Consider the following 54,737-nt stretch of genomic DNA (forward strand, 5'->3'; position numbering starts at 1 on the left):
GCGCCGCCGACTTCCTCAAGGTGGCCGAGGGCACGCCGCTGCTGTGCGCCGAGCGCGTCTCGTTCACCTATGGCGACAAGGCGGTCGAGCTGCGCCGCGGGCTGTACTCGACCGCACACCATCATTACCTGAACGAACTGTCGTGAGGAAGATGGACTGAATGGTGCATGCCGGCGTATTCCCTTGGGGAGAAGCCGGCCTGCCGCAGCGCCCGCCCGAGGGCGGGGCGCTGCAACGATCGCGTGTAGCGATTAAAATATGTTGGTTTTGGGTAAGCGACGGACATGACCCGGTTCGCCGCGCGGTGTCCCGGTAATCCGCATGCGGGTTGGTCGGGGCCGGTATCAAAATCGGTGAAAATCAAGGGTTCACAAAAAAACTGTCGTTATAAGGGAGGTGTTGTATGTCTGAAGCCGTGAGAGAAGCAAGCAAGAAGGGGCGGCCCGTTTACCGAAATGTCGACTTCGGGGATATCACCACGAAGTACCGCATGCCGCCGTCGGCGATCGTGTCGATCCTGCACCGCGTCAGCGGGGCCGGCCTGTTCCTGATGCTGCCTTTCCTGCTTTACCTGCTGCAGGAAAGCCTGCTGTCCGAAATCTCGTTCGAACACTTCCGCGGCCTGGTCAGCGGCTGGTTCGTCAAGATCATCCTGCTGGGCCTGTCCTGGGCTTACCTGCACCACTTCACCGCCGGCGTGCGCCACCTGTTCATGGACAACCACCTGGCCCTGGACAAGGACGCTGCCCAGAAGACCGCCCGCTGGGTGCTGGTCGTGAGCCTGGCCCTGACCGCCCTGGTCGGCCTGAAACTGTTCGGAGTGTTTTAAAAATGGCAACCAAGAATAATATCGGCCCGCGCCGCCTCGTCGTCGGCGCCCACTACGGCGTGCGCGACTGGCTGGCCCAGCGCGTCACCGCCATCGTCATGGCGGTCTACACGGTCGTCCTGCTGGTCATGTTCCTGACCGCCCAGAACTTCAGCTACGAAGGCTGGGCCGGCTTGTTCTCGCAGCAATGGTTCAAGCTGTTCTCCCTGGTCACCCTGTTCGGCCTGTTCTACCACGCCTGGGTCGGCATCCGTGACATCTGGATGGACTATGTCAAGCCGGCAGGCATCCGCCTGCTTCTGCAGATGGCGACGATTCTCTGGCTGCTTGCCTGCGCCGCCTGGACCGTGCAAATTCTCTGGAGTGTGTAATCGTGGCAGCAATCAAAACTGCAGTTCCTACCCGCCGCTTTGATGCGGTCATCGTTGGCGCCGGCGGTTCCGGCATGCGTGCATCGCTGCAGCTGGCCGAAGCCGGCCTGAACGTCGCGGTGCTGTCGAAGGTGTTCCCGACCCGTTCGCATACCGTCGCTGCCCAGGGCGGCATCGGCGCTTCCCTCGGCAACATGAGCGAGGACGACTGGTACTGGCACATGTTCGACACCGTCAAGGGTGGCGACTACCTGGGCGACCAGGACGCGATCGAATTCATGTGCCGCGAGGCGCCCAAGGTCGTGTACGAGCTCGAACACTTCGGCATGCCCTTCGACCGCAACCCGGACGGCACCATCTACCAGCGTCCCTTCGGCGGCCACACCGCGAACTTCGGCGAGAAGCCGGTCCAGCGCGCCTGCGCGGCCGCCGACCGCACCGGCCACGCCCTGCTGCACACCCTGTACCAGCGTAACGTGCGCGCCCGCACCCACTTCTTCGTCGAGTGGATGGCCCTGGACCTGATCCGCGACGCCGACGGCGACGTGCTCGGCGTGCTGGCCCTCGAGATGGAAACCGGCGACGTCATGATCCTGGAAGCCAAGACCACCATCTTCGCCACCGGCGGGGCAGGGCGCATCTTCGCCGCCTCGACCAACGCCTTCATCAACACCGGCGACGGCATGGGCATGGCGGCGCGCGCCGGCCTGCCGCTGCAGGACATGGAGTTCTGGCAGTTCCACCCGACCGGCGTGTCCGGCGCGGGCGTCCTCATCACCGAGGGCGTGCGCGGTGAGGGCGGCATCCTGATCAACTCGAACGGCGAACGCTTCATGGAGCGCTACGCGCCGACCCTGAAGGACCTGGCGCCGCGCGACTTCGTCTCGCGCTCGATGGACCAGGAGATCAAGGAAGGCCGCGGCTGCGGTCCGAACAAGGACCACGTGCTGCTCGACCTGCGCCACATCGGCGCCGACACCATCAAGAAGCGCCTGCCCTCGATTCTCGAGATCGGCCACAAGTTCGCCAACGTCGACGCCACCAAGGAACCGATTCCGGTCGTGCCGACCATCCACTACCAGATGGGCGGCATCCCGACCAACATCCACGGCCAGGTGGTCGCCCCTGATGGCGCCGGCGGCCAGAAGATCGTGGGCGGCCTGTACGCGATCGGCGAATGCGCCTGCGTCTCGGTGCACGGCGCCAACCGCCTGGGCACCAACTCGCTGCTCGACCTGGTGGTGTTCGGCCGCGCGGCCGGCAACCACGTGGTGGCCCAGAACCTCAAGCAGAAGGTCAACAAGCCGCTGCCGAAGGACGCCGCCGACTTCGGCATGGACCGCCTGAACCGCCTGGAAACCTCGACCGGTTCGGAGAAGGTCCAGCACGTCGCCAACGACATCCGCGCCACCATGCAGAAGTTCTGCGGCGTGTTCCGCACCGACGCGCTGCTGCAGGAAGGCGTGAAGGAGATCATGAAGCTGGACGAGCGCCGCAAGCACGTCTCGTTCAAGGACAAGTCGAAGGTCTTCAACACCGCCCGCGTGGAAGCGCTGGAACTGGACAACCTGATCGAAACCGCGAAGGCGACCATCGTCTCGGCCGCGGCGCGCAAGGAATCGCGCGGCGCCCACGCCCACAGCGACTACGAGAAGCGCGACGACGAGAACTGGATGAAGCACACCCTGTGGTTCTCGGATAACAACCGCCTGGAGTACAAGGCTGTCGTCACCAAGCCGCTGACCGTCGAGACCTTCAAGCCGAAGGCCCGTACTTTCTAATATTTGATGAAGCCGGGGCAGGCGCCCCGGCTTGAAAAGACAGGTAAAAACATGGCACGCACCGTCCAACTGAAGATTTACCGCTACGATCCGGACAAGGATACGAAGCCCTACATGCAAGACGTCACCGTCGAGCTGAAAGACACCGACAAGATGCTGCTCGACGTCCTGCAGCGCATCAAGTCCGACGTCGACGACACCCTGTCGCTGCGCCGCTCCTGCCGCGAAGGCGTGTGCGGTTCGGACGCGATGAACATCAACGGCAAGAACGGCCTGGCCTGCACCACCAACCTGAACGAGCTGACCCAGCCGATCGTGCTGCGTCCGCTGCCTGGCCTGCCGGTGATCCGCGACCTGATCGTGGACATGACCAACTTCTTCAAGCAGTACCACTCGATCAAGCCGTTCCTGATCAACGACTCGATCAAGCCGGAGAAGGAGCGCCTGCAGACGCCGGAAGAGCGCGAAGAGCTGGACGGCCTGTACGAGTGCATCCTGTGCGCCTGCTGCTCGACTTCCTGCCCCTCGTTCTGGTGGAACCCGGACAAGTTCGTCGGCCCGGCCGGCCTGCTGCAGGCCTACCGCTTCATCGCCGACTCGCGCGACGAAGCCACCAACGAGCGCCTGGACAACCTGGAAGACCCGTACCGCCTGTTCCGCTGCCACTCGATCATGAACTGCACGGACGTCTGCCCGAAGGGCCTGAATCCGAACAAGGCGATCGGCAAGATCAAGGAATTGCTGGTTCGCCGTTCGATCTAAGCGGGGTCGGCCGATTCGCAGGCCCGCACGGGTCTGCGGAACGGCAAGTGCGGCGAACTTGCAGCCAAGTTCGCCGCAAATACAGTAAAAGTACCGTACTGCGCATTCCCGGCAGGCGGAGTATAGTGTTGACCCAACAACGGACTCTAGTGTGAACACGCATCAATCCGACCCCACCAACCGCGCCCGCCTGCGCTGGCGCGCGCGCCGGGGGCTCCTCGAGAACGACCTGATCCTCACGCGCTTCCTGGACAAGCACGAGGAGGCCCTGAGCGACGAGGACGTGGATGCCCTGACCCGCCTGCTGGACCTCGCGGACAATCCGCTGATGGACCTGCTGCTGGGCCGCGCCGAGCCCGAAGGCGAAGTCGACCTGCCGCACGTGCGCGCCTTGCTGGCGCGCCTGCGGCAAGCGTGAGCGGAACCCGTTTTCGTTTATTTTGTAGACCCACTCCCACAATAAGGAAGTGCCATGAACATCTCTGATACCAAAGCCACCCTGTCGTTCTCGGACGGCAGCCCGTCGGTCGACATGCCGATCTACAAGGGCACCATCGGCCCGGACGTCATCGACATCCGCAAGCTGTACGGCCAGACCGGCAAGTTCACCTACGACCCTGGCTTCATGTCGACCGCCTCGTGCAACTCGAGCATCACCTACATCGATGGTGACAAGGGTGAACTGCTGTACCGCGGCTACCCGATCGAGCAGCTGGCCGTCAATTGCGACTTCCTGGAGACCTGCCACCTGCTGCTGAACGGCGAACTGCCGAACGCCGAGCAGAAGAAGAAATTCACCGAGACCGTGACCAAGCACACCATGGTCCACGAGCAGATGCAATTCTTCTTCCGCGGCTTCCGCCGCGATGCGCACCCGATGTCGGTGCTGGTCGGCACCGTCGGCGCGCTGGCCTCGTTCTACCACGACTCGCTCGACATCAACGATCCGGAACAGCGTGAAATCTCCGCGATCCGCCTGATCGCCAAGATGCCGACCCTGGTCGCGATGGCCTACAAGTACTCGATCGGCCAGCCCTTCATGTACCCGCGCAACGACCTGTCGTACAGCGCCAACTTCATGCACATGATGTTCGCCAATCCGTGCGAAGAGTACAAGGTCAACGACGTGCTGGTGCGCGCCCTGGACCGCATCCTGATCCTGCACGCCGACCACGAGCAGAACGCGTCGACCTCGACCGTCCGCCTGGCCGGTTCCTCGGGCGCCAACCCGTTCGCCTGTATCGCTGCCGGCATCGCCTGCCTGTGGGGTCCGGCCCACGGCGGCGCCAACGAAGCGGCACTGAACATGCTGAAGGAAATCGGCAGCGTCGAGAACATCCCGGCCTTCATCGAGAAGGTCAAGGACAAGAACTCGGGCGTGAAGCTGATGGGCTTCGGTCACCGCGTGTACAAGAACTTCGACCCGCGCGCCAAGCTGATGCGCGAAACCTGCCACGAAGTGCTGAACGAACTGGGCCTGCAGGACGACCCGCTGTTCAAGCTGGCGATGGAACTGGAAAAGATCGCCCTGAACGACGAATACTTCGTGTCGCGCAAGCTGTACCCGAACGTCGACTTCTACTCGGGCATCGTGCAGTCGGCCCTGGGCATCCCGGTCTCGCTGTTCACCGGCATCTTCGCGATGGCGCGTACCATCGGCTGGATCGCCCAGTGGAACGAAATGATCGCCGATCCGGAACAGAAGATCGGCCGTCCGCGCCAGCTGTTCGTCGGCTCGCCGGTGCGCGACGTGCCGGGCATCGACAAGCGCTGATCGGCGTTTCCTGATCCTGTGGGGCTTGCGGCATACGCCGCATCGCCGCCCCGCACCGTCGTCCCCGCGCAGGCGGGGACCCAAGTTCAGCGTTCCGGTAACGCACGCAACTTGGGTCCCCGCCTTCGCGGGGACGACGTCTTTTGGCGTTCCGGTAGCGCATGCAACTTGGGCCCCGGCCTTCGCGGGGAGTCGTTTCCGGCAGTGCCGGGAACGACGTTTTTCAGCGTTCTGGTAGCGCATGCAACTTGGGTCCCCGGCTTTGCGGGGAATCGTTTCCGGCAGTGCAGGGAACGACGTTTTTGTGCACCCTGCCGACATCCAGGCTTTGCTGCGGCATTCCTGAAAGAGCTTCAGAGCAAGCGTTGACGAATCCTCCACGAGGGCTATACTGGCCGGGATTCGTTCACATCCACCCTCATGATCCACGCACGCCGCACCGCGATCTGCAACGCCTCCTGCCTCTCCGGCAGCAGTGCGCCTGCGCGCGCGGCGCGCATCGCGCACCAGCTTTCCCGCCATCTCGCCTGGCTTTTCCAGGCTCGGTGAGGAACACAGGGCAGGGCTCCGGCCCGCCATCCTCCCGGGCCAACTCCATCGCAGCGTGCACCTGACCATCGCGTCGGTGCTTTCCCTTTTCACTGGCCCATCCCCTCGTACGGCACCGGGCCGCCTCATGGAGAATCTTATGAAACCAAGCATCACCGTCTCGTGGCTCGACCTCGAACGTCTCGAACGCCTGCTCGACCGCCTGCCCGCCGCCCAGGCCGGGGCGCGCGACGCCCTGCTCGACGAACTCGGCCGCGCCGACATGGTCGAACCCTGGGAGATGCCGCCCGACGTCGTGACCATGAATTCGCGCGTGCGCTTCAGCTTCGACGATGCCGACGAAGAAGTCACCCTGACCCTCAGCTACCCCAAGGACATGAAGGATTCGGCCGAACAGCTATCCGTGCTAACTCCGGTCGGCACCGCGCTGCTGGGCCTGCGCGTGGGCGACAGCATCGCCTGGCGGCGCCCGGGCGGCGGCGAATTCAAGGTCACCGTGCGCGGCATCGAGTTCCAGCCGGAGCGCGCTGGCGAACTGCACCGCTGAGCCTTTCGCGGCCCGGCCCGCGCTAGAACAGGCACTTGCCGCGCACCCCGGCGACGGCGATGAAGGGCAGGGCCAGGTAGCCGCTGAGGAAGAAGGTCGGCTGTCGCTTCAGCCCGTCGTGGTGCAGGCAGTAGGGCACCTTGGCCTCGTCGACATGCTGGCGGAACTGCCGATAAGGATCTGCGCCAGGATCGGCGCCGAACACGGTCCCGGAAGCCGTGGTGCGCTGGGCCGGCTGATCGGCCAGCGTCTCGCGCACGGCGCGTTCGATCAGGCCGGCGTTCAGCACCGCGCGCAGGGAAGTGTTGCTCTGCGCATCGGTGGGCGGCTTTTCCCGCGGCGGCGGCGGGGCCTCGGCCCGGGCCAAGCCAAGAATCAGACCGCTCAAAACCGCCATTGCCAGCTGTTTCATGCCCATGTCCGCCAATCGTGATGTTGGCAAATGTACACTAGCAAAATGCGCACAAATGCATTGGCACATTTTGTTACATTTCAATGTGTACAATGCCTGCGGCCATATTCCAACCACATAAAAAGGACCTCCATGAAGCGCTTCCTGACCGCCTGTTTCCTCTTCCTCGGCCTGGCCGGCTTCGCCCGCGCCGACGCCGATCCCGAGCTGACCCGCCAGGTGAACGCCTTCGTGGACGCCTGGCACGATGACGCAGCCAATGCGCGCCTCGCCTATTTCGACAAGATGGCGCCCGACGGCGTCTACATCGGCACCGACCGCAGCGAGCTGTGGAAGCGCGACGACTTCAAGGCCTGGGCCAAGAAATACTTTGAACGCAAGTCGGCCTGGAGCTTCAAGGCCACCCGCCGCAACGTCTACGCATCGCAGGACGGTTCCCTGATCTGGTTCGACGAACTGCTGGACACGCCCAACATGGGCCACTGCATGGCCAGCGGCGTGATTCGCAAGACCAAAAGCGGCTTTGAGATCGTCCACTACCAGCTTTCGATGGCCGTGCCGAACGAGGTCAATGGACAGGTTAAAAAACTGATCGACGCACACGAGAAGAAGGCCAAGTCCTGAGGCGCCGCCTGTGCTAAGGTAGCCGGCTTTCCAGCATCGCAAGAACAGCAAGTGAGCATCCCCTACATCGGCCGTTTCGCGCCATCGCCCACCGGCCCGTTGCACGCCGGTTCGCTGGTGGCGGCGGTGGCCAGTTACCTCGACGCCCGCTTCCATGAAGGCCGCTGGCTGGTGCGCATCGAGGACATCGACGAAGGCCGCAGCGTGGCCGGCGCGGCCGAGGGCATCCTGGCCCTGCTGGCGGCGCTCGGCATGCAGGCCGACGGCGAGGTGGTATGGCAGAGCCGGCGCAAGCAGCTCTACCAGGCCGCGGCCGAGCGCATCGCCGCCAGCACCTATCCTTGCGGCTGCAACCGGCGCGAGATCGCCGATTCGCGCCTGGGCTTCGCGCCCGATGGCGCGGCCATCTATCCGGGCACCTGCCGCCACGGCCTGGCGCCGGGGCGCAGCATGCGCAGCCTGCGCCTGCGCGTGCCGGACCAAGGCGCGGACGAGATCAGCTTCAGCGACCGCTTCGCCGGGACCGTTACCCAGCACCTGGCGCGTGATTCCGGCGACTTCGTGCTCAAGCGCGCCGACGGTTTCTGGGCCTACCAGCTGGCGGTGGTGGTCGACGACTTCGAGCAGGGCGTGACCGACGTGGTGCGCGGCGCCGACCTGCTGGATTCGACCCCGCGCCAGATCTATCTCCAGCGCCTGCTGGGCGCGCCGACGCCGCGCTACCTGCACGTGCCGGTGGTGCGCAACGCCGGTGGCGAAAAGCTGTCCAAGCAGACCGGCGCCGTAGCAGTGACCGCGGGCGACGAGGCGGCCGCCGTGGCTGCCTTGATGCGCACCGCGGAATTCCTGGGACTGGATGTCGGCGGGCCGGAAACGCTGGATGCCTTCTGGCATGCGGCCATTCCCGCATGGGGGCGCTTGCTGGACCGGCGAGGTGCGATGCTGAGGCCGGACGCTTAGGGTCGCGCTAGGCCGACGGGCTTGCCATCAGGACGAGGGCGCCGACGAGGCGTTGCGCATGATGGTGATTTCGCCGTTGGCTTCGAGAAAGGCGACCTTCATTTCCGGGCGCGGACAGTCGGCCTGGCGCAGGGCTTCCTCGACGTCGCTCTGGGTCAGGCGGCAGCGCTTGACCACGTCGTCGAAGAACACCCCGTCACGCCCGATCAGCACCGCGCGGCCATCGACCAGGTGTTCGATCGCCGTGCTGCGCGCCGTGACCATGGCGATCAGGGACTTGAGTGCGACCAGGGTGGCGGCCACGATCAGTCCCCCCGACAGCGACTCGTCGCCGGCGGTCAGGCCGCTCGACACGGCTTCCGACAGCAGCATGACAATCAGGAGGTCGAAGGGCGTGAACTGCCCGACCGTGCGCCGGCCCGACACCCGCACCATGATCAGGAGCGCGACGTAGATGATGAACCCGCGTACGACGAATTCCCACCAGGGAAGCTCCATGTCGAACATATGCCCTCCGCAGCCAAAGCGCTTTGCGACAATTGTAATCAATTTGCTAACATCGTGATTTCAAGCGTGCGGCGCGCGGGGCCTGGGGCTCAGCCCGTGTAACTGGCGTTGAAGCCGAGGGCGACGTCGATCACTGTGCCGGAAATGCTGGCGGCCAGCCCGCCGGCCAGGAAGAGCGCCGCGTCGGCCACCGCCTGGGGCGCCAGCGCCGGCTCGCTTCGCAGCGGCATGAGGCTGTCCAGCAAGCGGTCCTGCTCCGCGAAGCTGTTCAGGCCCATCGAGCGCAACTGCCCGGTCGAGCGGTACATCGGGGTGTCGATCGGTCCGGGAGCAATCGCGTTGACGGCGATGTTGTAGCTGCCGAGTTCGTTGGCCGCCTGCTTGGTCAGGCCGATGACGCCCCATTTCGTCGCCGTGTAGATGCCGTTGCCGGCTGCACCCATGCGCCCGCCGATCGACGAGATGGTGATGACCCGTCCGCCGCGGCGTTTCAGGTGAGGCACCGCCGCATGGATGGTTTTCCAGACGCCGGCCAGGTTCACCTGCATCACGTCGTCGACTTCGGCTTCGGTCCCGTTCTCGATGGTGTGCCAGGCCACGGTGCCGGCGTTCGCGACCACGATGTCGAGGCCGCCGAAGGTATCGACCGTGAGCCGGTAGGCCGCGCGCAGCGCCTCGAGGTCGCGCACGTCCGCCTTGATCCTGAGCACCCGGGCGCCAGCAGCCTTGAGGGCCGCGACCGCCTCGTCGAACTCCGCCTCGCTGGCCAGTCGGTACCCCCGCGTGCGGATCGCGGCGGGATTGGCGATGTCGACCATGGCCACGGCGGCGCCGGCGCGGGCATAGGTCTCGGCGATGGCGCGGCCGATGCCGCGGGCCGCGCCGGTGACCAGTGCTACCTTGCCGCTCAGCGGCAGGGCGTCGGCCTCGCCGGCCGCGCGGGCAAGCAGCGGTGTCCCGGCGCCGGCCAGCGCCGCGGCCAGGCCGCCTTGCAGAAAGCGGCGTTTGCCGGCGTCGCGCATGTCGCCGTTCGGCGGTGTCGTTTGGGTGCGTGGTGTGCGAAGCATGATGTCCTCCGGTGCGGATTGCTTGATGGGTGTGCGGGCGTTCAGCGTTTGGCGGCCGGGGCTTGCGCCTCCTTCGGCTTGCCGTTCTCGAAAGCGCCGCCTTCGAGCAGGACCAGCGGATTGAAGAATTCCTTGACGCTCAGGATCTTGCCGTCGGGACGGAAGGTGAAGACATTGATGTAGATGTTGTCGTACTTCTTGTCCGAGTTCCTCACCTTGATGTCGCCACGGAATTCGGCAATGACGACATGCGGATTGTCGGTCCGATGCAGTTTCAGGTCGGGAAAGCGCATACTTTCCATGGCCTGCGGCAGGCCGGAAAAATGCGCCAGCAGGCGCGGTTTGCCGACCAGTTCGGTCGGGAAGCCGGGTGGCGCGTAAGGCATGTCCTGGCGGCCGTCCTCGGCCCACAGTTCGCCCCAGGCGGGAATGTCCATCTGCTCGAGCAGGCGCAGGAAGGTGCGCACGGTCGCGGCGTTGCGCTCGGCGATCGCGGGCGCACTTTCTACTTGCGGCGTGGCGGCGAGGACCGGCGCGTTGGCAAGGCCCGCCCCCACGGCGACACCCAGGTAGAGGCAGCTGGTGGACAGGAAACGGCGGACGGCGCCGGTGGCTTGGTAGTGCATGGCGTTCTCCTTGGCGAGGGGTTCAACATGGATGCATGGTAGGCCCCGCATCCCCGATGATTAAGTGGGGTAATGCATAAGACTTATTAAGGAATTCTTGATAATTGGCGCGTCCCCGGCGCTTTCCCCTCAGTCGTCCTCATGGTGGGCGCCCAAGGCTTCGATCAGCCGGGCGGCGACGCGCATCTTGTAGAGGTAGAAATCCGCCAGTTCCGGAAAGCGCGCAGCCTGGTCGCGCTGGTAAGCGAGCTCGCGGCGCAGCGCGGCGATCAGCGCGCTGCGCTCGTGCTCGAGCAGGTTCAGACAGACAGGGCGCATGCTGCCGCCGCCGCGCTCAGGAGCTTGCGCCAGTCACGCCGGCGGCTTCACCCTGGATCAGCCGTGGCCGGCGGTAGCCGGCGGGCTTGTCGCCGACCGGATTGGCGCCGGCGATCATCGCCTGCATGCCGTTCGTGAAAAAGCTGTAGGGGAAGGCAGGCTGGGGCGCACTGGCCGCGTCCAGCCGCGCCGCCAGCTCGGGCGGGAGCGTGAAATCGAGTGCGCCCAGGTTGTCGCGCAACTGTTCGAGCCGGGTGGCCCCCACCAGCACCGTGGCGACGCCGGGGCGGTTGGCCACCCAGTTGACCGCCACCTGGGCCATGCTGCGCCCGACTTCCCTGGCCACCTGTTCGAGCTCGGCAACGATGGAGAAATTGCGCTCGTTGAATTTGGCGAAGGCGGGATTGTTCGAGCCGCTCAGGGTCTGCAGGCGTCCCTGGCCGAACTGGCCGCCCTCGCTCGGACGGTACTTGCCCGACAGCAGGCCGGCGCCGAGCGGGCTCCAGGCCATAATCCCCATGCCATGGCGGGTGCCGAGTTCGACGAACTCGTGTTCGATGTTGCGTTCGACCAGGGAGTACTCCAGTTGAAGCGCCGAGATCGGCTCGTAGGCGCGGAACTCGGCGAGCGCCTGGGCGCGGCTGGCGTACCAGGCGGGCACGTCCGACAATCCAACGTGGCGCACCTTGCCCGCGCGGACCAGATCGTCGAGGGTGCGCATCACTTCTTCCGGCTGGGTCAGCATGTCCCAGGCGTGCAGCAGATAGAGGTCGATGTAGTCGGTGTCGAGGCGGCGCAGCGAGCCTTCCACGGCGCGCAGGATATTCTTGCGGCCATTGCCGCCGGCGTTGGGATTGGCGGGATCGGCGCTGAAGGTGAACTTGGTCGTGATCACCATCTTGTCGCGCAGGCCGCGTTCCCGGACGAACTCGCCAACCCAGCGCTCGGATTCGCCGTTGGTGTAGAGGTCGGCGGTGTCCACCAGATTGCCGCCCGCATCGACGTAGGCGTCGAACAGGGCGGCTGCGCCGGCCTTGTCCGTGCCCCAACCCCAGTCGGTGCCAAAGGTCATGGCGCCGAGGGCGAGGCGCGACACGCGCAGTCCGGAATTGCCGAGGGTGTAGGTATGCTTGAGGCTCATGATGATCTCCAGTCGGTGATGAAGGATGACGATGGAGACATCCTATTCCTCGCCTTCACACGGAAAAAGGTGTATAAAACGAAGAGGTCTTTAAGATTTTCTTAGGAATCGCATGCGCCTTACGCAACTGGACGGGCTGCTGGCTTTTGTCACCGTGGCCAAGCACAAGAGCTTCACCGGCGCCGCCGCCGAACTCGACCTGTCGGCCGCGGCGCTGTCCCAATCGGTGCGCGCCCTCGAGGAGCGGCTCGGTGTGCGTCTGTTCAACCGCACCACGCGCAGCGTGTCCTTGACCGAAGCTGGCCAGGCCTACATCGAAAGGGTAGGGCCGGCGATTGCCGACTTGCTGGATGCGAGCGAATCCTTGTCCCAGTTCCGCGACCAGCCGGTGGGCCTGCTGCGCCTGAACGCCGGCCGGGTGGTGGTGGCGACCGTGTTGCGCGAACTGGTGCCGGCCTTCATGGCGGCCTATCCGACGGTCAGGGTCGAAGTGCACATCGACGATGGCTTCTGCGACATCGTCGCGGAAGGTTTCGACGCCGGCTTCCGGCTGGGCGACAGCGTCGAAAAAGACATGGTCGCCCTGCCATTTGGTCCGCCGATGCAGATTGCAATCGTCGGTTCGCCATCCTATTTCAGCAAGCGGAGCAAGCCGGCCAGCATCGCCGATCTCAGGGAGCACGACCTGATCCGCTATCGCTTCCCGAGCAGCAAACAGCTCTATCGATGGGAACTGCTCGACAAGGGCCAGCCGGTGGAGGTGGACAGCCAGGGAGGCTTCGTCTGCAACGACTCCCTGCTGATGGTGGAAGCGGCCCTCGACGGCCTCGGGCTGGCCTACACCTTCGACCTCGCGGTGGCGGAGCACGTCAAGGCCGGCCGCCTGGTCCGGGTGCTGGAGGAAGCATGCCCCAGCTACCCGGGCTTTCACATCTACTATCCGGGCCGCCGGCAACTGCCGCTCAAGCTGCGCAAATTCATCGACTTCGGCACCGCCAGGCTGCGCCGCAAACCTTGAGCCGGCCTCAGGCAGGCTTGCCGGTGGCCTCGGCCTGTTCGGCCTCCCAGGCCGCCAGCTCCTTCTCGTAGCGCGCCAGCGCTTCCTCGTAGAGGTCGAACACGCAGGGAACGCAGCCGCTGCGGCAGCAATCCTCCAGCGCGGGCTGGACCGGCGGCTCGGGACGGCGGCGCGGCATCTCACTTCTCCTTGTTGAGAAGTTCCTGGATCTCGGCCCGCTCCTTCTTGCTGACGTGGCCGCGCAGGGCCGCCAGCACCAGTTCCTTGCCGGAACCGGCGAAGGCCTTGTGGATGAGTTCCTTGAGCAGGCCGGTCTGCAGGCTGTCCTGCGGCTGGGCCGGCGCATACACATGGGCGCGCGCGCTTTCGTCGCGCGTCAGCAGGCCCTTGGCATGCATCACCTGCAACTGGCGCAGCACGTTGGCATAGCCCATGTCCGGGCGCGTCTCGACCGCGGCCTCGTGGACCTGGCGCGCGGTGGCCGGCCCGAGCTGCCACAGCAGGCGCAGCATCTCGAGCTCGGCGGGGGTCGGCTTGGGTTGAGAGAGGGTGGTGCTCATGGATCTAGATTAAATGATCTAGATCCCGAAGTCCATCAGCGGCTGCGGTGGTAGGCCTGCAGGCGGAACTGCATGCGGCCGGTCTTGCGCTCGCAGACGCCGCTGATGGTCTCGTTCTGCGAGAGCTTCCAGCCCAGCCTACTTCCGGCGGCCTTGTCGGCGCAGGCGGCATGGACGACCTCGGGCACCTCGGGCAGTTCCACCGCCGGCGGCGTGGGCGGTGCCGGCGGGGCCGGGATCGCGGGCAGGCTGGGCAGGGCCGGCAGGGCGGGAGCGGTGGCCACGGCCTGGTGCGGCAGCGCAGGCGGCGCAGGCGGGGCGGGTGGGGCTGGCGGGGCGGGCGGCGCCGGGGGCTTGGGGCATTCGTTCTTCGCCGCGTCGCAATCGATCCAGACGCGCACCGTCTCGGAACCGGTCTGGGCGACGGCAACGCCGCCGAGCAGGGTGAAGGCGATCAGGGCCAGGGTCTTCTTCATGCTGTTCTCCATGTGTTGGCGGCCCGCCTCGTGTTGCGGACCATGAGCGCATGGTGCGCGCCAAATGTGGAGAAAAAATGGATCCTAACAATCGCAGCGGTAACCCAGCCCGTAGATCGAGCGGATCGCCTCCAGGCCCGGGGCCGCAGCCTCGATCTTGCGCCTCAGGTTCTTGATGTGGCTGTCGATGGCGCGGTCGGTCGCCTCCAGGTTGTCGGCGCGCGCGGCGTCGAGCAGCTGGGCGCGCGTCAGCACCTGGCCGGGGCGGCGCGCCAGCGCGGCCAGGATCGCGTACTCGCTGGGCGTCAGGTCGAGCGCCTTGCCATGCACCCGGATGCGGCGCGCGTGCTCGTCGACGGCCAGCGAAGGGGCGGGCGCCGCCACTCCTGTGCGGCGCAGGATGGCCTTGACCCTCGCCATCAGTTCGCGCGGGCTGAAGGGCTTGCACAGGTAGTCGTCGGCCCCGCTCTCCAGGCCCAGCAAACGGTCGATCTCTTCCACGCGCGCGGTCACCATCACGATCGGCAGGTCGGAAAATTCGCGCACGGCGCGGCACAAGGCCAAGCCATCCAGGCCGGGCAGCATCAGGTCGAGCACGAGCAGGGCCGGCGGCGCGCGGCGGATCGCCTCCAGCGCCTGGGCGCCGTCGCCGACCACTTCGGCCTTGTAGCCGGCCGCGCGCGCATAGTCGGCGACCAGGGCCGCGAGTTCGGGTTCATCCTCGACGATCATCAAGCGCGTCATGCGAGCTCCATTGCGATCGTCACGCGCAGGCCACCCAGCGGAGAAGGCGCGAAGGACAGCTGCGCGCCCTGGGCTTCGAGCAGGCGGCGGCACAGCGCGAGGCCCAGGCCGGCCCCGCCGTGGGCGCGGCTGCGCGAGGCATCGACGCGGTAGAAGCGTTCGCCGAGCCGGGCCAGGGCCGGTTCCGGCACGCCGGGCGCGCTGTCGTCCAGCACCAGGGCCAGGCGTGCGCCCTCGAGCCGGGCGTGCAAGCCGACCCGTCCGCCTGCGGCGGTGTAGCGCAGGGCATTCTCGAACAGGTTGCCGAGCACCTGGCGCATGCGGTCGGGATCGGCCAGCACGTTGGCGCGCGACGGCGGCGGCGCGATCTCCAGCGTGAGCCCGGCCGCATCGAAGCGGCCCGCGAACTGGCGCGCTTCGTCGACCGCCAGCTGCCACAGGTCGATGCGCTCGCGCCGGCAGGCCAGTTCGCCAAGGTCGGCGCGCGCCAGGGCGTAGAGCTCGTCGATCAGCTTGTTCAGCGCCAGCACCTGGCGCAGCATCGCGTCCACGGTCTCCGGCGTGGCTTGGCGCACGCCGTCCTGCAGCGCTTCGAGCTGGGCGCGCAGCACCGCCAGCGGCGTGCGCAGTTCGTGCGAGGTGTCGGCCACCCATTCGCGGCGCGCATTCTCGGCCTGGGCCAGGCGCTCGGCCAGGGCGTTGAAGTGGCGTGCCAGTTCGCCCAGCTCGTCGCTGCGGTCCTGCGGCAGACGCACGGCGTAGTCGCCCGCGGCGAGCGCGCCGGCGCCGCGCGCAAGACGGTCGATCGGGCGCCGGAAGTGGCGCGCCAGCAGGCTGGCGGCGAGGGCGCTGAGCACCACGGCGGCGGCGCCGATCAGCCACAGGCTGGCGCGCAGTTCGGCCAGGAAGGCATAGGCCAGGGCGTCGCTCGGCTGGTGGCTGCGCGCGACGGCGAGATAGCCCACGGTGCGCGCGCCGACCTCGATCGGGCGCCGGGCCAGCGGCAGCGGGCCGGGCTCGCGCCCCGCCAGGTAGCGACCCTCGGCGTCGAGCAGGGTGATGCGCTCGTGCAGGTCCTGCACCACGCCCTGCGCGTCGGCCGGCGGCGCTTGCGGCGGCGCGAGCGGCGGCAGCGGCATCGCGGGTGGGGCGGGTGGGGCGGGCGGCGCGGGTGGCTGCGGCGGGGCCGGGGGCGCGGGAGCGGGAATGCGCGGCGTCGTCGGCGCAGGGATGGGCGCGACGGCTTCGCCGCGCGCGCGCATGTCCTGCAGCCGGGCCAGTTCATTGGCCAGCCAGGTCCTGCGCGCCGGGCCATCCGGCACGACGCTCCAGTTGCCGCGACGCTCGTAGGCGCGGGTGAGTTCGGCGCTGAGATCGCCCAGGCGGTCCAGTTCGATCGCCACCGCGTAGTCGCCGAAGCTGCCCAGCACCTTTTGCCGCAGCACCAGGACGCCGCTCGCCGCCACCAGCAGGATGGCCAGCAGGACCGAGGCGAACAGGCGGAATCCGATGGAGATCTTCACTTTGCCAGGAGTAAATATCGATGCTTAATTGTAGTACAGTTAGTCTCCCATGGTGCAATTCTGATAATTGACATCCTAAAAACCACGTGCATATGCGAGATTTTGAACTGTCCGGTTACTTTGGGGCTGCCGGACAAGCCGGGGTGGCCAGTGGGGAGTAGTCCTACAGGACTGTGGTCCATTTTTGGTGTTCAGGCTGGCTTTCGATGATTAGCATAGACCTCGAGTTCAGTCGATGACGACTGATTTCTTCAACGAAGATAAGGAGGCAATCATGGCTTCGAACAACCAAGGCGGCAACAACGGCAACAAGCAGAGCGACACCAGCAACCGCGGTTTCGCTTCGATGGATCCGCAGAAGCAGCGCGAGATCGCCAGCGAAGGCGGCCGCGCGGCGCACGCTTCGGGCAATGCGCATGAGTTCACTTCGGAAGAAGCACGCCGTGCTGGCTCGATGAGCCACAAGAACGACGGCAACCAGCAGAGTGGCAACCAGGGTGGTGGCGGCAACCAGCAGAGCGGCAACCAGGGCAGCAGCGGCCAACGCGGCGGCTCGTCCGAGCAGCACGCGCAAGCGGGCCGTCAAAGCCACAAGAACGACGACAAGCGCTAAGCGCGCCTGAAGTCGACAGCCGCCGGCCCCGCCGGCGGTTTTCGCGTTTTCTCCAGCTTCAGTAGACGTCGCGCCGGTAGCGGCCTTCGCTCACCAGCCTGTCGACCAGTTCCTCGCCGAGGATCTCGACCAGCGCGTCGTGCACGCCGCCGGCCATTCCCTGCAGGCTGCCGCACACGTAGATCGCCGCGTCGTCCGCGACCCAGGCGCGCAGCACGTCGGCGTGCTCGCGCAGCAGGTGCTGCACGTAGCGCGGCCTGTCGCCGTCGCGCGAGAAGGCGAGGTCCAGGCGCGTGAGCGCACCCGCGGCCAGCCACTCTTGCAGTTCGTCGCGGCACAGGCTGTCGTGGGCCGCGTTGCGTTCGCCGAACAGCAGCCAGTGGTCGCGCACGCCGTTGTCGATGCGTTCCTTGAGCAGGGCGCGCAGGCCGGCCAGGCCGCTGCCGTTGCCGATCGCGATCAGGGGCCGGCGGGCATTGGTCCCGAGGCGGAAGCGTTCGTGCGCGCGCAGGCGCAGGCGCACCACGTCCTGGCCGCCCGCGTCTTCGCACAGCCAGCCCGAGGCCGCGCCAGGCGTGCCGTCCTCGCGCCGCTGCAGGCGCACCATCAGTTCCAGCCGGCCTTCGGCGGGCACCGAGGCCACCGAGTATTCGCGCGGATGCGCGGGGTCGCGCGGCGCGCTCACCTGCGCCAGGTCGCCGGCGCGCCAGTCCGGCAACGGGCCGTCCAGCGGGACCAGGGCCAGGCGGTAGAGCGGGCCACCGGCGCTGCCCGGGTTCATCAGGGTGCGCGCCGCGATGCGCCACTCGCCGTAGGCCGGGGCTTCCCAGTCGGGCGCATCCATGGTGCCGGCCAGGCGGCCGAGCTGGTGCTGCCATTCGCCCAGCGCGGCCGGGGCGCCGCGGTCGACGTCGATGCGCTCGAACAGGGGCGTGGCGCCGCGCGCCGCCAGCCAGCGGTCGAGCTGGCGGCCGAAGCCGCAGTAATTGGCGTAACTGCTGTCGCCCAGGGCCAGCACCGCGTAGTGCAGGTGCGAGAGATCGGGAGCGGCGGCCATCGCTTCGCTGGCGAAGCGCGCGCCTGGGTCGGGGGCGTCGCCCTCGCCATAGGTGCTGGCGATGAACAGGACGCGGCTGGCGCCGCGCAAGGTGTCGAGGTCGAGCCTGGACATGCACACCGCGCGCGCCTTCAGCCCGCCGGTGACCAGGGTGTCCACGCTGCGCTGGGCCAGCCAGTCGGCGCTGCCGGTCTGGCTCGCGTGCACCACCAGCCAGTCGGCCGGACCCGTCGCGGCGCTGGCGCGCGCCATGCGGCCGCGCCAGATCGCCAGGCACATCATGAGATAGACGCCGGACAGCGCCAGCGCGCCGCCCCAGCGGACAGGGTCGATGGTGATCATTGGAGCAGGGTGCGCCAGGCGGCGCTGGTGGTTTCGAGCAGCGCGCCCGGACCGCGCACCAGGAAGCGGGCGGCGATGCCGCGCGCGTCGGCGTAGGCCAGCCCGGCCTCGGGGCCGAGCACGGTGAGCGCCGTGGACAGGGCGTCGGCCGCCATGCAGCTCGTGGCCAGCACGCTCACCGAGGCGAGCTGGTTGGCGACCGGATAGCCGCTGCGCGGGTCGAGCGTGTGCGAGGCGCGCCGCGGTCCGTGGTCGCCGCGGGCATGCGTGAAGTAGCGCCGGTAGTCGCCCGAGGTGGCGACCGCCAGGCCGTGCAGGGCGACCACCGGCGTGGACGTGCCGGCGCCGGCATCGGGCACGCCTTCGATCTCGACCCACCAGGGTTCGCCATCCGGCTTGACCCCGGCGCCGCGCAGTTCGCCGCCGATCTCGGCCACGTAGTGGTGCACGCCGTGGCGCTCGAGGCAGCGCGCCAGGCAGTCGACCGCATAGCCCTTCGCGACCGAGGAAAAGTCGAGGACCGCGCCGCCCGGCTGCAGCAGGCGCCGGCTAGAGCGGTCCAGCACCGGGCGCCGCGCCGCGCGCGTGCGCACCAGCGCGGCAATGGCCTCGTCGGCCGGCGCATAGAAGCCGGCCTGGTCGTAGCGCCGGGTGGGGCCGAAGCCCCACAGCTCGACCAGGGCGCCGGCCGCCGGGTCATAGGCCCAGCCGCTGTCCTCGGCCACCCGCAGCGCATACTCGGCCACGTCGAAGAACTGCGGCGGCAGCGCATGCCAGCTGCCGGCCTCGGCGCGGTTGTAGCGGGACAGCAGCGAATCCGCTTCCCAGTGGCTCATCTGGGCCACGATCTCGTCCAGCTCGCATTGCAGGGCGCGCGCGAGGAGCTGGCCGTCGACCGCCGGCGGCAGCATCATGCGCACCGACCAGTCGGTGCCCATGCTGGCGCCGGCCGCGCGCCGCAGCTGGCTGCCGGCGGGCGGCAGGGCCAGGTCGATGTCGAGCGGGACGAGGACGGCGCGCATTACTGGGGCAGGACTTCCAGCGTGGCCGAGTAGCTGTAGCGGCGGGTGTCGCCGGCGGCCTCCGAAGGGCCCTTGCCTTGTTCGACCGGGTACTTGGCGGTCAGCCAGTACATGTTCGGCGCCGGCAGGGTGAAGCTGGCCTCGCCCTTGGCGTCGGTGGAAAAGCGCAGCTCGCCCAGGGTGCCGCGGTACTTGACCCCGCCCGGCACCAGGCTGAACGGGAAGTTGGCGAGCGGCTGGCCGTTCAGCACGAAGCGAAAGCGCGCGGTCTCGCCGGCGTGCAGTTCGTTGGGGTGGGTAACCGGCACCAGCTCCAGGCCCTGGCCGGTCGGCTTGAGCGCGCCTTCCGAGGTCTTGTTGGCCGAGACAAAGGTCTCCAGGCGGGTCGCGGTGATGGTGGTCTTGAGCTCCTGCGCGCCTTGCGGGATCTCTTTCGCCAGGTTGGCTTCGACCGTGCGGAAGCGCTTGACTTCGCCATTCAGCTTGTAGCTGCCGAAGACGTTGTTGTTCACCAGGGCCAGGCGGTAGGTGCCGTCCTTGGGCATGCGCAGGTCGAGGGTGGAGCGCAGCTTGCCCAGCACCGCCCCCTGGGCCGGGGCGCTGGCGCCGTCCGGGTCGGTGACCAGGAGGCCGTCCAGGCGCAGCGGGACGTGGTCGAAGTCGAACAGGCCTTCCGAGATGGCGCCGTCGATGGTGACCCAGGCTTCCGGCTTCTCGACCAGGGTGGCGCTGGGCAGGATCCAGCCGCGGTGGGCGGCGGCGGACAGCGAGAGGCCGGCCAGCGACAGGGCCAGGACGGTGTGCTTGAGGATGCGGATGGACATCGTGGTCTCCTTGGAATTATTGGATCTGGAGCGACACCGCGCCCAGTTCTTCCTTGCCGGCGGCGTTGGCGGCAAGCTTGCCCTTGGCCGGCAGGGTAAAGGGAACCTTCACCAGCTCGCGCCCGCCCGCTTCGCGCGCCGCCTCGACCACCAGCCGGTATTCGCCGGCCGGCAGCTTGTCGATGCCGTTCAGGGCCGGGCCGAAGCTCAGGGTGTGGGTGCCGGCGGCGCGGGTGGCGCCGCTCACGCCGTCGATCGGCAGGCTGGCGTCGCGGCCGGCCTTGCGCCACCAGGTGCGCAGGTCCTTGACCCACTTCTCGCCGGCCTTGTCCTTCTTCTTGATGTCGTACAGGACGGACAGGGTCGAAGCAACCGACTGGTCGGCGCGCTCGATCCACATCGCCACATAGGGCTTGTGGTATTCGGCCACGTTCAGCTGCGGCAGTTCGAACTTCACGGACAGGTCGGCGGCCATGGCCCAGCTGGAAGCGAGCGGCAGGGTCAGGGCGAGCGAGTGGGACAGTTTCATGGGCGGTCTCGGTGGATGGAATCAGTGGACGAAAAGGAGGGCCAGCACGGCCGGCAGCACGATGCCGAAGCCGATCACCGGCCAGGTCGAGGGGCGCTTGGCCGCGTGGTATTTCAGGATCAGGAAACCGGTGATGCAGAACACCAGGCAGGCGACGGCGAACAGGTCGATGAACCAGCTCCACACCGGGCCGGTATTGCGGCCCTTGTGCAGGTCGTTGAGCCAGCTGATCCAGCCACGCTCGGTGCGCTCGTATTCCGCGCTGCCGTCGGCGGCGATGCGCAGCCAGGCGTCGCCGCCGGGGCGGGGCAGGGCCACGTAGGCGTCGTCCTCGCTCCATTCGGCGCGCTTGCCGCGCACGTCGACCGGGAAGGCGCCGTTGGCCCAGTCGGCCAGCTCGGCAGGCAGCGGCACCTCGGCGTCGGCGTGCTCGGCGGCGTAGGCGGCGAGCCGGGCGCGGAGCAGCTCGGGCAGCTCGGCCTTGAGGCGGGTGACCACCGGCTTGGCCTCGATCTTGGAAGCATTATTCAGGGTGATGCCGGTAAAGCTGAACAGCAACATCGCCATCAGACAGATGGCGGAGCTGATCCAATGCCATTGGTGCAATTGCTTTAACCACAGGGCACGGGCTGCGCCGGGCAGGGCGGTCGCGCCCGGATCGGCTTTCGCGTTGGCGTGCGCAGGGGCAGAGGGAGTGGGGCCGGTTGGGTGCATAAAGTAAATGATAACGATTATCATTTACGTGGTCAACTCGGCAATCGGCGATGCTTGTCCACTCTACATTTTGAAATAAATAATTTCGCTGACCCCCATCGGCTTGCGCCTTGATGATGGGTTACAATACCGTGCGCTAAAAGTCAGGAGAGCGCTTGGAAGCGCCCCTGCAGAGTCCTTCCCCCACAACTTGATGTCTTGTAAGTGCGATCCGCTAACCGGTCAGGCCGTGTCGCGGAAGGTTAGACTAACCCGCCCCAACCTCGCGAAGCGCGAAGAAAGGTGAGCAAGAATGATGCAACAAAATAACGCCAACTCCTACCTGTTCGGCGGCAATGCCCCGTACGTGGAAGAGTTGTACGAGGCCTACCTGGACAATCCGGGTTCCGTGCCAGAGAACTGGCGCGCCTATTTCGACCAGATGCAAAACGTGCCTGCGGTCGACGGCTCCAGCCGTCCCGACGTCGTGCACTCGTCGGTCGTCGCCTCGTTCGCGGAACGTGCCAAGCAAGGCCCGATCCGTACCGTGACCGCCACCCCGGACGTCGAACTCGGCCGCAAGCGCGTCGCCGTCACCCAGCTGATCGCCGCTTACCGCTACCTGGGCTCGCGCTGGGCCAACCTGGACCCGCTGCAGCGCCAGGAACGTCCGCCCCTGCCGGAACTCGAGCCGAGCTTCTACGGCTTCACCGAAGCGGACCTGGACACCGTTTTCAACATCAGCAACACCTACTTCGGCAAGGAAACCGCGACCCTGCGCGAGATCCTGAACATGCTGCGCGACACGTACTGCCGCGCCATCGGCGCCGAGTTCATGTACATCAGCGACCCGACCGAGAAGCGCTGGCTGCAGGAGCGCCTCGAGTCGATCCGCTCGACCCCGACCTTCAGCGCCGAGAAGAAGAAGCACATCCTCGAGCGCCTGACCGCGGCCGAAGGCCTGGAACGCTACCTCCACACCAAGTACGTCGGCGCCAAGCGCTTCTCGCTGGAAGGCGGCGAGTCCTTCATCGCCTCGATGGACGAAGTGATCCAGCGCGCTGGTGAAAAGGGCGTGCAGGAAATCGTGATCGGCATGGCCCACCGCGGCCGCCTGAACGTCCTGGTCAACACCCTGGGCAAGAGCCCGGCCGACCTGTTCGAGGAATTCGAAGGCAAGCACGCCGACGACCTGCCGGCAGGCGACGTGAAATACCACCAGGGCTTCTCGAGCGACATCTCGACCCCGGGCGGCCCGGTCCACCTGTCGCTGGCCTTCAACCCTTCGCACCTGGAAATCGTCAACCCGGTGGTCGAAGGTTCGGTCAAGGCGCGCATGGAACGCCGCGGCGACCGCAAGGGCAAGGAAGTCCTGCCGATCCTGGTGCACGGCGACGCCGCCTTCGCCGGCCAGGGCGTGGTCATGGAAACCCTGAACCTGGCCCAGACCCGCGGCTACGGCACCGGCGGCACCGTCCACCTGGTCATCAACAACCAGATCGGCTTCACCACCTCCGACCCGCGCGACGCTCGTTCGACCCTGTACTGCACCGACGTGGTCAAGATGATCGAAGCGCCGGTCCTGCACGTCAACGCCGACGATCCCGAAGCCGTGGTGCTGGCGACCCAGATCGCCCTCGACTACCGCGTCGAGTTCGGCAAGGACGTCGTGGTCGACATCGTCTGCTACCGCAAGCTGGGCCACAACGAGCAGGACACTCCGGCCCTGACCCAGCCGCTGATGTACAAGAAGATCGCCAAGCATCCGGGCACCCGCAAGCTGTACGCCGAGAAGCTGGCCGCGCAGGGCACCGTGGGCGCCGACGCCGGCGACCAGCTGGTGGCCGAGTACCGCGCCGCCATGGACGCGGGCAAGCACACCGTCGATCCGGTCCTGACCAACTTCAAGAACAAGTACGCGGTCGACTGGGCTCCCTTCCTGAACAAGAAGTGGACCGACGCCGCCGACACCGCCGTGCCGCTGACCGAACTGAAGCGTCTGGCGCAGCGCATCACCACCGTGCCGGAAAACTTCAAGCTCCACTCGCTGGTCGAGAAGGTGCTGGCCGACCGCGCCGCCATGGGCCGCGGCGAGCTGAACCTCGACTGGGGCATGGGTGAACACCTGGCCTACGCCTCGCTGCTGTCCTCGGGCTACGCGGTCCGCCTGTCGGGCCAGGACGCCGGCCGCGGCACCTTCGTGCACCGCCACGCCGTGCTGCACGACCAGAACCGCGAGCGCTGGGACCAGGGCATCTACCTGCCGCTGGCCAATGTCTCGGACAACCAGGCGCACTTCACCGTGATCGACTCGGTGCTGTCGGAAGAAGCGGTGCTCGGCTTCGAGTACGGCTACTCGACCGCCGAACCGAACACCCTGACCATCTGGGAAGCCCAGTTCGGCGACTTCGTCAACGGCGCCCAGGTCGTGATCGACCAGTTCATCGCCTCGGGCGAAGTGAAGTGGGGCCGCGCTTCGGGCCTCGTCATGATGCTGCCGCACGGCTACGAAGGCCAGGGTCCGGAACACTCGTCGGCCCGTATCGAACGCTTCCTGCAACTGTGCGCCGACAACAACATGCAAGTGGTGCAGCCGACCACGGCCGCCCAGATCTTCCACCTGCTGCGCCGCCAGATGGTGCGCCAGTTCCGCAAGCCGCTGGTGATCTTCACCCCGAAATCGCTGCTGCGTAACAAGGACGCCGGCTCGCCGCTGACCGACCTGGCCAAGGGCGGTTTCCAGACCGTGATCGGCGAAGTGGACGAGAAGATCGAAGCCGCCAAGGTCAAGCGCGTGATCGTCTGCTCGGGCAAGGTCTACTACGACCTGGTGAACACCCGCAAGGCGCGCAACGCCAGCGACGTGGCCATCGTCCGCATCGAGCAGATGTACCCGTTCCCGCACAAGTCCTTCGCCGCCGAGCTGAAGAAGTTCAGCAACGCGACCGAAGTGGTGTGGGCGCAGGACGAGCCGCAGAACCAGGGTCCGTGGTTCCAGATCCAGCACAACATCTTCGAAAGCATGGAAGAAGGCCAGCGCCTGGCTTACGCCGGCCGCGCCGCCTCGGCGTCCCCGGCGGTTGGCTATGCCGACAAGCACGTGGCGCAGCAGAAGGAACTGCTGGAAACCGCGTTCTCGAAGCTCAAGGGTTTCATCCTGACGAAGTAAGGCAGCACCGGCCCGGGCCCCGACGTCCCGGGCCCTTTGCACAGAATAATTAAACGGAGTTTACTCAACATGGCACAAATCGAAGTCAAGGTCCCCCAACTGTCGGAATCGGTTGCTGAAGCGACCCTGCTGTCCTGGCACAAGAAGGTCGGCGAGCCCGTCTCGCGCGACGAGAACATGATCGACATCGAGACCGACAAGGTGGTCCTGGAACTGCCGGCCCCGAGCGCTGGCGTGATCGTGCAGCTGATCAAGGCCGACGGCGCGACCGTGGTGTCGGGCGAGACCATCGCGATCATCGATACCGAAGCGTCGGCACAGACCAGCCCGCTGGAAGTGAAGCCGATCCCGTCGGCAGCCCCGAACGCCCCGATCGAAGCCGCTCCGGCCGCCGCACCGGCCGCCGACCAGTCGAAGGCGGGCGTGGCCATGCCGGCCGCCGCCAAGATCCTGGCTGACAACAACATGAGCGCCGCCGGCATCGACGGTTCGGGCCGCGACGGCCGCGTGACCAAGGGCGACGCCCTGGCCGCCGTCGCCAGCAAGCCGGCCGCCGCACCGGCCGCCGCCGCACCGGCCAAGGCCCCGCTGCAGCAGGTCGCCGCCCCGGTCGCCAACCTGGGGGACCGTCCGGAAGAGCGCGTGCCGATGAGCCGCCTGCGCGCCCGTATCGCCGAGCGCCTGCTGCAGTCGCAGCAGACCAACGCCATCCTGACCACCTTCAACGAGGTGAACATGGCGCCGGTCATGGAACTGCGCAACAAGTACAAGGACAAGTTCGAGAAAGAGCACGGCGTCAAGCTGGGCTTCATGTCCTTCTTCGTCAAGGCCGCCGTCGCCGCGCTGAAGAAGTACCCGATCCTGAACGCCTCGGTGGATGGCAACGACATCGTCTACCACGGCTACTTCGACATCGGCATCGCGGTCGGTTCGCCGCGCGGCCTGGTGGTGCCGATCCTGCGCAACGCCGACCAGATGTCGATCGCCGAGATCGAGAAGAAGATCGGTGAATTCGGCCAGAAGGCCAAGGACGGCAAGCTGACCCTGGAAGAGCTGTCGGGCGGTACCTTCTCGATCTCGAACGGCGGCGTGTTCGGCTCGATGCTGTCGACCCCGATCATCAACCCGCCGCAGTCGGCGATCCTGGGCGTGCACGCGACCAAGGACCGCGCCGTGGTGGAGAACGGCCAGATCGTGATCCGTCCGATGAACTACCTGGCGATGTCCTACGACCACCGCATCATCGACGGCCGCGAAGCCGTGCTGGGCCTGGTGGCCATGAAGGACGCGCTGGAAGATCCGGCGCGTCTGCTGCTGGACCTGTAATCGCCAACCGACCCGCCTGGAGGAGCCATGAGTCTGTCTGATGAAATCAAACGGCTGCATGAACTGCACCAGGCGGGCGCCTTGAGCGATGCCGAGTTCGAGCAGGCCAAGGCCAGGATCCTGACGGCATCGACCGTCAGCCTGGACAAGGGCGGCGGTGCGCTGTCCGACGAGATGAGCAAGCTGCGCCGTTCGCGCGCCGACCGCTGGCTGGGCGGCGTGTGCGGCGGGCTGGGTATCGTGTCCGGGATCGATTCCTGGATCTGGCGCCTGGCCTTCGTGCTGTTCACCTTGGCCTACGGCGCCGGCGCCCTCATTTACTTGGCGTTGTGGATTTTTGTTCCCGAAGAATAAAACCGTTCGGTCTCGCAAGTAGGCCCGCTACGCTAGCACGTCGTTCCGGCGAAGGCCGGAACCCAAGTTCGTCGAGTCGCCACTAGCGTGACGCTTTGGCGCTCAGCACGCAAACTTGGATCCCGGCCTTCGCCGGGATGACGTTCATGTGCAGCGTGACCGGCGATGCGCGGGTGGCTTGCGCAGCGTGCACCGAACCAACCAGGAAATAACAATGAGCGATAAACAATTTGACGTCGTCGTGATCGGCGGCGGTCCCGGCGGCTACATTGCTGCCATCCGTGCAGCGCAGCTGGGCTTCAAGACCGCCTGCATCGACGAGTGGGTCAACGCCAAGGGCGGTCCGGCCCCGGGCGGCACCTGCACCAACGTCGGCTGCATCCCCTCGAAGGCTCTGCTGCAGTCGTCGGAAAACTTCGAGCACGCCGGTCACGGCTTCGCGGAGCACGGCATCAAGGTCTCGGGCCTGGAGATGGACGTTGGCCAGATGCTCAAGCGTAAGGACACGGTCGTCAAGCAGAACAACGACGGCATCCTGTTCCTGTTCAAGAAGAACAAGGTCACCTTCTTCCACGGTCGCGGCACCTTCGCCGGCAAGGCCGACGGTGGCTACACCATCAACGTCAGCGGCCCGACCACCGACAGCATCAGCGCCAAGAACGTGATCGTCGCCACCGGCTCGAACGCCCGCCAGCTGCCGGGCGCGGAGTTCGACGAGAAGCTGATCCTGTCCAACACCGGCGCACTCGCCATCGAGAACGTCCCGGCCAAGCTGGGCGTGATCGGCGCCGGCGTCATCGGCCTCGAAATGGGCAGCGTGTGGCGCCGCCTGGGCGCGGACGTCACCGTGCTGGAAGGCCTGCCGACCTTCCTGGGCGCGGTCGACGAGCAGATCGCCAAGGAAGCGCACAAGCTGTTCACCAAGCAGGGCCTGAAGATTAACCTGGGCTGCAAGATCGGCAAGATCACCAAGGGCGACAATAACGTCACCGTGGAATACGCCGACAGCACCGGCGCGGCCCAGACCGCCACCTTCGACCGCCTGATCGTCTCGATCGGCCGGGTGCCGAACACCACCGGCCTGGGCATCGAGACCGTCGGCCTGCAGCTCGACGAGCGCGGCTTCGTGGTGGTGGACGATGAGTGCCGCACCAGCCTGCCGGGCGTGTGGGCGATCGGCGACGTGGTGCGCGGCCCGATGCTGGCGCACAAGGCCGAGGAAGAGGGCGTCGCGGTTGCCGAGCGCATCGCCGGCCAGCACGGCCACGTCAACTTCAACACCATCCCCTGGGTCATCTACACCTCGCCGGAAATCGCCTGGGTCGGCCGCACCGAGCAGCAGCTCAAGGCGGACGGCGTGGCCTACAAGGCCGGCACCTTCCCGTTCATGGCCAACGGCCGTGCGCGCGCGCTGGGCGACACCTCGGGCATGGTCAAGTTCCTGGCCGACGCCACCACCGACGAGATCCTGGGTGTCCACATGGTCGGCCCGATGGTCTCGGAGCTGATCTCGGAAGCCGTGGTCGCGATGGAATTCAAGGCCTCGTCGGAAGACATCGCCCGCATCTGCCACGCCCACCCTTCGCTGTCGGAATCGACCAAGGAAGCCGCGCTGGCGGTGGACAAGCGTTCGCTGAACTTCTAAAGCGTCACCGTGTGGCGGCCCCCGGGCCGCCGCATCGCCACGGGGTGGACGGGCGAACCGTCCACCCCTTGTTTTTCATTGCAGCCTAGCCATGAACGTCCAAGAGTATTACCAGCACGCGCTGACCGAGCGCGGCTTCAAGGCCGACCCGGCGCAGCAGCGCGCGGTCGACCGCCTGCAGCAGGCGTACGACGACTGGGTCGAGTACAAGGCCCAGCGGTCGTCCGCTTTCAAGCGCCTCATCAACCGCCCGGACGTGCCGCGCGGCGTCTACATGTGGGGCGGGGTGGGGCGCGGCAAGTCCTTCCTGATGGACTCCTTCTATTCGGTGGTGCCGGTGGTGCGCAAGACGCGCCTGCACTTCCACGAGTTCATGCGTTCGGTCCACCACCAGCTCGACCAGCTCAAGGGCATGGCCGACCCGCTCGACGAAGTCGCCAAGCGCGTGGCCAAGAAGTACCGCCTGATCTGCTTCGACGAATTCCACGTCTCGGACATCGCCGACGCGATGATCCTGTATAACCTGCTCAAGGCCTTGTTCGACAACGGCGTGAGCTTCGTGATGACCTCGAACTACGAGCCGTCCACGCTCTACCCGGACGGACTGCATCGCGACCGCATGCTGCCGACCATCGCGCTGCTGCAGGAGCGCATGGACGTGCTGAACGTGGACGCCGGCAACGACTACCGCAAGCGCGCGCTGGAACAGGTCGAGGCCTATTACACGCCGCTCAACGCGGCCTCCGACCACGCCTTGCGCGAAGCCTTCTCCAAGATCGCCGACACGGCCGAGGACCCGCATCCGGTGGTGCGCATCGAGAACCGCGAGATCCGCGCGCTGCGCCGCGCCGGCGGCGTGATCTGGTTCGATTTCGCCACCCTGTGCGGCGGGCCGCGCTCGCAGAACGACTACCTGGAGCTGGCCAGCCAGTTCCACACGGTGATCCTGTCCGGGATTCCCGCCATGTCCGCGGGCCAGGCCTCGGAGGCGCGCCGCTTCACCTGGCTGATCGACGTGTTCTACGACCACAAGGTCAAGCTGATCATGTCGGCCGCGGTCGAGCCCGAGGAGCTTTATACCCAGGGCCAGCTGGCGAACGAATTCCACCGCACGGTATCGCGTATCATCGAGATGCAGTCGCGCGAATACATGCTGGCCGAGCGCCGCGGCGCGGCCGACAGCATCGCCTGAACGAAAGGACATCCATGACGACATCCACCGCTGTACGCCTGCTCGGCGCCGCCATGCTGGCCGGCCTGCTGTCCGCCTGCGCCAGCACCGACCCGGCCCCGGTGACGGCGCCGGCCGAGCCGACCACCTCGGTCGCCCAGGCCGAGGAGCGCCTGGCCGCCGTGGCGAAGGAGCGCGCCGCGATCCAGGCGCGCTATGCCGAGCGGGAAGCGGTTTGCTACGAGAAATTCTTCGTTAATAACTGCTTGGAAGAAGCCCAGGAACGCCAGCGCGCGGCGCTGTCGGCCCAGCGGGCGATCGAGATCGAGGCTTCGCGTTTCCTGCGCCGGAACAAGGTGGAAGAGCGCGACAAGGCGATCGCCCAGGCCGAGGCCGAGTACAAGGCGGAGGAGGCGGCCTTCGCCGCCAATCCGCCGCCGGCGCCGCGCGAAGTGGCGCCCTTGCCGCCGCCGCGTCCGCGCGCGGCCGATGCGGCCGCGGCGCGCCAGAAGGCGCGCGCCGGCTCGGCGCCGTCCAAGTTGACGCCCGAGCAGGAGGCGGCGAACGTGCGCGCCTTCGAGGAGAACGAGCGCAAGGCGGAGGAGCGCCAGCGTGAAGTGGAAAGGCGCAAGGCGGAGCGGGAGGCGAAGTCGGCCAAGCGGGCGGAGCAAGAGGCCAAGGCGAAGGAGGGGGCGGCTGCGGCGGCGGGGAAGTGAGGCTTTGGGGCCGTATGGCGGAGCAGTGAGCTCTGGTGGCCGTATCGCGGGGAAGTGAGCACTCGTGGCGGCAGTCGGGGCTCAGGTGTGCATGCAAACTTGGATCCCGGCCTTCGCCGGGATGACGTTGGTAAAGTTCGGGGATTAAAAACTCGTCGGTGACTTCGGTTGGCGCGCTGATCGCGACGCTTATTTCCCCAGCTGCCTAAAAACCGTCATTCCGGCGAAGGCCGGAATCCAAGTTTGCCCGCGCATTGTTGGCTCACACCACCTTGTTCGCCGCAAACGACCCATCCTGCGCCGGCTTCACCAGCTTGATGATCGCCATCGTGCAGTTCCCACCCTTGCCCTGCGACCTTTCCCCGGCCTTGTTGATGAGCATCTCCGATGCCTGGCGCGGCGAGGCCTTGCTGGTCACCGCCGCCAGTTCCGCATCGGTGAAGAAGTGCCACAAGCCATCCGAGCACAGCAGGAAACAGTCGCCCGCCGCCAGCCCCGTATGGCTGCCCACCGTCACGTAGGGATCCTTGCGTTCGTTCCCCAGCACATTGAGCAGCAGCTTGGACTTGCGATGGTTTTTGGCGGCATCGAGGGGTAGGCGGTCGGCGAGCAGGTGGTCGACGTAGGCGGCATCGCTGGTGCGCAGCGCGCAGCGGCCGTTCTCGAAGCGGTACAGCCGCGAATCCCCCACGTGCGCCCACACGGCTTCCCCATGCGGCGTCAGGATCAGGCCCACGAAGCTGGCATGGATCTCGGCCTTGGCGGCCACCGCGTTCATCTTGATCACGAGATGGGCCTCGCTGACCATGTCCTGGAGCACCTGGGTCAGCCGCTCCAGGCTCGGGCGGTCGCCCGGCTTGAACTCGTCGAACACCTGGCGCGCCGTGTGCAGCACCTGCTCGGCGCCGGCCGAGCTGGCGATCCCGTCCGACAGCACTGCCAGCACATAGCCCGGCGCGCGGGCGCCGGTCATCAGGGCGGTGCGATCGTTCTGCTGCGGGCGGTTTCCGATGTGTTGCGCGGTCCCCGCTTCGATCTTGTAAGAAGTCATGAATTCGTGTTTTCCGTAGCGCTCACGCCAATCTTTGTTGGCGGCAACCTCAGCCTAGATTAAACTATGCACTGAGAAGCCCAAGTGTTGCAAGCTGTAAAGGCCAAAAGACACGCACCGCAGCCCAGCCGGTGCCGCCGGAGCGTATGCGCTCCGCTTACCCGTCCCAGAACGCATTGAACCAGAACTGTTTGGAACAGACATCATGATCGACGTCCAGGAGATCCAGCGCCGTATTATTGAACTCGACGTGGAACATCGCGACCTCGACGCTGTCATCTCGATGCTGACGGCCGATGGTCACACCGACCAGTTGCAGCTGCGGCGCCTGAAAAAGCGCAAACTGCAGCTCAAGGATCATATTACGCTGCTGAAGATGCAGCTGGTGCCCGATATCCCGGCCTGAACCGTCCACGGTTCCGGCCACTAGAACCCATCATTTTGACTGATCAACTTCCTGTTCCCGGCGACGCCGTCGAGCCGGTCGGGACTGCTTCGCAGGCGTCCCAGGCCGGGACCGACACGGCGCCCGCCGCCCCCGCCGGCATCCACGACGCCGACGTCGACCGCCTGTTCGGTGCGGGCGGCCCGCTCGCGCCCGCCGTCGGCACCTTCAAGCCGCGCCAGTCCCAGACCGAGATGGCCAAGGCCGTCGCCGACGCCATCGCCAACCAGCAGGTGCTGATGGCCGAGGCCGGTACCGGCACCGGCAAGACCTTCGCCTACCTCGTGCCGGCCCTGCTGTGGGGCGGCAAGACCATCATTTCCACCGGGACCAAGAACCTGCAGGACCAGTTGTTCCTGCGCGACATCCCGACCGTGCGCGCCGCCCTGCGCGCCCCGGTCTCGGTGGCGCTGCTCAAGGGCCGCTCCAACTACGTCTGCCACTACCATCTCGAACGCACCTTGCAGAACGGCCGCCTGACCTCGCGCGACGACGTCGGCCACCTGCGCGAGATCTCGCGCTTCATCAAGATGACCAGTTCCGGCGACAAGGCCGAGCTGGCCAAGGTGCCGGAAAACGCCACCATCTGGAACCTCGTCACCTCGACCCGCGACAACTGCATGGGCGCCGAGTGCCAGTACTACCAGGACTGCTTCGTCATGAAGGCGCGCCGCGAGGCCCAGCAGGCCGACGTGGTGGTGGTCAACCACCACCTGTTCTTCGCCGACGTGGCGCTCAAGGACACCGGCGTGGCCGAACTGCTGCCCTCCGCCAACACCGTGATCTTCGACGAGGCCCACCAGCTCCCCGATACCGCGACCCTGTTCTTCGGCCAGTCGGTCTCGACTTCGCAGGTGCTGGAACTGTGCCGCGACGTGCTGGCCGAAGGCCTGGCCCATGCGCGCGGCGGCCCCGACTGGGCCAAGGTCGTCACCGTGGTCGAGAAGGCCGCGCGCGACCTGCGCCTGGCCTTCGGCCAGGACAGCATGCGCCTGTCGCTGCCCCAGATCCTGCCGACCTCGCAGTTCTTCCCGGCCCTCGAAACGCTCAAGAAAGAGCTTGCCGGCATGATCACCGTGCTGGAAGAAAACGCCGCGCGCGCCGAAACCATCGAGGCCTGCCGCGTGCGCGCGCTCGAGCTGGCCGCCGCCTACGATGCCTGGAAGCCGGACGCCAAGGCCGCCGCCGCCGAGCAGGCCGTGCTGTGGGTGGAAGCCTTCTCGTCCTCGCTGCAGCTGCACAAGACCCCGCTGTCGATCGCGCCGATCTTCTCCAGCCAGCGCGAGGGCACGGCGCGCAGCTGGATCTTCACGTCGGCCACCCTGGCGGTGAAGAACGACTTCCGCCATTTCTCCGACCAGCTCGGCCTGACCGGCGAGCCGGCCAAGACCTGGCCCAGCCCCTTCAACTACGGCGAGCAGGGCCTCCTCTACGTGCCGACCGGCCTGCCGGAACCGAACTCGATGGGCTATACCGACGCCGTGGTCGACTGCGCGTTGCCGGTGATCGAGGCGGCCGGCGGGCGCACCTTCTTCCTGTGCACCACCATCCGCGCCGTCAACCGCGTGGCCGAGCGCCTGCGCGCCGAATTCGCCGAGCGCGGGCTGGACTTCCCCCTCTTCGTGCAAGGCGAGCGCGGCCGCACCGAACTGCTGGATTCCTTCCGCAACGCCGGCAATGCGGTGCTGGTGGGCAGCCAGAGCTTCTGGGAAGGCGTGGACGTGCGCGGCGATGCGCTGTCGCTGGTCATCATCGACAAGCTGCCCTTCGCGCCGCCCGACGATCCGGTGCTGGCCGCGCGCATCGAGGTGATGGAAAAGCAGGGGATGAACGGCTTCGTGCACCATCAGTTGCCGGAAGCGATCATCACCCTCAAGCAGGGCGCGGGCCGCCTGATCCGCGACGTCGACGACCGCGGGGTGCTGATGATCTGCGATCCGCGCATCATCACCAAGCCCTACGGCCGCCGCATCTGGCAGAGCCTGCCGCCATTCCGGCGCACCCGGGTGCAGGCCGACGTGATCGGCTTCTTCCACCCGGACCATTCCGATACCGCCCTCGAAGGCGGCGAGGCCGCCTGAGCCCTCAGGGCTGGATGACCACCTTGCCGATCACCTGGCGGTTCGCCATGTCGGTCAGGGCCTGGGCGGTCTCCTCCAGCCGGTAGCGGCGCGACACCAGCGGCCGCAGCTTGCCCTCCGCCATCCACTCCATCAGCCGGCGCATCGCCGCCTGGTGGGCCTGCGGCTCCTTGCGCGTGAAGTCGCCCCAGAACACGCCCACCACCGACGCGCCTTTCAGCAGCATCAGGTTCCACGGCAGCCTGGGAATCTCCCCGGCGGCGAAGCCCACCACCAGGTGGCGGCCGCGCCAGGCGATCGAGCGCAGGGCCGGCTCGCTGTAGCGCCCGCCGACCGGATCGTAGATCACGTCCGGGCCGTTGCCGCCGGTGGCGGCGCGCAAGGCTTCGCGCAGATCCTCGCGTTCGTAGTTGATAAGCACGTCCGCGCCGTGCTCGCGGCAGGCCGCCAGCTTGGCGTCGCTCGAGGCCGCCGCGATCACGCGCGCGCCCAGGGCCTTGCCGATCTCGATCGCGGCCAGTCCCACGCCGCCGGCCGCGCCCAGCACCAGCATGGTTTCGCCGGCCCGCAGGGCGCCGCGGTCGGCCACCGCGTGATAGGAGGTGCCGTAGGTGAGGGTGATCGCGGCGGCGGTGTCGAAGTCCATGCCGTCCGGCACCGCCAGCAGCGATGCCTCCGGGGCCAGGGCCTGCTCGGCGAAGGCGCCGGTGCGGGTGAAGCCGATCACGCCCTGGCCGGGCGCGAAGCGCGTGACCTCCGGCCCGACGGCGCGCACCACGCCCGCGAATTCATTGCCCGGCGTGAAAGGCAAATCCGGTCGCCACTGGTACTTGCCCTGGACCGTCAGCACGTCCGGGAAATTCACTCCCGCCGCCTTCACCTCGACCACCACCTCGCCCGGGCCGGGCACGAGGTCCGGCAGGTCCTCGATCACGAGTGCGTCCGGCGGTCCCCAGTCCTTGCAGCGTACGGCTTTCATGGCTTGTTCCTCTCTTCGTTCTTCGTTAACGGCCCGCATTATGCCCTAAGGAATTTCGTCGCGCGGGCCGCCCGCCATCCCGCCGGACACGGATCGCCCGCTTGTGCGCACGCAAAGTGAACCAGGTCGAGCGCGCTAGAGTCGAAGGATGCGGCGCGCCAGTTCAGCGCAATGAATCGGGGGGAGGAATGGCAATTCGTTACGGGTGCTTCTTCAGTTATGCGCACGGCCGGCATGAACTCATGAACAAGTTCAAGTCGGGCCTGGCCGATGCCCTGCGCTGTTATCTCGAACCTTACTTCGACAACGAAGACGAGCTGTTTATCGATACCGAGCAGTTGGGCGGCGGGGACGACCTCGACCGTAAAATCGCCCGCGCGATGTGCGAGAGCGTGTGCATGATCCTCATCTACACGCCCAAGTACGAAGCCCATCCCTACACCCGGCGCGAATACGCCGCCATGCGCCTGCTCGAGCAGGAACGCAGCACCTGGTACGAGCTGCCCAGCCACCTCATCATCCCGGTCATCATGACGCGCCACCCGGAAAGCCTGCCGCGCCAGATCGCCGAAAGCAGCTTCTACGTGGACTTTTCCCATTTCACCATGGCCACGTCCGACCTCAAATCGAACCCGGACTTCCTCCCGGACATTGACAAGATGGTCAAGCGGATCGCTACGCATTACGCCTACCAAAAAAAGCATATGCCACCCAGCCACGACTGCAACCAATTCGTGCTCCCCGATGTCCCACCTGAGTGGCGCGATCTTCCAGACCTGACTTTTCCAAAATAATGAGGAGCCATATGGAACACAAGCACATTCCGCTCCCGCCGCTGGCCACGCCCGGCGTGGTGACCACCTTCTACACGTACGAGGGAGGCGCCGCGCGCAACGCGATGCTGGCGGCGCTGGCCCTGCACCTGGCGGGCCAGCGCGCCGGCGCAGACGGTGCGCCCTGCGTGGCGTCCGGAGCGGCCGTCGGCAGCACGCCCGTCCTCGTGATCGACTGGGACACCGATGCGCCGGCCCTGCACCGGCATTTCGACCTGGCGCCCGATGACGGCGTGCACGACACGGGCGAGTCAGCTTCGGCGCGGCCCGGACTGGTCGAGTTCTTCCAGACCTGCCAGGAGCTGCTGCGCCCCGGTGCGCTGGCGCGCGCCGCCGGCCACGGCGCGGCCACGCCGGGCGTCGCCAGGCCGGGCGTCGCCACGCCAGGCGTCGCTACACCCGCCGCCGGCTGGTCGGCCGATCCCGCGCCGCGCGCCGCGGCCGCAGCTTCCGGCGACGAGGCGCGCGCCGAGCGGGTGCTCGACGCCATCGACTGGGGCGCCTGTATCGAGCGGGCCGACCAGCGCCGTCCCCTCTACCTGATGCGCGCCGGCCGCTTCGACGAGGGCTACGCCGAGCGTGCCGGCCGGCTCGACTGGGAAGCCCTGTTCGACGCCTGCCCGGCGCTGTTCCGGCGTTTCGGCGCGCGCATGGCGCGCCACTTCGGCCATGTGCTGGTCGCCAGCCGCGGCGGCCGCTCGCCGGCGGTGAGCGTGTGCAGCACGCTGCTGGCCGACCGGCTGGTGGGGCTGTTCACGCCCGCGCCGGGCAGTCTCGAGGGCTTCGAGGGTGTCGTCCGGCGCGCCATCGACTACCGCTGCACCCACGAGGACGAACAGCGGCCGCTGCTGGCCTATCCGCTGGCCTGCGCGCCGGACGGCGCGCGCAGCGATCCCTACGCGCGCTGGCGTCGCGGCGATGCGCGCAGCAGCATGCCGGGCTACCAGCCGCGCCTCGAGATCCTGATGCGCAGCTGCTATGGCTGGCCGCGCGTCAACCTCGACAGTTATTTCGACGAGCTCCAGCTTTCGCTCGCGGACGCGGTCTCCACCGCCGGTCCCGGCGCGGACCGGCGCGCGCTGGCGCGCTTCGCGGCCGCGCTGGCGGAGTGGGTCGGGCCCGGCCATTTCCCCTGGCAGTCGCTGGACGAAATACGCCTGCGCGCCGCGGTGGCGCGCGCCCGCGTCCTGGAGCCGGGCGCCAGCGCGCGCGAACTGGCCGACGCCCTGGCCGCGCTCGGAACCCTGTGCCGGCGCGAGGGCCGTCCCGACGAAGCCCGCGACTGCCTCGAAGAGAGCCTCGCGCTGCGCGAGCGCATGCTCGACGACGAACACCCGGCGGTGCGCGCGGCGCGCGCGGCGCTGGCCTCGCTGCTGCACCACAGCGGCGCGCTGCACGAGGCGCGCCGCCAGTACGAGCTCCTGGGCGCCACCTGCGCCCGGGGCCTGGGCGCCGATCATCCCGAGACGCTCGCCGCGCGCTCGCGGCTGGCGCGGGTGCTGGCCGGCCTGGGCGAGGCGGAGCGGGCGCTGGCGCTGCACGAGCAGGTGGTGGCAGCCTGCGAGCGCGCCCTGGGCGAAGACCATCCAGCCACGCTCGGCAGCCTGGAAGACCTGGCGACCACCCTGGTCGACTAGCACGAGTACAGTCGTGCGCGCGTGGTCTACGAACGGGTGCTGGACGGGCGCCGCCGCTACCTCGGGGCCGAACATGACGACACCCTGCGTTCGGGCCAGCGCCTGGCCCAGCTGCTCGGAGAGCTGGGCGAGCTGGGCAACGCCCGCCGCCTGCTCGAGGCGGTGCTGCGGGCGCGCGAGCGCCACGATGGCCTGGACGCCACCGGCACCCTGGCGGCGCGCGAGGCCCTGGCCGAAATCCTCGCCGCCCAGGGCGACCTGGCCGCCGTGCGCAGCATCCAGGAATCGCTGGCGCGCACCCGCGAGCGCCATCTCGGCGCCGGCCATCCCGAAACGCTGGACATGCAGATGCGTCTCGCCTCCACCCTCGGCCAGCAAGGCGAGACCGAGGCGGCGCGACGCTTGCGCGAACAGGTGGCCGAACTGCGCGAGCAACTGCAGGAGGCCGAAGACAGCGAAGGATGCGAAGCCGGGGAGGGGAGAACGCGGCAGGCTCGGACCGACGCCGCCGAGGGGGCGCAAGCATCCGACAGCCTCGGGCATAAGCTGGCGCAGTTGCAGCACCTGATCGACAACCGCAGCCCGCGCGAGGCGAGGGCGCTGGCCGACAGCCTGCGCCATAGCGTCCTGCGGCCCAGCGTGGCCCACCCCCTGCGTCGCAGGGGAGCGGCGATGATCAAGCAGGTCTACCTGCAGGAGGGGGACAAGGACGCGCTGCTGTCCTTCACGCAGGAGGAGGTCTCTTCGCTGGAAGGAGCGCTGATCGAGGCGGCGCGCGACAATCCGGTGTCGCTGCGCTGATCATCGGCTCGGGCGGCCCGATGCGGGGCAGCCGGTGGGGGCCGCCGCGGCGCTCCGCTGCGGCCTCAAATCGTCCTTGTGGCGAAGGCCCGCATGCCTGGCGGCTCGGTGCGGCCCGGACGGGGCCAGGCGGTCGACATGCTTTGCGCCGGCCAGCCGGCACGCTTTGCGCCAGCCAGCCGGCACGCTTTGCGCCAGCCAGCCGGCACGCTTTGCGCCAGCCGGTCGCCATGCATTGCGCTGGCTGGTTGGCATGCATCGCACCAGCCGGTTGGCATGGATCGCATCAGCCGCTCGGCATGCACTGCACCAGCCGCTCGGCCTGTAGCGCACCAGCCGGTCGGCATGCATTGCGCCAGCCCGTCGGCGCGCATTGCGCAATCCGGTCGGCACGCTTTGAGCCACCGTGTCGGTACGATTTGCGCCGGCCGGTTGGCACGCTTTGCACAAGCTGGCCGGCATGCTTTGCGCCGGAGGGTAGGCACGCATTGCGCGTGCCGGTCACTACGCATTGCGCCAACCGGCCGGCGTGCATTGCCTCAGCCGGTCAGCATGCGTTGCGCCAAGTACTCGGCTGGCTTGGCGCAAGCTGGCCGGCGAGCCTGGCGCCCGCCGACCGTATCGTTGCGCAGCCGAGGCCCTCCTTGCCGGAGCGCCTCGCACTTCCTAGTCGGTGACGACCTTCAGCGTCACGTCGATATTGCCGCGGGTCGCCTTCGAGTACGGGCAGATGGCGTCGGCGCCGTGGGCGAGGGCGGTTGCCGCCTCGTGGTCGAGACCGGGCACGCGCAGGGTCATGCGGGCCTGGAGCAGGTAGGCCGCGCCGGACAGCCCGAGGTCGACTTCGATCTCCACCGCCGTGCTCGCGGGCAGGCTCAGCTTCATTTCCTTGGCCGTGAGCCCGACCGCGGCGATATAGCAGGCCGACCAGGCGCCGGCGAACAGCTGCTCGGCGGTCGGATGCGGCGCCACGGTGCCGAACTCGTAGGAGGGCGCGGCGCTGTTGCCCGGCGCGGACAGGTGGATATTGATGTTGCCTTCGTGGTCGCCCGAAATGACGCGCGCATCGCTCGACGTGGTGCGGGTTTTGCCGGTGAGAAGGACTTTCTGGATCTTGGACATGATGGACTCTCTTTCGTTTGGACAGTGAGGTGGTGATGCCGGCAAGACCTCGGTCTGCCAGCTGCTTCACGATGCGCTCCATATGGTGTTCATCGTTGAATTCACTGTAGCGCTGGCCTGATCGATGAACTAGACTGGAAAACATGGACGCGCCGTCTACGGCTGGAGACAATCGACGTGCTGCTCTTCCCTGGGAGGGCAAACCGTGCAGGACCTCAACGACCTCTACTACTTCCACACGGTGGTCTCGTGTAACGGTTTCGCCGCGGGCGCGCGTCATATCGGGGTGCCCAAGTCGACCTTGAGCAAGCGCGTGGCCCAGCTCGAACACCGGCTCCAGGTCCGCCTGCTGGAACGCACTACCCGAAGCCTGCGCACGACCGACGTCGGCCGCGAGTTCTACGAGCATTGCCACGTCATGCTGGCCGGCGCCGAGGCGGCGGTGGCCGTGGCCGCGCAGTCGCGCACCGAGCCCCAGGGCGTGGTGCGGGTGAGCTGCCCACCGGGCATGATCCAGTACATGATGGTGGCGCTCCTGCCCGGCTTCCTGCAGCGCTATCCCAAGGTCCGCATCCAGCTGCAGGTGTTCCACCGCCCGGCCGACCTGATCGAGGACCGCGTCGACATCGCCCTGCGCGGCAGGACCCGCATCGATACCGACGGCACCCTGATCGTGCGGCCCTTCGGCAGGACCCGACTGGTGCTGGTCATGAGTCCGCGGCTGCTGGGCGGTGGCGAGCCGCCGCGCACGCTCGAGCGCCTGGCCGATTTCCCGACCGTGTCGACCGCGGAAAGTCCCAACGGCGACTGCTGGGAACTCGAGGGGCCGAACCAGGAGACGCACCGTTTCCTGCACCAGCCGCGCCTGTTCTGCAGCGACCTCGACGTCGCGCTCGCGTCCACGGTGGCGGGCTTGGGGCTGGCTATGTTGCCCAAGCGCTTTTGTTGGCCGGCCCTGCAGTCGGGCCAACTGCTGCATGTGCTGCCGGAGTGGTGGAGCAGGGAGTTCATCCTGCACGCCGTGTTCATGAGCCGCAAGGGCATGCTGCCCTCGGTGCGCGCCTTCATCGATTACCTGGTTGCCGAGGTGCCCGACATCACGGCGGATCCGGTCGATACCGAGGTACCCGGCATCACGGCGGATCCGGTCGATACCGAGGTGTCCGGCATCACGGCGGATCCGATCAAGCCCGCCGCACTCGCCGGCGCAGGGGAGTGACATGCACAAGCCCATCCTGAACATCTCGGAGGCGCAGCTCGCGCCCTGGCCCGACTACCTGAGGCCGGTAGGCCCTGCGGCGCTGCGCTACGGCGCGCACAGGCTGCCCATCGGCGAACGCATCGGTGCGCGGCAGCTCGGCTACAGCATCATCGAGCTGGCGCCGGGCAAACGCGCATTCCCGTATCACAACCACCGTGTGAACGAAGAGATGTTCTTCATCCTTGCAGGCAGCGGCGAGCTGCGCATCGGCGGGCGCAGCTACGCGATCCGTGCCGGCGACTTCATCGCCTGTCCCGCCGGCGGGACTGAATCGGCCCACCAGATCGTCAACAGCGGCGCGCTTCCCATGCGTTACCTGGCGGTCAGCACCAGGTTCTCGCCGGAAGTGGTCGAATACCCGGATTCGCACAAGTTCGCGGTGCTGGTCGAATCCGCGCCCGGCGGAGCGCCGCGCGACTTCCTCTTCATCGGGCGCGAACACGGCGCGGTGGGCTATTGGGATGATGAATAAACGCCGCGAACACGGTAGTATTGGCAGCGTTTTAATACCCTTTGTCAAACCGATTACGAAACCCGATGTCAGCTTGACCAGACGGCGTAGAATCGTGTCTGAAACGGGCGCCAAAATGTGAAATTCTCGCACTCGACGAGCGATGAGACCGTTGCTTCAGGTAAAATCGCCGACATGAAAATTCTTATCAGTAACGACGACGGTTACCTCGCACCGGGCATCATGGCGCTCGCCGAGGCGCTCGCGCCGATCGCCGAGATCGTCGTCGTCGCTCCCGACAGCAACCGTTCGGGGGCGTCGAATTCCCTGACCCTGGACCGTCCGCTGTCGGTCCAGCGTGCTGGTAATGGTTTTTATTTCGTCAACGGTACGCCCACCGACTGCGTGCACATCGCCCTGACCGCGATGCTGGACGCGCCGCCCGACCTGGTCGTCTCCGGCATCAACAACGGCCAGAACATGGGCGACGACACCCTGTACTCCGGCACGGTGGCGGCCGCGACCGAGGCCTATCTGTTCGGCATTCCCGCGATCGCCTTCTCCCAGGTCCATCACGGCTGGGCCCACGTCGACGCCGCCGCCCGGGTGGCGCGCGAGATCGTCGAGCGCCGCTTCGAGATGCTGCCTTCGCCCTACCTGCTGAACGTGAACATCCCCAACCTGCCTTACGAAGAGATGGGCCCGCTGACTCCGACCCGGCTCGGACGGCGCCACCAGGCCGAGCCCGTGATCCGGGCCCAGGACCCGCGCGGACGCGACATCTACTGGATCGGCGCGCCCGGCGCCTGCCGCGACGCGGGCGAGGGCACCGACTTCCACGCCACCCAGCAGGGCCGCGTCTCGATCACGCCGCTGCAGGTGGACCTGACCCACAAGACCCAGCTGGAGCTGCTGGCACAAGGCATCGCATGACCGAGCAGCGCAAGACCTTTCCGCTCCCGCTGTCCTCTGTGACCGGCGGCGCCACGCGCAAGCCGGGCACGCCCGCGCCGGTGGCCACCCCGCAGACCGCGACCCAGAACGCGCGCACCGCGGCCCAGGTATCGGCCGCGCCGCGTGCGCCCTCGCCGGCCCCGTCGCCGCGCGCGCCGTCCTATGTCCAGACCACCCAGAGCGCGCCGGCGGCGGCGCGTTCCGACCTGGCGGCGACCGAAGCGGTGCGGCGCGCCATGGTGGGGCGCGTGGCGCGCCAGGGCGTGCAGGACCCCAAGGTGCTGGCCGCCATGGAGACCGTGCCGCGCCACCTGTTCATCGAACCGGCTATGTCGGGCCAGGCCTATGTCGACGCCTCGCTCCCGATCGGCCATAACCAGACGATTTCCCAGCCCTACATCGTGGCGCGCATGATCGAGGCGATGCGCGCCGGCGGGACGCTGGGACGCGTGCTCGAGATCGGCACCGGCTGCGGCTACCAGGCCGCGGTCCTGTCCTTCGTCGCGAAGGAGGTGTATTCCATCGAGCGCATCAAGCCCCTGCACGAGCTCGCGAAGACCAATTTGCGGCCCTTGCGTATTTCCAACCTCCGTCTGCAGTACGGTGATGGTATGCTTGGCATGCCGCAAGTGGCGCCCTTCGACGGCATCATCCTTGCGGCGGCCGGACTCGAAGTGCCCCAGGCGCTGCTCGAGCAGTTGGCCATCGGGGCGCGCCTGGTCGCCCCCGTCGGCGGCCAGGTCCAGCACCTGCATCGCATCACCCGCATCGGTAAAACAGAGTGGGCCAGCGAAACGCTGGAAGCCTGCCATTTCGTGCCTTTGCGCCCGGGCACCGTCTGAGCGGCGCCCGCCATCTGTCGACCAGAACCAAGAGTGACAATGAAACAAGCATCTCGTTTAGCTATTCTGACGATCGTCCTCGGCCTCGCGGCCGGCTGTACTTCCACCACGCGCCAAGCGCCCATCGTCGAGCGCACGCCGCCGGTCCAGACCAAGCCGGTTCCGGCCAAGGTCGAAGAGCCGAAGGATGAAAAAGGCATGTACACCGTGCGCCGCGGCGACACCCTGCTGCGCATCGCCCTCGACCATGGCCAGAACTACCGCGACCTGGTCGCCTGGAACAACCTGCGCGACCCCGACGACATCAAGGTCGGCCAGGTGCTGCGCGTGAGCGCGCCGGAAGAGAAGAAGACCGCCGGCGTGGTCACCCAGCCGGTGCCGATGCCGCCGCCGGCCACCCAGGTCCCGCGCAAGACTGCGCCGCGCGCCGACAAGAAGCCTTACAGTGAGGCCAACGTCGCCGAAGTGCAGAAGGACCAGGCGCCCGCCGTCCAGCCGGTCCAGCCGGCCCCGGCCGTGGTCGCCGCGCCCAGCGTCGCCGCCGGCGACGAAGAGAAGCTGAGCTGGATGTGGCCGTCGGAAGGCCGCATCATCGCCACCTTCGACGAGGGCAGGAACAAGGGAATCGACATCGCCGGCCGTCCGGGCCAGGCGGTGGTGGCCGCCGGCGCCGGCAAGGTAATGTATGCTGGCAGCGGTATCCGGGGTTATGGTAACCTCGTGATCGTCAAGCACAGCAACAGCCTGTTGTCCGCCTATGCCCACAACCGCAAGATCGTGGTGAAGGAGGGCGACAACGTGGCCAAGGGCCAGCTGATCGCCGAAATGGGCGATTCGGATGCCGATCTGGTCAAGTTGCATTTCGAGATCCGCCAACAGGGCAAGCCAGTCGATCCTTCGAGGTTCTTGCCCGGCCGATAGGAAGGGTATGACGCAGCCGCCGCACTCGCTGGACCAGGACTCCAATGACGAGTTTCCGGACGAACCGGACAACGAGGGCGTGCTTGCGGCTGACGGCGCGGACGAGAGCGGCATGCTGCCCGGCAGCGCCGACATCGAAACGGCAAGCGCCGCCGTCGACACGGTCGACGAGCTGCGCAAGGTCCTGCAGGCCGAACTGGCCACCGACACCACCCAGCACTACCTGAACCAGATCGGCTCGCGCCCCCTGCTCAGCGCGAGCGAGGAGGCGCATTACGCCACCCTGGCCAAGGCCGGCGAATTCTCCGCGCGCCAGAAAATGATCGAGCACAACCTGCGGCTGGTGGTCTCGATCGCCAAGCACTACATCAACCGCGGCGTGGTCCTGCTCGACCTGATCGAGGAGGGCAACATCGGCCTGATGCGGGCGATCGACAAGTTCGAGCCCGAGCGCGGTTTCCGTTTCTCGACCTACGCCACCTGGTGGATACGCCAGAGCATCGAGCGCGCCATCATGAACCAGGCGCGCACGGTGCGCCTGCCGGTGCACATGGTGCGCGAGCTGAACCAGGTGCTGCGCGCCAAGTACCACCTCGAAGCGCAAAAGCACGACGGCAAGGAAGCCTCGGTCGAGGACATCGCCAGCCTGGTGGGACGGCCGGTGGAGGAGGTGCAGGACATCCTCACCCTGTCCGAACACGCCACCTCGCTGGACGCGCCCCTCGACAACGATCCGCAGTCGAGCCTGATGGACATGCTGCCGGACGACGGCGAATCGAGTCCCGATGCGCGCGCCGAGCAGCACGAGATGACGGTGCTGGTGCGCGACTGGCTGGCGCGCCTGCCGGACAAGCAGCGCCTGGTGGTGACCCGGCGATTCGGGCTCGACAACGACGATCCGGCCACGCTCGAGACCCTGGCCGAGGAGATGGGCGTGACGCGCGAGCGGGTGCGCCAGATCCAGCAGGAGGCGCTGGTCAAACTCAAGCGGGCGATGGCGGCGCGCGGCGTGGTGCGCGATTCGCTCCTGTAGCGGCGACGGGGCGGCCCCGCGCCGGTGGCGTCCACCCCATTTCCTTGCTATCATGCCCGCCGGGCCGACAGCGCCCATTTTTTATTTGCGAACTCCCTGCACAGCCAGCCCTGTGCCCACTCCCTTTCTCTACCACCATGCAAGAAATTTTCATCGACATCAAAGCCCTGGATGCGGACGCGCGCGGCGTCGGCCACCTCGAGAACGAAGACGGCAGCCCCGGCAAGGTGATCTTCGTCGAAGGCGCGCTGCCTGGCGAGCGCGTCAGCTTTGAAACCCTGCGCAAGAAGAAGAACTGGGAGTCGGGCCGCATGGTCACCCTGCAGCGCGCATCCTCGATGCGCGTCGAGCCCAAGTGCCAGCACTTCGGCTACTGCGGCGGCTGCTCGATGCAGCACCTGGAGCCCTCGGCCCAGGTGGCGATGAAGGGCCGGATCCTCGAGGACAACCTCTGGCACCTGGGCAAGGTGAAGGCCGAGATGATCATGCGCCCGATGTACGGCCCGACCTGGGACTACCGCTACCGCGCCCGCCTGTCGGTGCGCCACGTGGCCAAGAAGGGCGGGGTGCTGGTCGGCTTCCACGAGCGCAGCTCGTCCTACGTGGCCGACATCACCACCTGCGAGATCCTGCCCGACCACGTCGCGCGCCTGCTGGTGCCGCTGCGCGAGCTGATCGGCGCGCTGTCGATCTACAACCAGATGCCCCAGATCGAAGTGGCGATCGGCGAGGAGTCGACCGTGCTGGTGCTGCGCATCATGGCGCCGCTGACCCCGGCCGACGAGACCCTGGTCAAGGCCTTCGCGGACCAGTGGGGCATCCACTGGTGGCTGCAGCCCAAGGGCCCGGACACCGCCTATCCGTATTACCCGCTGGACAAGGAGCTGTACTACACCTTGCCGGAGTTCGGCATCAAGATGCCCTTCAAGCCGACCGATTTCACCCAGGTGAACCACCAGATCAACCGGGTGCTGGTATCGAAGGCGCTGCGCCTGCTGGAGGTGCAGCCGGACGAGCGCGTGGCCGACCTGTTCTGCGGCCTGGGCAACTTCACCCTGCCGCTCGCGACCCAGGCGCGCGAGGTGGTGGGCATCGAAGGCAGCACCGCGCTGACCACGCGCGCGCTGGACAACGCCAGGGCCAACGGCCTGGCGGAGAAGACCACTTTCTACACTCGCAACCTGTTCGAGGTCACCAAGGACGACCTGGTCGCGCTCGGCAAGTTCGACCGCATGCTGGTGGACCCGCCGCGCGACGGCGCGATGGCGCTGGCGCTGGCGCTGGCCGAACTGCGCCAGACCCACGAGGAGCTGATGCCGCAGCGGATCGTGTACGTGTCCTGCAGCCCATCGACGCTGGCGCGCGACGCCGGGATCCTGGTGCACAAGGCGGGCTATGTGATGAAGAAGGCGGGGGTGGTGAACATGTTCCCGCATACCTCGCACGTGGAGTCGATCGGGGTGTTCGAGCTGGGCGAGAAGCCGGCGGCGCATGCCGAATTCGATGCGGCGGCGGTGGTGGTCGAAGGGCAGGGTGAGCAGTCTTAATCGCGCTTTACTGGCTGCTCTTCGAACTTGGGTTCCCGCCTTCGCGGGAACGACGGGTTTTGGCAGCAGGCCGCAAACGTTGAGGCAGCAGGCCAAACTATCCGATAGTCGGCAACTTTCGAACGTCGTTCCCGCGAAGGCGGGAACCCAAGTTCGCAGCGTAATGATCGCCCCTCCTTGCACCAACCGCCCCAAGTACGGCAAGCAAAAAAAAACCGGCCCTCAGGCCGGTTTTCTTCACAAGCGATCGACCAATCAGTCGTCGCCGCTGGTGATGCCCAGCAGGTGCAGCAGGCTGGTGAAGATGTTGTACACATCCAGGTAGATCGCCAGCGTGGCGCTGATGTAGTTGGTCTCGCCGCCGTTGATGATGCGCTGCACGTCGAACAGGATGAAGGCCGAGAAGATACCGATCGCCAGCACCGAGATCACGATCGAGATGATCGGCATCTGCAGGAAGATGTTGGCCAGGCCCGCCAGGATCAGCACGATCACGCCCGCCATCAGCCAGCTGCCCATGCCCGAGAAATCGCGCTTGGTGGTGGTGGCGATGCTGGCCATCACGGCGAACACGGCCGCGGTGCCGCCGAAGGCGGTCATGATCAGGCTGCCGCCGTTCGCGTAACCCAGGGTGCGGGTCAGGATAGGCGTCAGCATCAGGCCCATGAAGAAGGTGAAGCCGAGCAGCAGCGCCACGCCCAGGCCGGAGTCCTTGTTCTTCTCGATCGCGAACATGAAGCCGAAAGCGATCGCCAGGAACAGGATGGCGCCCATGAAGCCGCTGAAGATCGGCAGCTGGAGCGACACGCCGATGTAGGCGCCGAGAACGGTCGGGATCATGGACAGTGCAAGCAGCCAGTAGGTATTGCGCAGAACCGCATTGCGCGTTACCTGGCCGCCCTTGCTCAGGTCGACGGTACGTTGCTGTTGCGTACTAGGGAACATAGTGCCTCCGGTGGATTAAAGGATGCGTCACTGTCAGGATACTCCGGCTGGCTTAAGCCGGGATGAAGCCGGATACAGGACGGTTTCTCGGCGTCACTGTAACACCGGCCTTGCCAGTGCCGCAATAGCCTCTATATGGGGGATGTATGCTAAAATTAAAGGTTGATTGAGTTCCGAAGATCTTAGCAACGTTCTAACGAGTTTCTCGATTCTAACCTTACATTTAACTGGAGTTTTTACAATGGCAATCGAACGCACCCTGTCGATCATCAAACCGGACGCAGTTGCAAAAAACGTGATCGGCCAAATCTATAGCCGTTTCGAAGGCGCTGGCCTGAAGATCGTTGCCGCCCGCATGGCCCAGCTGTCGCGCGCCGAAGCAGAAGGTTTCTACGCGGTGCACGCTGCCCGCCCGTTCTTCAAGGATCTGGTCGACTTCATGGTCTCGGGCCCGGTCATGATCCAGGTGCTGGAAGGCGAAGGCGCGATTGCCAAGAACCGCGAACTGATGGGCGCCACCGACCCGAAGAAGGCCGACGCCGGCACCATCCGCGCCGACTTCGCTGACTCGATCGACGCCAACGCCGTGCACGGTTCGGACGCCGCCGAGACCGCCGCCGTCGAAATCGCTTATTTCTTCCCGGCACTGAACGTCTACTCGCGTTAATCGGCGCGGGGCAACGTTCCCCGGCACCGACGAGTAACCCGCCGGCCCCCTCGGCTGGCGGGAAATTGAAACAAAGGATATTTTGACATGACAACGACCCTCACCAACCTGCTGGACTTCGATCCCGCGCAACTCGTCGCGTATTGCGCCGAGCTGGGTGAGAAGCCGTTCCGTGCCAAGCAACTGCAGCGCTGGATCCACCAGTTCGGGGCGGGCGATTTCGACGCCATGACCGACCTGGCCAAGTCGCTGCGCGAGAAACTCAAGACCCGCGCCGAGATCCGCGCACCCGGCATCATCAGCGACCACACCTCCGCCGACGGCACCCGCAAGTGGCTGGTCGACGTGGGCAACGGCAACGCCGTCGAGACCGTGTTCATCCCGGAAGAGAACCGCGGCACCCTGTGCATCTCGACCCAGGCCGGCTGCGCCGTCAACTGCCGCTTCTGCTCCACCGGCAAGCAGGGCTTCAACCGCAACCTGACCGTGGCCGAGATCATCGGCCAGCTGTGGATGGCCGAGTTCGAGCTGCGCAAGACCAAGGGCATCGAGCCCGGCCCCAAGGGCGAGCGCCAGATCACCAACGTGGTGATGATGGGCATGGGCGAGCCCCTGCTGAACTACGAACCGACCGTCACCGCGCTCAAGATGATGCTGGACGACAACGCCTACGGCCTGTCGCGCCGCCGCGTGACCTTGTCGACCTCGGGCGTCGTGCCCAACATCGACAAGCTGGCCCAGGACGTGCCGGTGGCCCTGGCCGTGTCGCTGCACGCCTCCAACGACGCGCTGCGCGACGTGCTGGTGCCGCTCAACAAGAAGTACCCGCTGCGCGAGCTGATGGCCGCGTGCAAGCGCTACCTCGAGTTCGCCCCGCGCGACTTCATCACCTTTGAATACTGCATGCTCGACGGCTACAACGACAGCGACGAGCATGCGCGCGAGCTGATCGCCCTGGTCAACGACCCCGTGGTGGGCGTGAACTGCAAGTTCAACCTGATTCCCTTCAATCCCTTCCCGGAATCGGGCCTGACCCGCTCGAAGAACCCGCGCATCAAGGCCTTCGCCCAGGTCCTGATGGACGCCGGCATCGTGACCACCGTGCGCAAGACCCGCGGCGACGACATCGACGCCGCCTGCGGCCAGTTGGCCGGCGAGGTGCAGGACCGCACCCGCGTCGCCCAGCGCATGGAAAAGATGGCCGAGTACCAGAAGAAGTTCGGCGCCGATTTCGGCCGCATCGTGGAGATTCCATCCTGATGCGGCGCGCCGCCCGCCCGGTCGTCGCCGCACTGGCCGCCGTGCTGCTGGCCGCCTGCGCCGCGCCTGGCGGCCAGTCCGGCGGCGAACTCAAGACCGCCTCGGACCAGACCGCGGCGGAAAAGCGCGCGGCCATCCGCGTGCAGCTGGCGGTCGGCTACTACCAGGACGGCAAGTACGACATCGCCCTCGACGAGGTCAAGCAGGCGATCGCGATCCACCCGGACTACGCCGAGGCCTACGGCCTGCGCGCCCTGATCTACACGTCCATGGGCCAGCTACCCCTGGCCGACGAGAACTACCGGCAGGCCCTGCGCATCGCGCCCGGCAACCCGGACCTGTCGAACAACTACGGCGCCTTCCTGTGCCAGTCGCTGAACAAGCCGGCCCAGGCCATGCCCTACCTGGACGCGGCCATTCGCAATCCGGCCTACGGCACGCCGGTGAGCGCCCTCGTGAACGCGGGGGTGTGCAGCATCAAGAACCGCAACCTGGACGCGGCCGAGCGCTACCTGCTCGACGCCCTGCGGCTGAATCCCGACCTGCAGGCCACCAATGCGGGCCTGGCACGGGTCTACTTCGAGCGGCGCGACTACGGCCGCGCCAATTTTTTCATTAACCGCCTGACCGATACGGCGCAACTCGACACGCTGCCGGCCGACGTGCTGTGGCTGGCCATGCGGGTGCAGCGCAAGCTGGGCGACCGGACGCATGAAGCGAGCTTCGCCGCGCAGCTGCGGCGACGTTTCCCCGGTTCGCCTGAGTACGCCGCGTTCGAGCGCGGGGCATTCGATGAGTGAGACAAGGACAATGAACGAGCACGCAGACCAGCCGGGCAGCCCGGAGAACCAGTCGGGAGTCCCGGGCAAGACCCTGCAGGCCCAGCGCGAAGCGATGGGCTGGACCGTGGAGCAGGTGGCCGACCAGCTCAAGCTGGCGCCGCGCCAGGTGGTGGCGATCGAAGCCGGCGACTACGCGTCGCTCCCGAGCCCGGCCGTGACCCGCGGCTTCGTGCGCGCCTACGCCAAGCTGCTCAAGATCGATGCCGCCCCGCTGGTGTCGATGATCGAACTGAACATGCCGCCGCAAGCCCAGGCCGGCGCCCCGATGGCGCGCCGCGAACAGCGCCCGGCCGCCTTCAACGAGACCCGCTTCCCGATCGGCGGCAAGCGCAACCGCCTGCCGTTGGGCTGGATCGCCGCCGTGGTGGTGGTCGCCGGCGCCGCGGCCGCCGCCTGGCAGCTGGGCGTGTTCCCGGGTAACCGCCAGGCCGAGGATGCGAATCCGGCCGACGGCGTGACCGTGCTCGAGAATCCGGCCGGCCCGGCCACCCCGGGCACGACCCAGGAGCCGGTGCACAACCCTGCGGTGCCGCTGATCTCGGTGCCGGCGCCGGCAGGCGAGGCTGCCCCGGCAGCACCTGGCGCCGCCGCCCCGGCCGCGCCGGCGACGGGCACCCCGGCGCCGGTCACCGGCACGCCGGGCGCCGCCGTGGCGCCCGCGACCCCCGGCGTGTCGCCGGTGGCCGCCACCGCTCCGGCCGGCGTGGCGCCGGCAGCAGGGACGCTGGCCGCCGCAGCACCGGCCGGCGCCGCCCCGGCTACCGCGGCTCCGGCCGCCGCAGCGCCGGCTGCCGCCGGCGCCAACAGCCTGGTGCTGAACGTGCGCGAGGATTCCTGGATCGAAGTGCGTCCCGCCAAGGGCGGCCGCCCGCTGCTCTCGCGCCTGGTCAAGGCCGGCAGCACCGAGACCGTCGAGGTCAACGAGCCGGTCAACCTGGTGGTCGGCGCACCCAACGGCGTGAGCGCGACCCTGCGCGGCGCCAGCGTGGCGCTGCCCCAGGTGCCGGGCAAGACCATCTCGCGCGTGGCCCTGAAATAATCCGGACTGAGCCCATGAATTCGATGAACGAAGCCTGCATCCCCGAACCGATCCCTTCCGGTCCGCTCGCGCGCCGCGCCAGCCGCAAGGTGCTGGTCGCCCACGGCCAGCGCCAGGTCTGGGTCGGCGGCGACGCGCCGGTGGTGGTGCAATCGATGACCAACACCGACACCGCCGACGTGATCGGCACCGCGATCCAGGTCAAGGAACTGGCGCGCGCCGGTTCCGAGATCGTGCGCATCACCGTGAACACGCCGGAAGCCGCGGCCGCCGTGCCGGCCATCCGCGAGCAGCTCGACCGCATGGAGGTCGACGTGCCGCTGGTGGGCGACTTCCACTACAACGGCCACCTGCTGCTGCGCGACTATCCCGAGTGCGCGCAGGCGCTGTCGAAGTACCGCATCAACCCGGGCAACGTGGGGCAGGGCGCCAAGCGCGACACCCAGTTCGCCCAGATGATCGAGATCGCGGCGAAGTACGACAAGCCGGTGCGCATCGGCGTCAACTGGGGCAGCCTGGACCAGTCGCTGCTGGCCCGCATCATGGACGAAAACGCTTCGCGCGCCCAGCCCTGGAGCGCCCAGGCCGTGATGTACGAAGCCCTGATCACCTCGGCCATCGAGAACGCCGTGCGCGCCGAAGAGGTGGGCCTGGCGCGCGACAAGATCATCCTGTCGTGCAAGGTGTCGGGCGTGCAGGATCTGATCGCGGTCTACCGCGAGCTGGCGCGCCGCTGCGACTACCCGCTGCACCTGGGCCTGACCGAAGCCGGCATGGGCAGCAAGGGCATCGTGGCCTCGACCGCCGCGCTCTCGGTGCTGCTCCAGGAAGGCATCGGCGACACCATCCGCATCTCGCTGACCCCGGAACCGGGCGGCGACCGCAGCAAGGAAGTGGTGGTCGGCCAGGAGATCCTGCAGACCATGGGCTTGCGCAAGTTCACCCCGATGGTGATCGCCTGCCCGGGCTGCGGCCGCACCACCTCGACCGTGTTCCAGGAACTGGCCGACGACATCCAGACCTTCCTGCGCGAGCAGATGCCGGAGTGGAAGAAGACCTACCCGGGCGTGGAGGCGATGAACGTGGCCGTGATGGGCTGCATCGTCAACGGGCCGGGCGAATCGAAGCACGCCAACATCGGCATCAGCCTGCCCGGCACCGGCGAATCGCCGGCCGCGCCGGTGTTCGTCGACGGCCAGAAGTTCGCGACTCTGCGCGGCGAGCGCATCGTCGAGGAGTTCAAGACCATCGTGCTGGATTACGTGAAGAAGAATTACGGCCGCGAGGCAGTGGCACCATAAAATAATGCGATAGATAACGCGGATGCGCAGCGGTCATGCCGAACATGGCCCGCGCCACCCGCACGTCGTCCCGGCGCAGGCCGGGACCCAAGTTCGCCCGCGCAGCCGGTCTGCAAGCAGTCCGACTGCGCTGGAAAACTTGGGTCCCCGCCTGCGCGGGGACGACGGTACAGAGGCTAACACTATGTCCAAACCAGAAAAAATCGTCGCCATCAAAGGCATGAACGACATCCTCCCCGGCGATGCTCCGCTGTGGGAACTGTTCGAGAACACCACCGAGACCATCCTCAAGAGCTACGGCTACCAGAAGATCGTCACCCCGATCGTCGAGGAAACCAAGCTGTTCGCGCGCGCCATCGGCGCCGTCACCGACATCGTCGAGAAGGAGATGTATTCCTTCACCGATTCGATGAACGGCGACCAGCTGACCCTGCGCCCGGAAGGCACGGCCGGCGCGGTGCGCGCGGTGCTCGAGCATAACCTGGCCTACGATGGTCCCAAGCGCCTCTGGTACAAGGGCCCGATGTTCCGCCACGAGCGTCCGCAGCGCGGCCGCTACCGCCAGTTCTTCCAGTTCGGCGCCGAAGCCTTCGGCTTCTCGGGCCCGGACATCGATGCCGAACTGATCATGCTGTGCCGCCGCCTGTGGGACGACCTGGGCATCGAGAACGTGCGCCTGGAACTGAACTCGATCGGCAACGCCGAGGAGCGCAACCGCCACCGCGCCGACCTGATCGCCTACTTCGAGCGCCATGAGGACCTGCTGGACGCCGAAGCCAAGCGCCGCCTGCACGCCAACCCGCTGCGCATCCTGGACACCAAGAACCCGGCGATGCAGGAGATGGTCGGCGGCGCCCCGCGCCTGCTCGACTACCTGGGCGAGGAGTCCCTGGCCCACTTCGAGGGCCTCAAGAAGATCCTCGACCGCAACGCGATCCAGTACACGGTCAACCCGCGCCTGGTGCGCGGCCTGGACTACTACAACCGCACCGTGTTCGAGTGGGTCACCGACGAACTGGGCGCGCAGGGCACCATCTGCGCCGGCGGCCGCTACGACCCGCTGATCGAGCAGCTCGGCGGCAAGGCGACCCCGGCGGTCGGCTTCGCGATGGGCATGGAACGCATCATCGAGCTGATGAAGGCGATGGGCGAGCCGGCCGCGCCTGGCCAGTGCGACGTCTACATGGTCCACCAGGGCGAGGAAGCGCAGATGCTGGCCTTCACCCTGGCTGAGCGGATCCGGGATGCCGGCCTGGATGTTGTGTTACATTGCGCAACGCCGAGCGGCGTGGGCAGCTTCAAGAGCCAGATGAAGAAGGCCGACGCCAGCGGCGCCGCGTTCGCGGTCATCATCGGCGAGGACGAGGTCGCGCAGGGCGTGGCGGCCGTCAAGTCGCTGCGCGGCGAGGCCGGCGAACAGCAGCAGGAAACCGTGGCCCTCGAAAACGTGGTCGACCACCTGGTCGACCAGATCGTCGGCGGCCACGACCACGATCACGACCACGTGCATTACCACCCGTAAGACAGCAGGCAAGGCAGCAGGCGGCACCCGATCCATCCACCAGAACAACGAACGACACAATGGCATACGATCTCGAAGAACAGGAACAGATAGCGACCTTCAAGGCATTCTGGTCCAAATACGGCAACATCATCACCTGGGTGCTGATCCTGGCGCTCGGCTCCTACGCCGCCTATAACTTCTGGACCAATCACCAGCGCAAGCAGGGCGCCGAAGCCTCGGCCCTCTACGACCAGCTGCAGGAAGCCCTGGGCGCCAACGACAACGCCAAGGTCCAGCGCATCGTCGCCGACATGCGCAAGGAATACGAGGGCACCGTCTACGCCCAGATGGCCGCGCTGGGCGCCGCCAAGGCCGCCTTCGAGGCCAACGACCTCAAGAGCGCCAAGGCGCAGCTGCAGTGGGTGGCCGACAAGGGCAACGACGAGTACAAGTCGATCGCCAAGCTGCGCCTGGCGGGCGTGCTGCTGGACGAGAAAGCTTACGACGAGGCGCTCAAGCTGCTGGGTGGCGAGTTCCTGCCGGAGTTCGCCGCCGAGGTCAACGACCGCAAGGGCGACGTGCTGGTCGCCCAGAACAAGATCGCCGAGGCGCGTCAGGCCTATGTCGCCGCGCTGGCCGCGATGAGCAAGGACAATCCGGGCCGCCAGCTGGTGCAGATCAAGCTGGAAGCCATCGGCGGCACCGCCCCGGAAGAAGCGAAAGCCGCAGCGCCCGCAGCCGCTGCATAAAGCCTCACGTTGAGATGGCCCGCGCACGCCGCCCGGCGTGCGCGGGCCTTGCGTCCTTATAGTCCAGGAACAAGGTAAAAGAATATGCGTATTAGCAGGAAGCTCGTTGGTGTAGGTGTGCTGGCCCTGATGACCGGCTGCTCGACCCTTAGCTCGCTCAATCCCTTCGCCTCCAAGCCGAAGGGCGACCAGCCGGCCAAGCTGGTGGAACTGAAGGGCACGATGGCGGTGCGCACCGCCTGGAAGCTCGACATCGGCAAGTCCCAGGGCAACCAGTTCTCGCCCGCGCTGACCGGCAACACCGTGGTGGTGGCGGGCGGCAACGGCGACATCGCGCGCGTCGAGGCGGCCAGCGGCCGCGTCGTCTGGCGCATCAAGGCCGGCATGGACCTGACCGCCGGCGTCGGCACCGACGGCAACCT

58 protein-coding genes (2 of these 58 cut by a window edge) are annotated in these 54,737 nt (G+C 67.0%); 38 read left to right on the top strand and 20 right to left on the bottom strand.

Annotated elements, in window-relative coordinates; translation table 11 throughout:
• From B0920_RS00235 to rnk, 8 genes are all read left to right on the top strand, one after another.
• Positions 1-146 carry the end of a GntR family transcriptional regulator gene (locus B0920_RS00235; protein ID WP_078030594.1) on the top strand. 619 nt of this gene lie to the left of the window's left edge, so 146 of the gene's 765 nt are visible here — the last part of the coding sequence; its start codon lies beyond the left edge, outside the window; it ends in the stop codon at positions 144-146.
• 257 nt (positions 147-403) lie between these two features.
• On the top strand, positions 404-829 hold the full coding sequence (gene sdhC, locus B0920_RS00240; protein ID WP_179119055.1) for a succinate dehydrogenase, cytochrome b556 subunit: 426 nt from the start codon (positions 404-406) through the stop codon (positions 827-829).
• A gap of 2 nt (positions 830-831) precedes the next feature.
• Positions 832-1,200: a succinate dehydrogenase, hydrophobic membrane anchor protein gene (gene sdhD, locus B0920_RS00245; protein ID WP_078030595.1), complete on the top strand. Its 369-nt coding sequence runs from the start codon at positions 832-834 to the stop codon at positions 1,198-1,200.
• A 2-nt stretch (positions 1,201-1,202) separates the two neighbouring features.
• On the top strand, positions 1,203-2,981 hold the full coding sequence (sdhA, locus tag B0920_RS00250; RefSeq protein ID WP_078030596.1) for a succinate dehydrogenase flavoprotein subunit: 1,779 nt from the start codon (positions 1,203-1,205) through the stop codon (positions 2,979-2,981).
• 51 nt (positions 2,982-3,032) lie between these two features.
• Entirely contained in the window at positions 3,033-3,743 is a 711-nt protein-coding gene (locus B0920_RS00255) for a succinate dehydrogenase iron-sulfur subunit (protein WP_078030597.1), read from the top strand.
• A gap of 151 nt (positions 3,744-3,894) precedes the next feature.
• Positions 3,895-4,161, top strand: coding sequence for a succinate dehydrogenase assembly factor 2 (locus B0920_RS00260; RefSeq protein ID WP_078030598.1), 267 nt, complete (start codon positions 3,895-3,897; stop codon positions 4,159-4,161).
• Between the two features lie 54 nt (positions 4,162-4,215).
• Positions 4,216-5,517: a citrate synthase gene (gltA, locus tag B0920_RS00265; protein WP_078030599.1), complete on the top strand. Its 1,302-nt coding sequence runs from the start codon at positions 4,216-4,218 to the stop codon at positions 5,515-5,517.
• Between the two features lie 688 nt (positions 5,518-6,205).
• A complete protein-coding gene (rnk, locus tag B0920_RS00270) occupies positions 6,206-6,613 on the top strand; it encodes a nucleoside diphosphate kinase regulator (protein WP_078030600.1) in 408 nt (135 codons plus the stop codon).
• Between the two features lie 22 nt (positions 6,614-6,635).
• Here rnk and B0920_RS00275 read toward each other — a convergent pair whose 3' ends face one another.
• On the bottom strand, positions 6,636-7,025 hold the full coding sequence (locus B0920_RS00275; protein WP_143745587.1) for a hypothetical protein: 390 nt from the start codon (positions 7,023-7,025) through the stop codon (positions 6,636-6,638).
• A gap of 132 nt (positions 7,026-7,157) precedes the next feature.
• On the opposite strand from B0920_RS00275, the gene B0920_RS00280 reads away from it, so the two are divergent.
• Entirely contained in the window at positions 7,158-7,649 is a 492-nt protein-coding gene (locus B0920_RS00280) for a nuclear transport factor 2 family protein (RefSeq protein ID WP_078030602.1), read from the top strand.
• 51 nt (positions 7,650-7,700) lie between these two features.
• Positions 7,701-8,609 carry a tRNA glutamyl-Q(34) synthetase GluQRS gene (gene gluQRS / locus B0920_RS00285; RefSeq protein ID WP_078030603.1) on the top strand — a complete coding sequence of 303 codons (909 nt, stop codon included), beginning with the start codon at positions 7,701-7,703 and terminating at the stop codon, positions 8,607-8,609.
• Positions 8,610-8,636: 27 nt separating this feature from the next.
• Here the strand turns inward: gluQRS and B0920_RS00290 are convergent, their stop codons facing one another.
• The 5 genes from B0920_RS00290 to B0920_RS00310 form a co-directional block, all read right to left on the bottom strand.
• Complete coding sequence (locus tag B0920_RS00290; protein WP_078030604.1) at positions 8,637-9,116, bottom strand: DUF421 domain-containing protein; 480 nt, start codon at positions 9,114-9,116, stop codon at positions 8,637-8,639.
• 89 nt (positions 9,117-9,205) lie between these two features.
• Positions 9,206-10,183 carry an SDR family NAD(P)-dependent oxidoreductase gene (locus B0920_RS00295; protein WP_078030605.1) on the bottom strand — a complete coding sequence of 326 codons (978 nt, stop codon included), beginning with the start codon at positions 10,181-10,183 and terminating at the stop codon, positions 9,206-9,208.
• A 41-nt stretch (positions 10,184-10,224) separates the two neighbouring features.
• On the bottom strand, positions 10,225-10,809 hold the full coding sequence (locus B0920_RS00300; RefSeq protein ID WP_179119056.1) for a nuclear transport factor 2 family protein: 585 nt from the start codon (positions 10,807-10,809) through the stop codon (positions 10,225-10,227).
• 129 nt (positions 10,810-10,938) lie between these two features.
• A complete protein-coding gene (locus B0920_RS00305; RefSeq protein WP_078030607.1) occupies positions 10,939-11,127 on the bottom strand; it encodes a hypothetical protein in 189 nt (62 codons plus the stop codon).
• A gap of 16 nt (positions 11,128-11,143) precedes the next feature.
• Positions 11,144-12,268, bottom strand: coding sequence for an aldo/keto reductase (locus B0920_RS00310; RefSeq protein WP_078030608.1), 1,125 nt, complete (start codon positions 12,266-12,268; stop codon positions 11,144-11,146).
• Between the two features lie 112 nt (positions 12,269-12,380).
• On the opposite strand from B0920_RS00310, the gene B0920_RS00315 reads away from it, so the two are divergent.
• Positions 12,381-13,286: a LysR family transcriptional regulator gene (locus tag B0920_RS00315; protein ID WP_078030609.1), complete on the top strand. Its 906-nt coding sequence runs from the start codon at positions 12,381-12,383 to the stop codon at positions 13,284-13,286.
• A 7-nt stretch (positions 13,287-13,293) separates the two neighbouring features.
• Here B0920_RS00315 and B0920_RS00320 read toward each other — a convergent pair whose 3' ends face one another.
• The 5 genes from B0920_RS00320 to B0920_RS00340 all read right to left on the bottom strand — a co-directional run bounded on the left by B0920_RS00320 (position 13,294) and on the right by B0920_RS00340 (position 16,589).
• The gene (locus B0920_RS00320; protein WP_078030610.1) at positions 13,294-13,464 is read right to left on the bottom strand and encodes an oxidoreductase-like domain-containing protein; all 171 of its coding nucleotides are present in this window, start codon (positions 13,462-13,464) and stop codon (positions 13,294-13,296) included.
• A gap of 1 nt (position 13,465) precedes the next feature.
• Positions 13,466-13,846 carry a BlaI/MecI/CopY family transcriptional regulator gene (locus B0920_RS00325; protein WP_078030611.1) on the bottom strand — a complete coding sequence of 127 codons (381 nt, stop codon included), beginning with the start codon at positions 13,844-13,846 and terminating at the stop codon, positions 13,466-13,468.
• 35 nt (positions 13,847-13,881) lie between these two features.
• Positions 13,882-14,322: a hypothetical protein gene (locus B0920_RS25840; protein WP_078030612.1), complete on the bottom strand. Its 441-nt coding sequence runs from the start codon at positions 14,320-14,322 to the stop codon at positions 13,882-13,884.
• A gap of 84 nt (positions 14,323-14,406) precedes the next feature.
• Complete coding sequence (locus B0920_RS00335; RefSeq protein ID WP_078030613.1) at positions 14,407-15,066, bottom strand: response regulator; 660 nt, start codon at positions 15,064-15,066, stop codon at positions 14,407-14,409.
• Positions 15,063-16,589: an ATP-binding protein gene (locus B0920_RS00340; protein ID WP_179119057.1), complete on the bottom strand. Its 1,527-nt coding sequence runs from the start codon at positions 16,587-16,589 to the stop codon at positions 15,063-15,065. Before B0920_RS00340 ends, B0920_RS00335 begins: the two co-directional genes overlap by 4 nt.
• 274 nt (positions 16,590-16,863) lie before the next feature.
• Between B0920_RS00340 and B0920_RS00350 the strand changes: the two genes are divergently transcribed.
• Positions 16,864-17,202, top strand: a complete 339-nt coding sequence (locus B0920_RS00350; protein WP_078030616.1) for a KGG domain-containing protein — start codon at positions 16,864-16,866, stop codon at positions 17,200-17,202.
• 58 nt (positions 17,203-17,260) lie between these two features.
• On the opposite strand, the gene B0920_RS00355 is transcribed toward B0920_RS00350, so the two are convergent.
• Genes B0920_RS00355 through B0920_RS00375 form a run of 5 tightly spaced genes read right to left on the bottom strand, consistent with a single transcriptional unit; the run spans position 17,261 to position 21,690 of the window.
• Positions 17,261-18,601, bottom strand: a complete 1,341-nt coding sequence (locus B0920_RS00355) for a sulfite reductase subunit alpha (protein ID WP_078030617.1) — start codon at positions 18,599-18,601, stop codon at positions 17,261-17,263.
• The gene (locus B0920_RS00360) at positions 18,598-19,623 is read right to left on the bottom strand and encodes an FAD:protein FMN transferase (RefSeq protein WP_078030618.1); all 1,026 of its coding nucleotides are present in this window, start codon (positions 19,621-19,623) and stop codon (positions 18,598-18,600) included. Before B0920_RS00360 ends, B0920_RS00355 begins: the two co-directional genes overlap by 4 nt.
• Positions 19,623-20,447: a DUF4198 domain-containing protein gene (locus tag B0920_RS00365; protein ID WP_078030619.1), complete on the bottom strand. Its 825-nt coding sequence runs from the start codon at positions 20,445-20,447 to the stop codon at positions 19,623-19,625. Before B0920_RS00365 ends, B0920_RS00360 begins: the two co-directional genes overlap by 1 nt.
• Positions 20,448-20,463: 16 nt before the next feature.
• Positions 20,464-20,976, bottom strand: a complete 513-nt coding sequence (locus tag B0920_RS00370) for a DUF2271 domain-containing protein (RefSeq protein ID WP_078030620.1) — start codon at positions 20,974-20,976, stop codon at positions 20,464-20,466.
• A gap of 21 nt (positions 20,977-20,997) precedes the next feature.
• Positions 20,998-21,690 carry a PepSY-associated TM helix domain-containing protein gene (locus B0920_RS00375; protein ID WP_078030621.1) on the bottom strand — a complete coding sequence of 231 codons (693 nt, stop codon included), beginning with the start codon at positions 21,688-21,690 and terminating at the stop codon, positions 20,998-21,000.
• A gap of 292 nt (positions 21,691-21,982) precedes the next feature.
• Here B0920_RS00375 and B0920_RS00380 point away from each other — a divergent pair, with 292 nt between their 5' ends.
• The 6 genes from B0920_RS00380 (at position 21,983) to B0920_RS25845 (ending at position 30,050) form a co-directional block, all read left to right on the top strand.
• Positions 21,983-24,838: a 2-oxoglutarate dehydrogenase E1 component gene (locus B0920_RS00380; protein WP_078030622.1), complete on the top strand. Its 2,856-nt coding sequence runs from the start codon at positions 21,983-21,985 to the stop codon at positions 24,836-24,838.
• Between the two features lie 69 nt (positions 24,839-24,907).
• Positions 24,908-26,164 (top strand): 2-oxoglutarate dehydrogenase complex dihydrolipoyllysine-residue succinyltransferase, encoded by a 1,257-nt coding sequence (odhB, locus tag B0920_RS00385; RefSeq protein ID WP_078030623.1) that lies wholly within the window; start codon positions 24,908-24,910, stop codon positions 26,162-26,164.
• Between the two features lie 27 nt (positions 26,165-26,191).
• Positions 26,192-26,518, top strand: a complete 327-nt coding sequence (locus B0920_RS00390) for a PspC domain-containing protein (protein WP_078030624.1) — start codon at positions 26,192-26,194, stop codon at positions 26,516-26,518.
• A 214-nt stretch (positions 26,519-26,732) separates the two neighbouring features.
• Positions 26,733-28,163 (top strand): dihydrolipoyl dehydrogenase, encoded by a 1,431-nt coding sequence (gene lpdA, locus B0920_RS00395; protein WP_078030625.1) that lies wholly within the window; start codon positions 26,733-26,735, stop codon positions 28,161-28,163.
• Between the two features lie 91 nt (positions 28,164-28,254).
• Complete coding sequence (gene zapE / locus B0920_RS00400; protein ID WP_078030626.1) at positions 28,255-29,355, top strand: cell division protein ZapE; 1,101 nt, start codon at positions 28,255-28,257, stop codon at positions 29,353-29,355.
• A 14-nt stretch (positions 29,356-29,369) separates the two neighbouring features.
• Positions 29,370-30,050: a hypothetical protein gene (locus B0920_RS25845; RefSeq protein WP_078030627.1), complete on the top strand. Its 681-nt coding sequence runs from the start codon at positions 29,370-29,372 to the stop codon at positions 30,048-30,050.
• Positions 30,051-30,312: 262 nt separating this feature from the next.
• Here B0920_RS25845 and B0920_RS00410 read toward each other — a convergent pair whose 3' ends face one another.
• Entirely contained in the window at positions 30,313-31,101 is a 789-nt protein-coding gene (locus B0920_RS00410) for a PP2C family serine/threonine-protein phosphatase (protein ID WP_078030628.1), read from the bottom strand.
• 205 nt (positions 31,102-31,306) lie between these two features.
• On the opposite strand from B0920_RS00410, the gene B0920_RS00415 reads away from it, so the two are divergent.
• Positions 31,307-31,507: a YdcH family protein gene (locus tag B0920_RS00415; protein WP_078030629.1), complete on the top strand. Its 201-nt coding sequence runs from the start codon at positions 31,307-31,309 to the stop codon at positions 31,505-31,507.
• Between the two features lie 35 nt (positions 31,508-31,542).
• Positions 31,543-33,627, top strand: a complete 2,085-nt coding sequence (locus tag B0920_RS00420) for an ATP-dependent DNA helicase (RefSeq protein ID WP_078030630.1) — start codon at positions 31,543-31,545, stop codon at positions 33,625-33,627.
• Positions 33,628-33,631: 4 nt separating this feature from the next.
• Here the strand turns inward: B0920_RS00420 and B0920_RS00425 are convergent, their stop codons facing one another.
• Entirely contained in the window at positions 33,632-34,606 is a 975-nt protein-coding gene (locus B0920_RS00425; RefSeq protein WP_078030631.1) for an NADPH:quinone oxidoreductase family protein, read from the bottom strand.
• A gap of 188 nt (positions 34,607-34,794) precedes the next feature.
• Here B0920_RS00425 and B0920_RS00430 point away from each other — a divergent pair, with 188 nt between their 5' ends.
• From B0920_RS00430 to B0920_RS26170, 3 genes are read left to right on the top strand one after another with little or no spacing between them, the layout of a single operon-like run.
• A complete protein-coding gene (locus tag B0920_RS00430; protein WP_078030632.1) occupies positions 34,795-35,400 on the top strand; it encodes a toll/interleukin-1 receptor domain-containing protein in 606 nt (201 codons plus the stop codon).
• Positions 35,401-35,411: 11 nt separating this feature from the next.
• On the top strand, positions 35,412-37,076 hold the full coding sequence (locus B0920_RS00435) for a tetratricopeptide repeat protein (RefSeq protein WP_229455080.1): 1,665 nt from the start codon (positions 35,412-35,414) through the stop codon (positions 37,074-37,076).
• Between the two features lie 21 nt (positions 37,077-37,097).
• Positions 37,098-37,877 carry a tetratricopeptide repeat protein gene (locus B0920_RS26170; RefSeq protein WP_229455083.1) on the top strand — a complete coding sequence of 260 codons (780 nt, stop codon included), beginning with the start codon at positions 37,098-37,100 and terminating at the stop codon, positions 37,875-37,877.
• Between the two features lie 666 nt (positions 37,878-38,543).
• Here the strand turns inward: B0920_RS26170 and B0920_RS00440 are convergent.
• On the bottom strand, positions 38,544-38,999 hold the full coding sequence (locus B0920_RS00440) for an Ohr family peroxiredoxin (protein WP_078030633.1): 456 nt from the start codon (positions 38,997-38,999) through the stop codon (positions 38,544-38,546).
• Positions 39,000-39,204: 205 nt separating this feature from the next.
• On the opposite strand from B0920_RS00440, the gene B0920_RS00445 reads away from it, so the two are divergent.
• The 7 genes from B0920_RS00445 to rlmD all read left to right on the top strand — a co-directional run bounded on the left by B0920_RS00445 (position 39,205) and on the right by rlmD (position 46,008).
• Complete coding sequence (locus tag B0920_RS00445) at positions 39,205-40,218, top strand: LysR family transcriptional regulator (protein ID WP_078030634.1); 1,014 nt, start codon at positions 39,205-39,207, stop codon at positions 40,216-40,218.
• A 1-nt stretch (position 40,219) separates the two neighbouring features.
• Positions 40,220-40,732, top strand: a complete 513-nt coding sequence (locus tag B0920_RS00450) for a cupin domain-containing protein (protein WP_078030635.1) — start codon at positions 40,220-40,222, stop codon at positions 40,730-40,732.
• A gap of 174 nt (positions 40,733-40,906) precedes the next feature.
• The gene (gene surE, locus B0920_RS00455) at positions 40,907-41,644 is read left to right on the top strand and encodes a 5'/3'-nucleotidase SurE (protein WP_078030636.1); all 738 of its coding nucleotides are present in this window, start codon (positions 40,907-40,909) and stop codon (positions 41,642-41,644) included.
• The gene (locus B0920_RS00460) at positions 41,641-42,507 is read left to right on the top strand and encodes a protein-L-isoaspartate(D-aspartate) O-methyltransferase (protein WP_078030637.1); all 867 of its coding nucleotides are present in this window, start codon (positions 41,641-41,643) and stop codon (positions 42,505-42,507) included. The genes surE and B0920_RS00460 overlap by 4 nt, the downstream gene beginning before the upstream one ends.
• Before the next feature lie 39 nt (positions 42,508-42,546).
• Positions 42,547-43,428: a peptidoglycan DD-metalloendopeptidase family protein gene (locus B0920_RS00465; RefSeq protein WP_078030638.1), complete on the top strand. Its 882-nt coding sequence runs from the start codon at positions 42,547-42,549 to the stop codon at positions 43,426-43,428.
• Positions 43,346-44,461, top strand: a complete 1,116-nt coding sequence (gene rpoS, locus B0920_RS00470; protein ID WP_373887870.1) for an RNA polymerase sigma factor RpoS — start codon at positions 43,346-43,348, stop codon at positions 44,459-44,461. Before B0920_RS00465 ends, rpoS begins: the two co-directional genes overlap by 83 nt.
• Positions 44,462-44,598: 137 nt before the next feature.
• Positions 44,599-46,008, top strand: a complete 1,410-nt coding sequence (gene rlmD / locus B0920_RS00475) for a 23S rRNA (uracil(1939)-C(5))-methyltransferase RlmD (protein WP_078030640.1) — start codon at positions 44,599-44,601, stop codon at positions 46,006-46,008.
• A gap of 255 nt (positions 46,009-46,263) precedes the next feature.
• On the opposite strand, the gene B0920_RS00480 is transcribed toward rlmD, so the two are convergent.
• Entirely contained in the window at positions 46,264-46,953 is a 690-nt protein-coding gene (locus B0920_RS00480) for a Bax inhibitor-1/YccA family protein (RefSeq protein WP_078030641.1), read from the bottom strand.
• 241 nt (positions 46,954-47,194) lie between these two features.
• On the opposite strand from B0920_RS00480, the gene ndk reads away from it, so the two are divergent.
• From ndk to bamB, 8 genes are all read left to right on the top strand, one after another.
• A complete protein-coding gene (gene ndk / locus B0920_RS00485) occupies positions 47,195-47,620 on the top strand; it encodes a nucleoside-diphosphate kinase (RefSeq protein WP_078030642.1) in 426 nt (141 codons plus the stop codon).
• Between the two features lie 87 nt (positions 47,621-47,707).
• Complete coding sequence (rlmN, locus tag B0920_RS00490; RefSeq protein ID WP_078030643.1) at positions 47,708-48,880, top strand: 23S rRNA (adenine(2503)-C(2))-methyltransferase RlmN; 1,173 nt, start codon at positions 47,708-47,710, stop codon at positions 48,878-48,880.
• Positions 48,880-49,680, top strand: a complete 801-nt coding sequence (gene pilW, locus B0920_RS00495) for a type IV pilus biogenesis/stability protein PilW (protein WP_078030644.1) — start codon at positions 48,880-48,882, stop codon at positions 49,678-49,680. The genes rlmN and pilW overlap by 1 nt, the downstream gene beginning before the upstream one ends.
• A 10-nt stretch (positions 49,681-49,690) precedes the next feature.
• Positions 49,691-50,761 (top strand): RodZ domain-containing protein, encoded by a 1,071-nt coding sequence (locus B0920_RS00500; RefSeq protein ID WP_078030645.1) that lies wholly within the window; start codon positions 49,691-49,693, stop codon positions 50,759-50,761.
• Positions 50,762-50,775: 14 nt separating this feature from the next.
• Positions 50,776-52,062, top strand: coding sequence for a flavodoxin-dependent (E)-4-hydroxy-3-methylbut-2-enyl-diphosphate synthase (gene ispG / locus B0920_RS00505; protein ID WP_078030646.1), 1,287 nt, complete (start codon positions 50,776-50,778; stop codon positions 52,060-52,062).
• Between the two features lie 184 nt (positions 52,063-52,246).
• Positions 52,247-53,584: a histidine--tRNA ligase gene (hisS, locus tag B0920_RS00510; RefSeq protein WP_078030647.1), complete on the top strand. Its 1,338-nt coding sequence runs from the start codon at positions 52,247-52,249 to the stop codon at positions 53,582-53,584.
• A gap of 59 nt (positions 53,585-53,643) precedes the next feature.
• Positions 53,644-54,315, top strand: coding sequence for a tetratricopeptide repeat protein (locus tag B0920_RS00515; RefSeq protein ID WP_078030648.1), 672 nt, complete (start codon positions 53,644-53,646; stop codon positions 54,313-54,315).
• 84 nt (positions 54,316-54,399) lie between these two features.
• On the top strand, positions 54,400-54,737 hold the 5' portion of the coding sequence (bamB, locus tag B0920_RS00520; protein WP_078030649.1) for an outer membrane protein assembly factor BamB. It continues 817 nt past the right edge of the window; the window shows 338 of its 1,155 coding nt (coding positions 1-338); its start codon is at positions 54,400-54,402; its stop codon lies off the right edge, out of view.

The sequence above is a fragment of the Massilia sp. KIM genome (genome assembly GCF_002007115.1).
Lineage (GTDB): Bacteria > Pseudomonadota > Gammaproteobacteria > Burkholderiales > Burkholderiaceae_D > Telluria.

What these genes read in the sequence shown, in the direction of transcription:
- sdhD (WP_078030595.1), top strand. Translation starts at nt 832, where the DNA reads ATGGCAACCAAGAATAATATCGGCCCGCGCCGCCTCGTCGTCGGCGCC.
- ndk (WP_078030642.1), top strand. Translation starts at nt 47,195, where the DNA reads ATGGCAATCGAACGCACCCTGTCGATCATCAAACCGGACGCAGTTGCA.
- B0920_RS00500 (WP_078030645.1), top strand. Translation starts at nt 49,691, where the DNA reads ATGAACGAGCACGCAGACCAGCCGGGCAGCCCGGAGAACCAGTCGGGA.
- B0920_RS00255 (WP_078030597.1), top strand. Translation starts at nt 3,033, where the DNA reads ATGGCACGCACCGTCCAACTGAAGATTTACCGCTACGATCCGGACAAG.
- zapE (WP_078030626.1), top strand. Translation starts at nt 28,255, where the DNA reads ATGAACGTCCAAGAGTATTACCAGCACGCGCTGACCGAGCGCGGCTTC.
- B0920_RS00390 (WP_078030624.1), top strand. Translation starts at nt 26,192, where the DNA reads ATGAGTCTGTCTGATGAAATCAAACGGCTGCATGAACTGCACCAGGCG.
- B0920_RS00460 (WP_078030637.1), top strand. Translation starts at nt 41,641, where the DNA reads ATGACCGAGCAGCGCAAGACCTTTCCGCTCCCGCTGTCCTCTGTGACC.
- B0920_RS00380 (WP_078030622.1), top strand. Translation starts at nt 21,983, where the DNA reads ATGATGCAACAAAATAACGCCAACTCCTACCTGTTCGGCGGCAATGCC.
- B0920_RS00295 (WP_078030605.1), bottom strand. Translation starts at nt 10,183, where the DNA reads ATGCTTCGCACACCACGCACCCAAACGACACCGCCGAACGGCGACATG.
- B0920_RS00290 (WP_078030604.1), bottom strand. Translation starts at nt 9,116, where the DNA reads ATGTTCGACATGGAGCTTCCCTGGTGGGAATTCGTCGTACGCGGGTTC.
- B0920_RS00335 (WP_078030613.1), bottom strand. Translation starts at nt 15,066, where the DNA reads ATGACGCGCTTGATGATCGTCGAGGATGAACCCGAACTCGCGGCCCTG.
- B0920_RS25840 (WP_078030612.1), bottom strand. Translation starts at nt 14,322, where the DNA reads ATGAAGAAGACCCTGGCCCTGATCGCCTTCACCCTGCTCGGCGGCGTT.
- B0920_RS00465 (WP_078030638.1), top strand. Translation starts at nt 42,547, where the DNA reads ATGAAACAAGCATCTCGTTTAGCTATTCTGACGATCGTCCTCGGCCTC.
- B0920_RS00450 (WP_078030635.1), top strand. Translation starts at nt 40,220, where the DNA reads ATGCACAAGCCCATCCTGAACATCTCGGAGGCGCAGCTCGCGCCCTGG.
- B0920_RS00480 (WP_078030641.1), bottom strand. Translation starts at nt 46,953, where the DNA reads ATGTTCCCTAGTACGCAACAGCAACGTACCGTCGACCTGAGCAAGGGC.
- rlmD (WP_078030640.1), top strand. Translation starts at nt 44,599, where the DNA reads ATGCAAGAAATTTTCATCGACATCAAAGCCCTGGATGCGGACGCGCGC.
- B0920_RS00350 (WP_078030616.1), top strand. Translation starts at nt 16,864, where the DNA reads ATGGCTTCGAACAACCAAGGCGGCAACAACGGCAACAAGCAGAGCGAC.
- B0920_RS00425 (WP_078030631.1), bottom strand. Translation starts at nt 34,606, where the DNA reads ATGAAAGCCGTACGCTGCAAGGACTGGGGACCGCCGGACGCACTCGTG.
- B0920_RS00430 (WP_078030632.1), top strand. Translation starts at nt 34,795, where the DNA reads ATGGCAATTCGTTACGGGTGCTTCTTCAGTTATGCGCACGGCCGGCAT.
- B0920_RS00440 (WP_078030633.1), bottom strand. Translation starts at nt 38,999, where the DNA reads ATGTCCAAGATCCAGAAAGTCCTTCTCACCGGCAAAACCCGCACCACG.
- B0920_RS00415 (WP_078030629.1), top strand. Translation starts at nt 31,307, where the DNA reads ATGATCGACGTCCAGGAGATCCAGCGCCGTATTATTGAACTCGACGTG.
- B0920_RS00305 (WP_078030607.1), bottom strand. Translation starts at nt 11,127, where the DNA reads ATGCGCCCTGTCTGTCTGAACCTGCTCGAGCACGAGCGCAGCGCGCTG.
- B0920_RS00365 (WP_078030619.1), bottom strand. Translation starts at nt 20,447, where the DNA reads ATGTCCATCCGCATCCTCAAGCACACCGTCCTGGCCCTGTCGCTGGCC.
- B0920_RS00310 (WP_078030608.1), bottom strand. Translation starts at nt 12,268, where the DNA reads ATGAGCCTCAAGCATACCTACACCCTCGGCAATTCCGGACTGCGCGTG.
- pilW (WP_078030644.1), top strand. Translation starts at nt 48,880, where the DNA reads ATGCGGCGCGCCGCCCGCCCGGTCGTCGCCGCACTGGCCGCCGTGCTG.
- B0920_RS00435 (WP_229455080.1), top strand. Translation starts at nt 35,412, where the DNA reads ATGGAACACAAGCACATTCCGCTCCCGCCGCTGGCCACGCCCGGCGTG.
- B0920_RS00355 (WP_078030617.1), bottom strand. Translation starts at nt 18,601, where the DNA reads ATGATCACCATCGACCCTGTCCGCTGGGGCGGCGCGCTGGCGCTGTCC.
- B0920_RS00280 (WP_078030602.1), top strand. Translation starts at nt 7,158, where the DNA reads ATGAAGCGCTTCCTGACCGCCTGTTTCCTCTTCCTCGGCCTGGCCGGC.
- lpdA (WP_078030625.1), top strand. Translation starts at nt 26,733, where the DNA reads ATGAGCGATAAACAATTTGACGTCGTCGTGATCGGCGGCGGTCCCGGC.
- hisS (WP_078030647.1), top strand. Translation starts at nt 52,247, where the DNA reads ATGTCCAAACCAGAAAAAATCGTCGCCATCAAAGGCATGAACGACATC.
- surE (WP_078030636.1), top strand. Translation starts at nt 40,907, where the DNA reads ATGAAAATTCTTATCAGTAACGACGACGGTTACCTCGCACCGGGCATC.
- B0920_RS00515 (WP_078030648.1), top strand. Translation starts at nt 53,644, where the DNA reads ATGGCATACGATCTCGAAGAACAGGAACAGATAGCGACCTTCAAGGCA.
- B0920_RS00300 (WP_179119056.1), bottom strand. Translation starts at nt 10,809, where the DNA reads ATGCACTACCAAGCCACCGGCGCCGTCCGCCGTTTCCTGTCCACCAGC.
- B0920_RS00370 (WP_078030620.1), bottom strand. Translation starts at nt 20,976, where the DNA reads ATGAAACTGTCCCACTCGCTCGCCCTGACCCTGCCGCTCGCTTCCAGC.
- B0920_RS00315 (WP_078030609.1), top strand. Translation starts at nt 12,381, where the DNA reads ATGCGCCTTACGCAACTGGACGGGCTGCTGGCTTTTGTCACCGTGGCC.
- gltA (WP_078030599.1), top strand. Translation starts at nt 4,216, where the DNA reads ATGAACATCTCTGATACCAAAGCCACCCTGTCGTTCTCGGACGGCAGC.
- rlmN (WP_078030643.1), top strand. Translation starts at nt 47,708, where the DNA reads ATGACAACGACCCTCACCAACCTGCTGGACTTCGATCCCGCGCAACTC.
- rpoS (WP_373887870.1), top strand. Translation starts at nt 43,346, where the DNA reads ATGCCGATCTGGTCAAGTTGCATTTCGAGATCCGCCAACAGGGCAAGC.
- sdhC (WP_179119055.1), top strand. Translation starts at nt 404, where the DNA reads ATGTCTGAAGCCGTGAGAGAAGCAAGCAAGAAGGGGCGGCCCGTTTAC.
- ispG (WP_078030646.1), top strand. Translation starts at nt 50,776, where the DNA reads ATGAATTCGATGAACGAAGCCTGCATCCCCGAACCGATCCCTTCCGGT.
- odhB (WP_078030623.1), top strand. Translation starts at nt 24,908, where the DNA reads ATGGCACAAATCGAAGTCAAGGTCCCCCAACTGTCGGAATCGGTTGCT.
- B0920_RS00360 (WP_078030618.1), bottom strand. Translation starts at nt 19,623, where the DNA reads ATGCGCGCCGTCCTCGTCCCGCTCGACATCGACCTGGCCCTGCCGCCC.
- B0920_RS25845 (WP_078030627.1), top strand. Translation starts at nt 29,370, where the DNA reads ATGACGACATCCACCGCTGTACGCCTGCTCGGCGCCGCCATGCTGGCC.
- B0920_RS00275 (WP_143745587.1), bottom strand. Translation starts at nt 7,025, where the DNA reads ATGAAACAGCTGGCAATGGCGGTTTTGAGCGGTCTGATTCTTGGCTTG.
- B0920_RS00410 (WP_078030628.1), bottom strand. Translation starts at nt 31,101, where the DNA reads ATGACTTCTTACAAGATCGAAGCGGGGACCGCGCAACACATCGGAAAC.
- B0920_RS00325 (WP_078030611.1), bottom strand. Translation starts at nt 13,846, where the DNA reads ATGAGCACCACCCTCTCTCAACCCAAGCCGACCCCCGCCGAGCTCGAG.
- B0920_RS00320 (WP_078030610.1), bottom strand. Translation starts at nt 13,464, where the DNA reads ATGCCGCGCCGCCGTCCCGAGCCGCCGGTCCAGCCCGCGCTGGAGGAT.
- rnk (WP_078030600.1), top strand. Translation starts at nt 6,206, where the DNA reads ATGAAACCAAGCATCACCGTCTCGTGGCTCGACCTCGAACGTCTCGAA.
- B0920_RS00375 (WP_078030621.1), bottom strand. Translation starts at nt 21,690, where the DNA reads ATGCACCCAACCGGCCCCACTCCCTCTGCCCCTGCGCACGCCAACGCG.